This window comes from Nitrosomonas sp. ANs5, assembly GCF_050584665.1.
GTDB lineage: Bacteria > Pseudomonadota > Gammaproteobacteria > Burkholderiales > Nitrosomonadaceae > Nitrosomonas.
In genome coordinates this window covers 1-53,659 of sequence record NZ_JBEUDO010000016.1, presented here as the reverse complement: position 1 = coordinate 53,659, position 53,659 = coordinate 1, and the positions used below count along the sequence as shown (strand labels likewise).

The 53,659-nt window shown below is 52.5% G+C and carries 49 protein-coding genes and 1 tRNA gene; 20 read left to right on the top strand and 30 right to left on the bottom strand.

Annotated elements, in window-relative coordinates; all coding sequences use genetic code 11:
* Positions 1-56: 56 nt before the first annotated feature.
* Genes hemL through thiD form a run of 3 tightly spaced genes read right to left on the bottom strand, consistent with a single transcriptional unit; the run spans position 57 to position 2,848 of the window.
* Positions 57-1,340, bottom strand: a complete 1,284-nt coding sequence (hemL, locus tag ABTW62_RS05875) for a glutamate-1-semialdehyde 2,1-aminomutase (protein WP_430903659.1) — start codon at positions 1,338-1,340, stop codon at positions 57-59.
* A gap of 39 nt (positions 1,341-1,379) precedes the next feature.
* Complete coding sequence (gene thiE, locus ABTW62_RS05870) at positions 1,380-2,000, bottom strand: thiamine phosphate synthase (RefSeq protein ID WP_430903658.1); 621 nt, start codon at positions 1,998-2,000, stop codon at positions 1,380-1,382.
* Between the two features lie 5 nt (positions 2,001-2,005).
* Positions 2,006-2,848 carry a bifunctional hydroxymethylpyrimidine kinase/phosphomethylpyrimidine kinase gene (thiD, locus tag ABTW62_RS05865; RefSeq protein WP_430903657.1) on the bottom strand — a complete coding sequence of 281 codons (843 nt, stop codon included), beginning with the start codon at positions 2,846-2,848 and terminating at the stop codon, positions 2,006-2,008.
* Between the two features lie 52 nt (positions 2,849-2,900).
* Here thiD and ABTW62_RS05860 point away from each other — a divergent pair, with 52 nt between their 5' ends.
* The 5 genes from ABTW62_RS05860 (at position 2,901) to erpA (ending at position 5,661) form a co-directional block, all read left to right on the top strand.
* Positions 2,901-3,089, top strand: coding sequence for a rubredoxin (locus ABTW62_RS05860; RefSeq protein ID WP_430903656.1), 189 nt, complete (start codon positions 2,901-2,903; stop codon positions 3,087-3,089).
* Positions 3,090-3,476, top strand: coding sequence for a lactoylglutathione lyase (gene gloA, locus ABTW62_RS05855; RefSeq protein WP_090411320.1), 387 nt, complete (start codon positions 3,090-3,092; stop codon positions 3,474-3,476).
* Positions 3,477-3,490: 14 nt separating this feature from the next.
* Complete coding sequence (locus ABTW62_RS05850) at positions 3,491-4,978, top strand: helicase HerA-like domain-containing protein (RefSeq protein WP_430903655.1); 1,488 nt, start codon at positions 3,491-3,493, stop codon at positions 4,976-4,978.
* A gap of 95 nt (positions 4,979-5,073) precedes the next feature.
* Positions 5,074-5,256 carry a hypothetical protein gene (locus tag ABTW62_RS05845; RefSeq protein ID WP_430903654.1) on the top strand — a complete coding sequence of 61 codons (183 nt, stop codon included), beginning with the start codon at positions 5,074-5,076 and terminating at the stop codon, positions 5,254-5,256.
* Between the two features lie 39 nt (positions 5,257-5,295).
* A complete protein-coding gene (gene erpA / locus ABTW62_RS05840) occupies positions 5,296-5,661 on the top strand; it encodes an iron-sulfur cluster insertion protein ErpA (RefSeq protein WP_430903653.1) in 366 nt (121 codons plus the stop codon).
* A 300-nt stretch (positions 5,662-5,961) separates the two neighbouring features.
* Here the strand turns inward: erpA and ABTW62_RS05835 are convergent, their stop codons facing one another.
* Positions 5,962-7,059 (bottom strand): anhydro-N-acetylmuramic acid kinase, encoded by a 1,098-nt coding sequence (locus ABTW62_RS05835; protein ID WP_430903652.1) that lies wholly within the window; start codon positions 7,057-7,059, stop codon positions 5,962-5,964.
* A gap of 28 nt (positions 7,060-7,087) precedes the next feature.
* Positions 7,088-8,347, bottom strand: a complete 1,260-nt coding sequence (locus tag ABTW62_RS05830) for a peptidoglycan DD-metalloendopeptidase family protein (RefSeq protein WP_430903651.1) — start codon at positions 8,345-8,347, stop codon at positions 7,088-7,090.
* 166 nt (positions 8,348-8,513) lie between these two features.
* Here ABTW62_RS05830 and tyrS point away from each other — a divergent pair, with 166 nt between their 5' ends.
* The 5 genes from tyrS to ABTW62_RS05805 all read left to right on the top strand — a co-directional run bounded on the left by tyrS (position 8,514) and on the right by ABTW62_RS05805 (position 15,109).
* Complete coding sequence (gene tyrS / locus ABTW62_RS05825) at positions 8,514-9,722, top strand: tyrosine--tRNA ligase (RefSeq protein ID WP_430903650.1); 1,209 nt, start codon at positions 8,514-8,516, stop codon at positions 9,720-9,722.
* A gap of 41 nt (positions 9,723-9,763) precedes the next feature.
* Complete coding sequence (locus tag ABTW62_RS05820) at positions 9,764-11,134, top strand: surface carbohydrate biosynthesis protein (protein ID WP_430903649.1); 1,371 nt, start codon at positions 9,764-9,766, stop codon at positions 11,132-11,134.
* 95 nt (positions 11,135-11,229) lie between these two features.
* Positions 11,230-12,327: a Gfo/Idh/MocA family protein gene (locus ABTW62_RS05815; protein WP_430903648.1), complete on the top strand. Its 1,098-nt coding sequence runs from the start codon at positions 11,230-11,232 to the stop codon at positions 12,325-12,327.
* Between the two features lie 18 nt (positions 12,328-12,345).
* On the top strand, positions 12,346-13,407 hold the full coding sequence (locus ABTW62_RS05810) for a cytidylyltransferase domain-containing protein (RefSeq protein ID WP_430903647.1): 1,062 nt from the start codon (positions 12,346-12,348) through the stop codon (positions 13,405-13,407).
* Positions 13,408-13,600: 193 nt separating this feature from the next.
* On the top strand, positions 13,601-15,109 hold the full coding sequence (locus ABTW62_RS05805) for an N-acetylneuraminate synthase family protein (RefSeq protein WP_430903646.1): 1,509 nt from the start codon (positions 13,601-13,603) through the stop codon (positions 15,107-15,109).
* A gap of 20 nt (positions 15,110-15,129) precedes the next feature.
* On the opposite strand, the gene nrdR is transcribed toward ABTW62_RS05805, so the two are convergent.
* Positions 15,130-15,600 carry a transcriptional regulator NrdR gene (gene nrdR, locus ABTW62_RS05800; RefSeq protein ID WP_430903645.1) on the bottom strand — a complete coding sequence of 157 codons (471 nt, stop codon included), beginning with the start codon at positions 15,598-15,600 and terminating at the stop codon, positions 15,130-15,132.
* Positions 15,601-15,679: 79 nt separating this feature from the next.
* The gene (gene glyA / locus ABTW62_RS05795; RefSeq protein WP_430903644.1) at positions 15,680-16,930 is read right to left on the bottom strand and encodes a serine hydroxymethyltransferase; all 1,251 of its coding nucleotides are present in this window, start codon (positions 16,928-16,930) and stop codon (positions 15,680-15,682) included.
* A 357-nt stretch (positions 16,931-17,287) separates the two neighbouring features.
* Between glyA and ABTW62_RS05790 the strand changes: the two genes are divergently transcribed.
* Positions 17,288-18,031 carry a 4-aminobenzoate synthase gene (locus tag ABTW62_RS05790; protein WP_430903643.1) on the top strand — a complete coding sequence of 248 codons (744 nt, stop codon included), beginning with the start codon at positions 17,288-17,290 and terminating at the stop codon, positions 18,029-18,031.
* Between the two features lie 83 nt (positions 18,032-18,114).
* On the opposite strand, the gene ABTW62_RS05785 is transcribed toward ABTW62_RS05790, so the two are convergent.
* A complete protein-coding gene (locus ABTW62_RS05785) occupies positions 18,115-19,050 on the bottom strand; it encodes a LysR family transcriptional regulator (protein WP_430903642.1) in 936 nt (311 codons plus the stop codon).
* Between the two features lie 310 nt (positions 19,051-19,360).
* Between ABTW62_RS05785 and ABTW62_RS05780 the strand changes: the two genes are divergently transcribed.
* Positions 19,361-20,104, top strand: a complete 744-nt coding sequence (locus ABTW62_RS05780; protein WP_430903641.1) for a 4-aminobenzoate synthase — start codon at positions 19,361-19,363, stop codon at positions 20,102-20,104.
* Between the two features lie 83 nt (positions 20,105-20,187).
* Here the strand turns inward: ABTW62_RS05780 and ABTW62_RS05775 are convergent, their stop codons facing one another.
* Positions 20,188-20,367, bottom strand: a complete 180-nt coding sequence (locus tag ABTW62_RS05775) for a hypothetical protein (RefSeq protein WP_430903640.1) — start codon at positions 20,365-20,367, stop codon at positions 20,188-20,190.
* A 72-nt stretch (positions 20,368-20,439) separates the two neighbouring features.
* Positions 20,440-20,703 carry a LysR substrate-binding domain-containing protein gene (locus ABTW62_RS05770; RefSeq protein ID WP_430903639.1) on the bottom strand — a complete coding sequence of 88 codons (264 nt, stop codon included), beginning with the start codon at positions 20,701-20,703 and terminating at the stop codon, positions 20,440-20,442.
* Positions 20,704-20,809: 106 nt separating this feature from the next.
* Between ABTW62_RS05770 and metE the strand changes: the two genes are divergently transcribed.
* The 3 genes from metE to ABTW62_RS05755 all read left to right on the top strand — a co-directional run bounded on the left by metE (position 20,810) and on the right by ABTW62_RS05755 (position 26,427).
* A complete protein-coding gene (gene metE / locus ABTW62_RS05765) occupies positions 20,810-23,083 on the top strand; it encodes a 5-methyltetrahydropteroyltriglutamate--homocysteine S-methyltransferase (RefSeq protein ID WP_430903638.1) in 2,274 nt (757 codons plus the stop codon).
* A gap of 442 nt (positions 23,084-23,525) precedes the next feature.
* Positions 23,526-25,154 (top strand): Na/Pi cotransporter family protein, encoded by a 1,629-nt coding sequence (locus tag ABTW62_RS05760; protein WP_430903637.1) that lies wholly within the window; start codon positions 23,526-23,528, stop codon positions 25,152-25,154.
* Positions 25,155-25,344: 190 nt separating this feature from the next.
* A complete protein-coding gene (locus tag ABTW62_RS05755; protein ID WP_430903636.1) occupies positions 25,345-26,427 on the top strand; it encodes a DUF21 domain-containing protein in 1,083 nt (360 codons plus the stop codon).
* 138 nt (positions 26,428-26,565) lie between these two features.
* Here the strand turns inward: ABTW62_RS05755 and sugE are convergent, their stop codons facing one another.
* Together sugE and htpG are read right to left on the bottom strand one after the other, a co-directional pair.
* Positions 26,566-26,886: a quaternary ammonium compound efflux SMR transporter SugE gene (sugE, locus tag ABTW62_RS05750; RefSeq protein WP_430903635.1), complete on the bottom strand. Its 321-nt coding sequence runs from the start codon at positions 26,884-26,886 to the stop codon at positions 26,566-26,568.
* Positions 26,887-27,069: 183 nt separating this feature from the next.
* Entirely contained in the window at positions 27,070-28,992 is a 1,923-nt protein-coding gene (gene htpG / locus ABTW62_RS05745; RefSeq protein ID WP_430903634.1) for a molecular chaperone HtpG, read from the bottom strand.
* Positions 28,993-29,109: 117 nt separating this feature from the next.
* Between htpG and ABTW62_RS05740 the strand changes: the two genes are divergently transcribed.
* Complete coding sequence (locus ABTW62_RS05740; RefSeq protein WP_430903633.1) at positions 29,110-30,243, top strand: PQQ-dependent sugar dehydrogenase; 1,134 nt, start codon at positions 29,110-29,112, stop codon at positions 30,241-30,243.
* Positions 30,244-30,628: 385 nt separating this feature from the next.
* On the opposite strand, the gene nuoN is transcribed toward ABTW62_RS05740, so the two are convergent.
* The 17 genes from nuoN to tpiA all read right to left on the bottom strand — a co-directional run bounded on the left by nuoN (position 30,629) and on the right by tpiA (position 46,715).
* Complete coding sequence (nuoN, locus tag ABTW62_RS05735; protein WP_430903632.1) at positions 30,629-32,074, bottom strand: NADH-quinone oxidoreductase subunit NuoN; 1,446 nt, start codon at positions 32,072-32,074, stop codon at positions 30,629-30,631.
* A gap of 64 nt (positions 32,075-32,138) precedes the next feature.
* The gene (locus ABTW62_RS05730; protein ID WP_430903631.1) at positions 32,139-33,620 is read right to left on the bottom strand and encodes an NADH-quinone oxidoreductase subunit M; all 1,482 of its coding nucleotides are present in this window, start codon (positions 33,618-33,620) and stop codon (positions 32,139-32,141) included.
* Positions 33,621-33,714: 94 nt separating this feature from the next.
* Positions 33,715-35,661 carry an NADH-quinone oxidoreductase subunit L gene (gene nuoL / locus ABTW62_RS05725; protein WP_430903630.1) on the bottom strand — a complete coding sequence of 649 codons (1,947 nt, stop codon included), beginning with the start codon at positions 35,659-35,661 and terminating at the stop codon, positions 33,715-33,717.
* 77 nt (positions 35,662-35,738) lie between these two features.
* Positions 35,739-36,044, bottom strand: a complete 306-nt coding sequence (nuoK, locus tag ABTW62_RS05720; protein ID WP_430903629.1) for an NADH-quinone oxidoreductase subunit NuoK — start codon at positions 36,042-36,044, stop codon at positions 35,739-35,741.
* A gap of 58 nt (positions 36,045-36,102) precedes the next feature.
* A complete protein-coding gene (locus ABTW62_RS05715) occupies positions 36,103-36,708 on the bottom strand; it encodes an NADH-quinone oxidoreductase subunit J (protein ID WP_430903628.1) in 606 nt (201 codons plus the stop codon).
* An 18-nt stretch (positions 36,709-36,726) separates the two neighbouring features.
* Positions 36,727-37,215 carry an NADH-quinone oxidoreductase subunit NuoI gene (gene nuoI / locus ABTW62_RS05710; protein ID WP_430903661.1) on the bottom strand — a complete coding sequence of 163 codons (489 nt, stop codon included), beginning with the start codon at positions 37,213-37,215 and terminating at the stop codon, positions 36,727-36,729.
* 14 nt (positions 37,216-37,229) lie between these two features.
* Positions 37,230-38,330, bottom strand: coding sequence for an NADH-quinone oxidoreductase subunit NuoH (gene nuoH / locus ABTW62_RS05705; RefSeq protein ID WP_430903627.1), 1,101 nt, complete (start codon positions 38,328-38,330; stop codon positions 37,230-37,232).
* 22 nt (positions 38,331-38,352) lie between these two features.
* Positions 38,353-40,752, bottom strand: coding sequence for an NADH-quinone oxidoreductase subunit NuoG (nuoG, locus tag ABTW62_RS05700; protein ID WP_430903626.1), 2,400 nt, complete (start codon positions 40,750-40,752; stop codon positions 38,353-38,355).
* Positions 40,753-40,821: 69 nt separating this feature from the next.
* Entirely contained in the window at positions 40,822-42,099 is a 1,278-nt protein-coding gene (nuoF, locus tag ABTW62_RS05695) for an NADH-quinone oxidoreductase subunit NuoF (protein WP_430903624.1), read from the bottom strand.
* The gene (nuoE, locus tag ABTW62_RS05690) at positions 42,096-42,572 is read right to left on the bottom strand and encodes an NADH-quinone oxidoreductase subunit NuoE (RefSeq protein ID WP_430903623.1); all 477 of its coding nucleotides are present in this window, start codon (positions 42,570-42,572) and stop codon (positions 42,096-42,098) included. Before nuoE ends, nuoF begins: the two co-directional genes overlap by 4 nt.
* An 8-nt stretch (positions 42,573-42,580) precedes the next feature.
* A complete protein-coding gene (locus ABTW62_RS05685) occupies positions 42,581-43,834 on the bottom strand; it encodes an NADH-quinone oxidoreductase subunit D (RefSeq protein ID WP_430903622.1) in 1,254 nt (417 codons plus the stop codon).
* A gap of 61 nt (positions 43,835-43,895) precedes the next feature.
* A complete protein-coding gene (locus ABTW62_RS05680; RefSeq protein ID WP_430903621.1) occupies positions 43,896-44,516 on the bottom strand; it encodes an NADH-quinone oxidoreductase subunit C in 621 nt (206 codons plus the stop codon).
* A 9-nt stretch (positions 44,517-44,525) separates the two neighbouring features.
* Positions 44,526-45,002, bottom strand: coding sequence for a NuoB/complex I 20 kDa subunit family protein (locus ABTW62_RS05675; protein ID WP_430903619.1), 477 nt, complete (start codon positions 45,000-45,002; stop codon positions 44,526-44,528).
* A 3-nt stretch (positions 45,003-45,005) separates the two neighbouring features.
* Positions 45,006-45,362: an NADH-quinone oxidoreductase subunit A gene (locus ABTW62_RS05670; RefSeq protein WP_430903660.1), complete on the bottom strand. Its 357-nt coding sequence runs from the start codon at positions 45,360-45,362 to the stop codon at positions 45,006-45,008.
* Positions 45,363-45,438: 76 nt separating this feature from the next.
* A tRNA-Leu gene (locus ABTW62_RS05665) sits at positions 45,439-45,523 on the bottom strand.
* Positions 45,524-45,559: 36 nt separating this feature from the next.
* The gene (gene secG, locus ABTW62_RS05660; RefSeq protein WP_430903618.1) at positions 45,560-45,931 is read right to left on the bottom strand and encodes a preprotein translocase subunit SecG; all 372 of its coding nucleotides are present in this window, start codon (positions 45,929-45,931) and stop codon (positions 45,560-45,562) included.
* Between the two features lie 28 nt (positions 45,932-45,959).
* Positions 45,960-46,715 carry a triose-phosphate isomerase gene (tpiA, locus tag ABTW62_RS05655; RefSeq protein ID WP_430903617.1) on the bottom strand — a complete coding sequence of 252 codons (756 nt, stop codon included), beginning with the start codon at positions 46,713-46,715 and terminating at the stop codon, positions 45,960-45,962.
* A 172-nt stretch (positions 46,716-46,887) separates the two neighbouring features.
* Between tpiA and gpmA the strand changes: the two genes are divergently transcribed.
* The 4 genes from gpmA (at position 46,888) to ABTW62_RS05635 (ending at position 51,610) form a co-directional block, all read left to right on the top strand.
* Complete coding sequence (gene gpmA / locus ABTW62_RS05650; protein ID WP_430903615.1) at positions 46,888-47,637, top strand: 2,3-diphosphoglycerate-dependent phosphoglycerate mutase; 750 nt, start codon at positions 46,888-46,890, stop codon at positions 47,635-47,637.
* 409 nt (positions 47,638-48,046) lie between these two features.
* Positions 48,047-49,264 (top strand): murein hydrolase activator EnvC family protein, encoded by a 1,218-nt coding sequence (locus tag ABTW62_RS05645; protein WP_430903614.1) that lies wholly within the window; start codon positions 48,047-48,049, stop codon positions 49,262-49,264.
* Positions 49,265-49,368: 104 nt separating this feature from the next.
* Positions 49,369-50,784 (top strand): S41 family peptidase, encoded by a 1,416-nt coding sequence (locus ABTW62_RS05640; RefSeq protein ID WP_430903613.1) that lies wholly within the window; start codon positions 49,369-49,371, stop codon positions 50,782-50,784.
* Between the two features lie 40 nt (positions 50,785-50,824).
* Positions 50,825-51,610, top strand: a complete 786-nt coding sequence (locus ABTW62_RS05635) for a HesA/MoeB/ThiF family protein (RefSeq protein WP_430903612.1) — start codon at positions 50,825-50,827, stop codon at positions 51,608-51,610.
* Positions 51,611-51,777: 167 nt separating this feature from the next.
* Here the strand turns inward: ABTW62_RS05635 and ABTW62_RS05630 are convergent, their stop codons facing one another.
* Positions 51,778-53,541 (bottom strand): ABC transporter transmembrane domain-containing protein, encoded by a 1,764-nt coding sequence (locus ABTW62_RS05630; protein WP_430903610.1) that lies wholly within the window; start codon positions 53,539-53,541, stop codon positions 51,778-51,780.
* Positions 53,542-53,659: the final 118 nt, after the last annotated feature.

The following is a 53,659-nucleotide window of genomic DNA, read 5'->3' as shown; positions in this document are numbered from 1 at the left end:
CAAAAAACAAACGGCAACCTAAATCGGTAATTGAGTCCCCTATCAAAAATGTGCGCTCATACTCCTTGGCTGAATACATGCTCGGCTGCCGCGACAGTTTTCGCTATATCCGCGTCGCTATGCGCAGCGGATACGAATCCGGCTTCAAATGCAGAAGGCGCAAAATAGACACCCGCCTTCAGCATGGCGTGAAAGAAACGATTGAATGCCTCGCGATCGCTATCCATGACCTCAGCGAAACTTTTGGGCGGTTCCTGTCTGAAATACAGGCCAAACATGCCCCCTACCGCTTGCGCACTGAAGGTCACGCCATGTCTCCTGGCGGCGGCTGTCAGGCCAGCGGTCAATTGCCGTGTCTGCTCAGACAGCTTGTCAAAAAAACCTGGCACCTGGATTTGTCTTAATGTTTCCAATCCGGCGGCAACAGCAACCGGATTGCCCGAAAGCGTGCCCGCCTGATAAACCGGGCCCAGCGGCGCCAGGCACTGCATCACGTCGCGGCGTCCTCCAAAGGCCGCCAAGGGCATGCCTCCGCCGATCACTTTGCCGAGTATGGTGAGGTCAGGTTTAATCTGGTACAGCCCTTGCGCACATTCCAGGCCAACGCGAAACCCCGTCATCACTTCGTCCAATATCAATAAACTGCCATGCTGCGTGCACAGCGCCCTCAGCGTTTCCAGAAACGCTGGTTCAGCCCGGACCAGATTCATGTTACCGGCAATCGGTTCCACGATTACCGCCGCAATTTCACTACCGAACTCACTGAAAGCCTGCTTGGCGCCGGCCACATCATTGTAATCCAGTACCATTGTGTGCCCGGCCGTTTCTGCGGGCACGCCCGCCGAGCTGGGATGACCAAAGGTCAGGGCACCCGACCCAGCCTTGACCAGCAGCGCATCGTCATGCCCGTGATAACAACCCTCAAACTTGATGATCCGGCTCCTGCCGGTATAGCCACGCGCCAGCCGGATCGCGCTCATGCCGGCCTCTGTGCCGGAACTCACCAATCTGACTTGTTCCAGTGAAGGCAGCAGATGACAGAGCAATTCAGCAATTTCGAGCTCGGCCCGGGTCGGCGCACCAAAAGACATCCCATGACTTGCAGCGTCCTGCACCTTTTTGACGACCGCGGGATGTGCATGCCCGAGAATCAAGGGCCCCCAGGAGCCCACATAATCGATATAGGTCTGGCCTTCTACATCCCAAAAATAGGCACCCTGACCCCGTTCGAAAAATATCGGGGTGCCGCCAACCGATTTGAATGCGCGCACAGGAGAATTGACACCACCGGGAATATACTGCTGGGAACGTTCAAACAATTGTTGATTACTTGTTGTCATAGAAAGATTTATCTGGAAAGTTATAGAAAAGCGGAAGAATTAAAACCATCGAGAGAAACACTTTGCGGCAAACTCGATATCTTCGGCCCCGAACAATGCCTGGCTGACTGCGATTGCATCACATCCGTGCGCAACCAGGCTGACGGCGTTATTCAAATCAATGCCGCCGATCGCGACGACCGGAACAGATAACACTGACTTGGCCTCACTGATCAGGCTGGCCGCAGCACGGGCCGCATTGGGTTTGGTTGCCGAGGAAAAGAAAGCGCCGAACGCCACGTAGCTTGCGCCGGTCTGTTCCGCTTCGACAGCCCTGGTTAGCTGATTGTAGCAAGACACACCAATCAGCTTGTGAGATGCCAGACGGTCTTTGATTGCCGGGAGGGTACTATCGTCCTGGCCTACATGCAGTCCATCGGCACCGATCTGGCAAGCGAGTTCCAAGTGGTCATTGATAATCAGAGGCACGTGATAGCGTTGACAAAGCGTAAGAAGCGCGCTCGCTTGCGCGAGGCGGAGGGGGTCATCCGCATTTTTATTGCGGTATTGCATACAGCGTGCGCCCCCTGCCAATGCCTGTTCGACCATCCGGCAAAGCCGGCCGGTATCCGTGATATCCGGAGTAATGGCATAAAGGCCACTGATTTCGGGTCTGTTCATCGCCATCAATCTTCGGTTTTGCTATCTGGCTGCTCCGGAGAATCGTTTTCCATCCAGAAAAAACGGTCTGGTATATATTGCCCCATCCCTGGCCTGAAACCTGCCTTGAGCGCATGCCAAGTATAATCCTGAGCTTCATAGACACTATCTGCAACGGATATGCCATGCGCCAGCGACGCGGCTATGGCTGAAGACAAGGTGCAGCCCGAACCGTGATACGAGCCCGGCAGCCGTTGCCAGGTATCCGAACGCACGACACCGTTGATATCGTATAGCGTGTTGACCACCTTGGGCGTGTTCTCATGCGTGCCCTTGATCAACACATAGCCACACCCCCATTGCAGCAGCCGGTCGGCACTTTGCTGTAAACTGAGGATATCCGGATCATCTTCGTTCTCAAGCGCAATCCGCCTGGCTTCGAGACTATTGGGAGTGATGATTGTTGCCTGGGGAAACAGCATTTCGCGCATGGCCATGATGACTTCTTCGTTTGCGAATGAATCCCCGCGTCCTGACGCAAGCACTGGGTCGATTACCAGCGGAATATCCGGGTAATCGGAAATGACTTCAGTAATGGCCGCTATGGTTTCAACGCTGCCCAGCATGCCGATTTTAAAGGCCTGGACCGGCATATCCTGCAGTACGGTGCGCGCCTGATCAACGACCCATTCCGCATCCAACAGCAAAATATCTTCAACGCCAGTGGTATCCTGCACGGTGATGGCAGTGACGACAGTCAGCGGATGGCAGCCCATTCCGGCAAGCGTGAGAATATCCGCCTGGATGCCTGCGCCCCCGGTCGGATCACTTGCAGCAAAGGATAATACAATTGGAGGTGGTAGCGACATGCAATAATACCGTAAAATATCATTTTAACTTAAGCGAGCATACTTATCCATCATGACTACTGAGGACAATCAGGTTTATCATCGTTATATGTGCATGATTTGTGGTTTTATCTATGATGAAGCGGAAGGATGGCCACAAGATGGCATTCCTGCGGGCACACGCTGGGCAGATGTGCCCATCAACTGGACATGTCCGGAATGCGGCGCACGCAAGGAAGATTTCGAAATGGTCCAAATATAAATGCGCATCCTGCATACCATGCTGCGAGTGGGCAATCTCGAGCAATCCATCCAGTTTTACACCCATGTATTGGGCATGAGGGTGCTGCGCCGCAAGGATTATCCGGAAGGAAAATTCACATTGGCCTTCGTTGGTTATCAAGACGAAGCGGAAGGCACGGTACTGGAACTCACCCATAACTGGGAGACGAATCAATACGAACTGGGTACGGGCTTTGGCCATATTGCAATCGAAGTGGATAATGCCTACGAAGCTTGCGAGAAAGTCAAGCAACTCGGTGGGCGTGTCACCCGGGAAGCGGGTCCGATGAAGCATGGTACAACCGTGATTGCGTTTGTGGAAGATCCCGATGGTTACAAAATCGAGTTTATTCAGAAAAAACAATAAAAACTGACGTCATCATGAATACCTCCCTTGCCATTGCGCAATCCAGCCGCTCCAGTAATCAGGTGCTCAGCCTCAATCTGCGCCTGGCAAACCGGCATGGTCTGATTGCCGGCGCAACCGGCACCGGCAAAACAGTGACCTTACAAGTTCTGGCCGAGCAGTTCTCCCGGGCGGGGGTACCGGTATTCATGGCCGACGTAAAAGGCGATCTCTCTGGCCTGGCCATGCCCGGTGGCGGCAACCAGAAAATCGACGCACGTATTCGGGCACTGGGGCTGAATGGCTTCACTTACCAAGATAATCCGGTTATTTTCTGGGATGTGTTCGGCGAACAAGGGCACCCCGTACGGGCCACGGTGTCGGACATGGGGCCACTGCTTCTGGCGCGCATGCTCCATCTCAATCCCGTACAAACGGGCATTTTGACCATCGTATTCAAAATTGCCGACGACCACGGACTGCTGTTGCTCGATCTCAAAGATCTGCGCGCCATGCTGACCTACGTCTCGGAAAATGCACGCATTTTATCCTCGGAATATGGACATATCGCGCGCGCAAGCGTCGGTGCGATTCAACGCAGCCTGCTGCAGCTTACCCAGGAAGGTGGCGATCATCTTTTTGGTGAACCCATGCTGGATATCACGGACTTGATGCAAACCAATGGCGACGGCCATGGCACGATCAATATTCTGGCTGCTGAAACCCTCTACCGCACACCGCGCGTGTATGCCACATTATTGTTATGGCTGTTGTCGGAGCTGTTCGAACAGCTCCCCGAAATCGGCGATAGCGAGCGCCCCAGGCTGGTATTTTTTTTCGACGAGGCGCACTTGCTATTCAAAAATGCCCCCAAGGCATTGCTTGACAAGATTGAGCAGGTCGTGCGTCTGATCCGCTCGAAAGGAGTGGGTATTTATTTCATCAGCCAGAATCCCCTGGATATCCCGGATGCCGTACTGGGACAGCTGGGCAATCGGGTCCAGCATGCCTTGCGCGCTTTCACACCGAAAGATCAGAAAGCAGTCAGAGCCGCTGCCCAAACTTTCCGCACCCATCCCGGCATCGATGTTGAAACAGCCATCACCCAGCTGGGAATTGGTGAAGCCCTGGTTTCGTTTCTGGATGATGAGGGCCGTCCTCATCCGGTGGAAATGGCCAACGTCCATCCTCCCCACAGCCTGATTGGTATGCTGCCCGCCTCTGCACGACAATCGATCATTCGCAACTCCCCCATTTATGGGCTTTACGAAACGTCCATCGACCGGGAGTCCGCTTATGAAATTTTACAGGCACGCACCGAACAATCCAGCGGGACAAACCCGGCCAGACAGGCGAATTTGCCCACTCAAAGTCAGGCCAATACCAGCAGACAATCAGGCCGTACTTCGCCAGGCCTGATCGAAACATTCGCCAGGCAGACCGCTCGCACAGTTGGCAATGAAATCGGGCGGCGTATCATAAGAGGGGTATTAGGCTCGATTCTGGGCAATGGGCGCCGCTAGGAGGCTGTCCGAGAATAGACTGATCTACTGCGGACGATTCTGGCTGGCTGGATTTTTCGATCCTTTTCGTTGAATAGAACGACTATTCGCCTCAAATGATCGAAAAATCCCGCTCAACCAGCCTCGCCCTCGCTACGATCGCTATTCTCGGACAGCCTCCTAGCAGACTGATTGCAAGTAACGGCAACGGCTGGCTGGCCACCCATTTGAATATTCCGGTTGCAAGCAACTTGATTCAGGCAACATGGAATTTCGGATTTCGTGCAAAGTCTATGTAATTGCCATCAACAATAATTCATTCATCCAAACGGTCAAATATGAGCACATCAACGCATGATATAGCCAACGAGATTCAACCACAGTTAATCTTTACCGACAACGCCGCCAGTAAAGTCAGAGAACTGATTGAGGAAGAAGCCAATCCTGAACTGAAACTGAGAGTCTTTGTCAGCGGCGGTGGCTGCTCAGGATTCCAATATGGCTTCACCTTTGACGAAACCATCAATGAAGATGACATCGTAATGGAAAAACAGGGCGTGAAACTGCTTGTTGATTCGATGAGTTTTCAATATTTGATGGGTGCCGAGATTGACTATCAGGAAAATGCCCAGGGCGCGCAATTTGTCATCAAGAATCCGGCGGCAGCCAGCACTTGCGGTTGCGGTTCTTCCTTTTCCGTTTAGCATTGCTCCAGGAAAAAGCCGCATCGGCACCGTTCCTCTTGGAATCCGAGTCTTGTATGCAGCAAGACCAAAAGCTGATGCGCCGGAATGCATCGAAGCTAGGAGGCTGTCCAAGAATAGCGATCGTAGCGAGGGCGAGGCTGGTTGAGTTGGATTTTTCGATCATTTGAGGCGAATAGTTGTTCTATTTAACGAATAAGGATCGTAAAATCCGGCCAATCAGGCTCGTCCGCAGTAGATCAGTCTATTCTCGGACAGCCTCCTAGACCGGGCAGGGCCGCGCTTGTGCCGCGATGGCTTTCAGGCGAGATAAATAGCGCCAAGAATCCGACTGGCATGGGCGCCGGTCACAACCGGCAGATTACCCGGCGCCCGTTCGATAGCCCGCTGCGCCAACCAGCCAAAGGCACAGGCTTCCACCCAATCGGCATCGATGCCCAGCGCATCGGTCAATTTGATTTCTCTGGCGGGTAGGCCTTGCCGCAGCTGGCAGACGAGCGCGCTGTTATGCGCGCCGCCCCCACACAAATAAACTTCATTGGCTGCCGGGCAATGGGCCAACACCGAGCGAGTGATCGTGGCTGCAGTCAGCGCTACCAAGGTTGCCTGCACATCCTGCGCCGCCTCATCGCCTTGCAAGCAAGATTGCAGCCAATCAATATTGAACATTTCCCGACCGGTACTTTTGGGAGGCGGCAGGGAAAAATAGGGAAATGCCAGCAAATCTTCCAGAAGCCGGGGAATGACTCTGCCGCTTGCACCCCATTGCCCATCACGATCATAAGGCATATTCAAATGCCTGACACACCAGGCATCCATCAAGATATTGCCCGGACCGCAATCAAAGCCAGTGACATGCCCACTGACCGGCAGACAGGTAATATTGGCTATCCCCCCGATATTGACGATCAAGCGGTCAATGGCAGGATGGGCAAACACTTCCCGATGGAATGCCGGTACCAACGGCGCACCCTGCCCGCCTGCTGCTATGTCACGGCTCCTGAAGTCGGTCACAACTGCAATACCAGTCAGCTCGGCCAGCAATGCGCCATTGACCAACTGAATACTGTAGCCATTCTCAGGCTGCGGACAATGCCTGACCGTCTGCCCATGACAACCAATCGCCACGACCTGCCGCGGATTGAGACCGGTTCCATCGAGCAAACGCCTCACCGACTCTGCGTATAGTTTGGCAATACGATTGGCCAGCACTGCAGCACGATGCAACTCGTCCTTGCCACGCTGATTGAGTGCCAGTAACGCTGTCCGCAATGCCTCATCGTAAGGCATGTAACACGTGCGTTCAAGTGGACAAGATTGTGTGAAATCCACCAGAACCGCATCGATTCCGTCGAGGCTGGTTCCCGACATGATGCCTATATAATGCGTGCCGCTCACTTATCCGTCGTCGTCAGCCAGCAAGCTGTCAGTTGTTCACTGCTGCAAACCCCGTGTTGCGCAGCAGATCCAACTGTGTCAACAAGGTCTTGGTTTGTCGATGGAATGCCGCACGGTACTTCTTGCCGATCGGTTGCGCAGCCGGCATGACGATCTTGGATGGATCACGCTGCACGCCATTGACCCTCAGTTCATAGTGAAGGTGGGGGCCGGTTGCCATGCCCGTTGCGCCGACGTAACCAATCACATCCCCCTGCTTGATCCGTTTCCCAGGTTGCAAATTTTTGCTGAATTTGGATAGATGTCCATAGGCAGAACTGTACTGGGCGTCATGCTTCAAAATGATCAGATTGCCGTAACCATTCTGCCAGCCTTTGAACGCCACGATACCATTTGCAGTCGCCATGATGGGGGTGCCGGTCGGTGCGGCATAGTCAATTCCTCGATGGGCGCGCCATTTTTTCAGGATTGGATGATAGCGGGCCTTGGTAAAACCGGAACTGATCCGGGAAAACTTCAACGGCGCCAGCAGAAAGGGTCTACGTAGGCTCTCGCCTGCAGGGGTATAGTAATCGCCTTCCCCATCCTCCATCTGGAAGTAAACCGCACGATGGGCTTTACCCTTATTAAAGAACTCTACCGCGAGTATCCGGCCTATTTGCGTTTTGCCGCTTTCATCCTGCCCCGATTCATAAACAACCGTAAAACGGTCACCTTTATGCAAGTCGCGATGAAAATCGATGCGGCTGGAAAAGATGTCAATAATTTGCGAGCCAATTGTACTCGGCAGACCGGCTTTATCAACCGCCGCGAACAGTGAACTACTGATAAGCCCCGATCCCACCCGGACATGCGTTTGATGGTCAACGGGCTGTTCGCGCAACTCAAAGGCACCATCGACTTTTTCCATTAAAAACTGTTCGCCATTTCCGTAAAAATAACGCAGTTTCAACAATTCGCCATTCGGTTTAGTCTCGGCATGAACGACCTCGCCCGGTTTAAGCCGGCGCATGGCCCGACTGTCGCGCGCTGTATCCAGAAAACTGATTCTGTCGGCCTGATTGACTTCGAGGCGGGCAAGTATCGCTGCGATTGTATCGCCACGTCGTATGCCTTCCTGATGCCAGAAAGTCATATCGGGATCAGATGAAGCAAATTTTTCCGGAAGAGGCAGTGAGCGAACGATGCGCTGGGTAGGCACTTCCTGCAACGAGGCGTCGGGGACGATTCCAAAGGCGGTGACCATGCCAAATAAGGGCACACTGGATAAAATAGTAATCCAGCGCACTTTTTTTTGTGCAAGAATGCTAAGTTTTTGCGCTAGAATGCTCGTTTTTTTCGGGGGTGATTGGTAATACATCAAATGTCATCACTCCTGTTCGCTGATTAAAACTTTTGTAGTCTAGCATGGAAATACGCCAATATGATGACGACTGATTTATCTTTGATTCGCCGTGGCTGAAACGATTGCCCAACAACTAACAGCCATAAAGCGCGGCTGCCAGGAACTGCTGATTGAAGAAGAGTTTGCGCATAAACTCGCTCAGGCAAAACCGCTGAGGATCAAGGCGGGATTCGACCCCACGGCGCCTGACCTGCATCTGGGGCATACCGTCTTGCTTAACAAACTGCGCCTGCTTCAGGATATGGGACATCATGTCCTGTTTCTGATTGGCGACTTTACCGGCATGATCGGTGATCCCAGCGGCAAGAATGCGACACGCCCGCCTTTAACACGCGAGCAAGTCGCCTCTAATGCCGAATCTTATACTACACAGGTATTTAAAATACTCAGGCCTGATCAGACAGAGGTCGTATTCAATTCAGCCTGGATGGACAAACTGACTGCAGCCGACTTGATCCGGCTTGCCGCCTCCCATACCGTGGCGCGCATGCTGGAACGAGATGACTTCAGTAAACGTTATCGCAACAATCAGGCGATAGCCATACACGAATTCCTCTATCCCCTCATCCAGGGCTATGATTCAGTGGCATTAAAGGCCGATCTCGAATTGGGCGGCACCGACCAGAAATTCAACCTGTTAATGGGACGCGAATTACAGAAACATTTCGGACAGGCCCCGCAATGCATCCTGACCATGCCCTTGCTGGAAGGACTCGACGGCGTCCAGAAAATGTCCAAATCACTGAATAACTATGTCGGCATTACTGAGCCCCCGGGAGAGATTTTTGGCAAATTGATGTCAATCAGCGATACTTTGATGTGGCGCTATATTGAATTGCTCTCCTTTGAATCACTGGACACAGTGCATCAGTGGCAGCGAGAAGTGGAAGCGGAACGCAATCCACGTGAAATCAAAGTACAATTCGCCCAGGAGATCGTCGCACGTTTCCACAGTCAGGCCGACGCCAATCAGGCACTGGCCGATTTTGAGGCCCGTTTCAGCAGGGGCGCGTTGCCCGACGATATTCCGGAGAAAACCCTATGCATCCAGGGCGACGCCTTGCCAATCGCGCAGCTGCTCAAGCTCGCATCGCTGACTGCCAGCACCAGCGAAGCCTTGCGCATGATCGGACAGGGCGGTGTAAAACTGGATGGCAACAAAGTTGTGGATAAATCAATGACCATCCCACTGAATGCCACCGTCATTGTTCAGATTGGCAAACGCAAGTTTGCAAAAGTCACTCTTTTACCCGAATAAAGCAGACAAACGCTGTTGCAGGATCGCTAATAATATCTATGATGAATGATGATATCGTAATACTCCCCTGCGAAACGCGGGCACGCGAATTCGACGCCAAATTACTGCTCGCCTGTCATCTTGCCGAAAGCGGTCTGCCCACCATCGTTGGCGCCAAAAAAGTGATCGACAAAATGGCCACATCCTTGCCGCGGGGCCTCTATATTGGCAAAAGCATGACGGTGCGCAGCGCCACTGTTTTGCGCATGCTGCGGCGGCTAGGCTTCACCGTCACGGCCTGGGATGAGGAAGGACTGGTATGGGCCACGCCCGAACTGTATCGCCTGACAAAACTGGATGCCCAAGCACTTCAGGAACCCTCGTGCATCTTTGCCTGGGGAGAGGCCAATGCAGCGGCCATCCGCGATCACCCCAGCTTCACCGATGCACCGCTGCATTTGACCGGCAATCCACGCACAGATTTGCTGCGGCCGGCGCTGCGCGGACTTTTCAACGGGCAGACGGACGATTTGCGTGCGCGCTATGGTAAATTTGTGTTGATCAATACCAATTTTTCCCGAATCAATCATTACTATCCGGGAGAAAGTCATCTGCTCAATCTGCTCGAGGCCCAAAAACACAAGCAGGGACAATCCAGCGATCCCAAGCTCGGCATGGCCATCCATAAAAAGACGATTTTCGAACACTTCCTGAAAATGGTGGCGGCGGTGGGCGAGGCGTTTCCTGATATCACCGTTGTGATTCGCCCGCATCCGTCCGAGAATCACGCCACCTGGATCGAGGCGACCCGCCATTGCAGCAATGTACAGGTGCTTTATGAAGGCAATGTCGTTCCCTGGTTGATGGCGGCAGCCGTAACCGTTCACAATAGTTGCACGACAGCAGTCGAATCTTTCCTGCTCGATCGCACCGCCTTGGCCTATTGCCCGGTAACCGCCGAAGCCTATGACCATCCACTGCCCAACAATCTCAGCATTCAATGCCAGAATCTGTCCACCCTATTGGACTGGATCAAGCAGGCGCTGGTCGACAGCGCAACACTGGATGCGCAGCATATTCAGCAACGCAAGGACTTGGCCCGCCATCATCTGGCCTCGTATGACGGCGCAACATCATGCGAACGGCTGGTATCGGTCATTCATCAGCTGAAAAAACAGTCCGTGCAGAGTCGCCCTCCGCTGCTGACGCGGGCGGTAGGATTGAGCACGGCTTACTGGCGCAAAGCGATCAAGAAACGCATTGAAGCCCAATTACCGGGGCATCGCAATAATACCAACTATCTGCGGCATATGTTTCCACTTACCTCTAGCGCAGATGTCGAATATCAAATACAACGCATGGGCAGTCAGCTGGGCCGCTTTCAGAAGCTGCGCATCAAGGAGCTGACCGAAAATGTGTTTATGATTCAGTGACAGTAAACGGAAGTGGCGATGGACGGCCAGCGCACTGCTCGGACACACCCAAAATTAGAGATTACTCATTATAAAATTCGCACTACCTCTAGGCTATGAAAACTAAAGTAAAAATTATCGGAGCCGGTTCAATCGGCAATCATCTCGCATATGGATGCCGGCAGCAGGACTGGGAAGTTGTGCTGTGCGATATCGATCCGGCTGCACTCGAGCGTACCCGCACGGAAATCTATCCCAACCGTTATGGTCGCTGGGATGAAACCATTCGGCTGGCGCATCCCGACGCTATGAGCGAAGAAGATTTCGATGTCGTCATCATCGGCACGCCGCCCGACACACATATCAAAATAGCGCTCGACATCCTGAAACAGCACCCGCCAAAATTGCTGTTGATCGAAAAACCATTATGCCCCCCTTCCCTGGCTGATTGCGAACAATTACGTAGCCGGGCAGAATCATTGGGCGTTCAGGTCCTGGTCGGTTACAACCATACCCTGACGCCCAACACGCGCCTGACAGAACAATGGCTGCAAACCGGTTCGCTCGGCAAGATACTGACCATTCACGCCCAGATTCGAGAACACTGGCAAGGCATTTTCAAAGCCCATCCCTGGATTTCCGGCCCGGAAGAAACCTATCTCGGCTATACCGAACGCGGGGGGGGCGCACTTGGCGAACATTCGCATGGATTAGCCATTTGGCAGCATTTTGCGCATCTCAGTGGTCACGGACGGATTGTCGAGGTGTCAGCGATGCTCGATATGGTTGAGGAACGTGGCGCCTGCTATGATCGGTTGGCGCAACTCAATCTGCGCACCGAAAGCGGCCTGACCGGCTTATTGGTCCAGGATGTCATCACGGAGCCGGCTGACAAGCAATTGCGGCTGCAAGGCGAGAATGGTTACATCGACTGGTTTATCAATCTCAAGCCGGGCGTGGATGCCGTCAAGCTGCAATTGCAGGGCAAACCCGAACAATTTCAATACTTCGAAAAAACCCGGCCGGATGATTTTCAGCCCGAAATTAGGCATGTCGGCGATCTGCTCGCAAATTCAGGGCAAATTTCGCCCATCTCCCTCCAGCAGGGAATGGAAACCATGCTGGTGATCGCAGCTGCGCTCCGCTCGCACGCAACCGGACGCGTGGTTAAAATCGATTATGATCGTCCCTACGGTCCTGACTCGCTGCAGTAGCCGCCTGAACCCACGCATATGTACGCACAAAGAAAAGTACTGGCCGTCGTACCTGCCCGCGGAGGCAGCAAGGGCGTGCCATTGAAAAATTTACGCAAAATTGGCGGCACTTCCCTGGTCGGGCATGTCGGACAACTGGTGCGCGAACTGGGCTGGATCGATCGCGCGGTCGTCTCCACCGATCATCCGGAAATCGCTCGAACCGCCGAGCAGGTCGGCCTCGCCGCGCCATTCTGGCGGCCGGCCGAACTTTCCGGGGATCGGATTGGTGACATTCCGGTATTGCAACATGCTTTACAGACGATGGAATCGATCGATGGCTGCGAATATGACATCATTCTCATGCTGCAACCGACTTCCCCCCTGCGCTTGCCGGATCATGTGGCCGCAACAGTCGAGAAACTGGTGCAAGGCAACTTTGATGCCGTCTGGACCGTCAGTCCGACCGATCTCAAATATCATCCGCTCAAACAGCTGGCGTTGGATGATGATGCCATGCTCGGGTTATGGGATCAGCGTGGCACAGACATTATCGCCCGCCAGCAGCTCAAGCCTGTATACCATCGAAATGGCGCAGCCTATGCCCTGACCCGTGCATGTCTGCTCACCCAGTCTGCGCTCATGGGCGCGCGCAGCGCCGCAGTCGTGATTGACACGCCCATGCTGAGCATCGATAGCGAAGACGATCTCAACCAGGCAGAATGCTTGCTGAACAAGCAAGCAAGCCAGCATGCTCCCCAGCTGAGAGTACGCCAGGAAGGTGCAGCGGCACCGTTCAAAACCTTTGTGGTGGATATCGATGGCGTACTGGCATCATTGGTTTCCAATAACGATTACACGCTGAGTCAACCCTTACAGGAAAATATTGCCATCATCAATCGATTGCATGAGGCGGGCCACAGGATTATTTTGTTTACTGCACGCGGTTCGGCCACCGGCATAGACTGGCAGGATGTAACCCGCAAACAGATGACTGACTGGAACGTGCGCTATCATGCCCTGCAGTTTGGCAAGCCCGCAGCGGATTATTATATCGACGATCGGCTGATCACGTTACAAGAGGCGTTACAGCATTGTTGATGCGCATGCATGCTTTTGTGTTGCCAAGACCAGGTAGAAAACCAGCTGCCGGGTCGAATCCGCGACAAACCCGCTTTAACCATCAGACAATCCGCCCGACAGGCGCAGAATCAGCACATGCTTACTCGTTATAGAGTCGCATGTATGAATTGTTTCCAGACTCTCAAGTAAAAAATATTGTTCAAGGACGATCATGAAGACACTGTTAGACCAATTATATATTTTTGAAATGGCCAACAACCACCAGGGCAGCGTGGAACATGGTCTGAAAATTATCGATGCAACCGCCAAAGTTGCCCGGAAACATCAGATCAAAGCGGCAGTCAAGTTGCAATTGCGCGAACTGGATACCTTTATTCATCCAGATTACAAGGGTCGCACGGATGTCAAGCATATTGGCCGCTTTGAAAGCACTCGTCTCACCATGGATGATTTTCAGCGGTTAGTAGAAGCGATCCGTGAGCAGGGGCTGGTCACGGTAGCCACACCGTTCGATGAGCAGTCCGTACAAACCTGCCAGGCTCTGGGTGTGCAGGTATTGAAGCTTGCCAGCTGCTCGGCAACCGACTGGCCACTGATTTCAGCCATCGCAGATGCCAACCGCCCGGTGATTGCCTCGACTGGTGGCTTGAGCATTTACGACATCGACAATCTGGTCAGTTTTCTACATAAACGGGTTCCTGCTTTTGCACTGATGCATTGTGTCTCGCTTTACCCCACACCGAACGAACGCATTCACATGAATTTTCTGAGCAAGATTATGCGCCGTTACCCCTATGTATCAGTCGGATACTCCGGTCATGAGGCGCCCGACAATCTCGAAGTTGCCATGGCAGCCATCGCCAAGGGCGCACGCTTGCTTGAACGCCACATCGGGGTGGCGACACCCGACATTCAGCTCAACACTTACTCGCTGGATCCAGAGCAGGCTGACCAGTGGGTAGCCGCTGCCGAACGCATGCGCGCCATTTGCGGGGCGAGCGAGGAGAAACATGTCATACAAAATGAGAAGGACTCACTGCGCGAGCTGCAGAGAGGAGTTTTTGTCAAACGCAACATCGCACAGGGAGAAGAAATCCGGCCAGAAGATGTATTCTTCGCCATGCCTTGCGCAGAGGGACAGCTGACAAGCGGTGAATTCGGTCAGTTGCGCGCACATTTTGCCGCCTCCCGCGATTACGTGACCGGCTCAGCTGTATTCGAAGCGCCCAAGCACGATACCATGCGGCTCATCCGGGGGATTCTGCATGATGCGAAAGGCCAGTTATACGAGTCAGGCATTTCTCTCGGCGATGACTATACGGTTGAAATCTCGCATCACTATGGCCTCCCCCGCTTCCGGGAAACAGGCTGTATTCTGGTCAATCTGATCAACCGAGAGTATTGCTACAAACTGTTGATCATGCTGCCGGGACAGAAACATCCACCGCATATGCACAAACAGAAGGAGGAAACCTTTTGCATGTTGTGGGGTGATTTGACGGTCAATCTGCACAAGCAAGACACACAGGAGTCGGTCAATATGAAACCCGGCGACAAATTACTGGTGCCGCGCGGCACCATGCATGATTTTGCCACCCGGTCAGGCGCCATTTTTGCCGAGGTTTCCACGCATAGCATCGTGGGGGATTCCTATTATGCACATCCGGAAATCGCGGAGCTAGACCCGATGCAACGCAAAACTATTCTGGAAAGCTGGTAAGGCGATCATCTAATCGCACATCATTCGTTACTGTCTGACGGAGGCCTCTGAACCTCCCGGATCACCTCCTGAAAGTCGCCAATGTCCTCAAAGCTTCTGTAGACCGAGGCAAAACGGATATAGGCGACTTTATCCAGGATATACAGCTCTTGCATGACCCATTCACCGATGGTGCGAGAGGTAATTTCCTGGACCCCCGTACTCAAGAGTTTCTGCACAATGCGCTCCATGGCCGCATCGACCTGCTCGGTTGGAACCGGGCGCTTGTGCAATGCCCGCGTAAAACTGGTATAGAGTTTGTTCCGGTCAAATTCGACACGGTTGCCATCCTGCTTAATGACCTGCGGAAATCGCAATTCAATTGTTTCGTAAGTGGTAAAACGCTTCTCACAGGCCATACAACGCCGCCTGCGCCGGATCCTCGTCCCCTCCTCGCTCTCGCGCGAATCAATGACGCTGGTATCCTCAGCACCACAAAATGGACATCTCATAGCTGAATGCTGTCGCCAGAGCCAGTGAATGGCTCCGGGCTGTCAGAAAGGAAAATTGGCTGGTTAACGATGAGCCCGATCACTCTCCATAAACGGGAAATTTTGTGCACAGCGCTTGCGCCTGCTGAGCCACCTGCTCCAGGACTTTGGAATCATGCGGCGCATCCAGCACGTCCGCCACCAAATTGGCCAGCTGTTCGGCTTCCAGCTCCTTGAAACCACGGGTGGTAATGGCTGGGGTACCAATACGAATACCGCTGGTGACAAACGGCTTCTGCGGATCATTCGGGATCGCATTTTTATTGACGGTGATATGCGATGCTTCCAGTGCGGCCTCAGCCTCTTTTCCGGTTAGATTCTTGGCGCGCAGATCGACCAGAAACATATGACAGTCGGTACTGCCGGAAACAATCCGCAAACCTCGCTGCTGCAGCACCTTGGCCATGACGCGTGCATTTTCGATCACCTGCTCCTGATAATCCTTGAAACCCTGGCTGGCAGCTTCCTTGAAGGCCACCGCCTTGGCTGCGATCACATGCATGAGCGGCCCGCCCTGAGTCTGCGGGAATACTGCGGAATTGAGGGATTTCTCATACTCGGCTTTTGCCATGATCACCCCGCCACGCGGCCCCCGCAGTGTTTTATGCGTAGTGCTCGTCACAAAATCGGCAATTCCGACTGGATTGGGATAGAAACCGGCTGCGATCAAACCTGCATAATGCGCCATATCGACAAACAAATAGGCCTCTACGCTGTCGGCAATTTTCCGGAAACGTTTCCAGTCGATGATTCTTGCATAGGAAGAAGCGCCGGCGACAATCATGCGTGGCCGGTGCTCCAGCGCAAGCCGTTCCACCTCGTCATAATCGATCTCTTCGGTATCGGGATCCAGTCCATAAGCCACTGAATTGAAAATTTTGCCACTCATGTTGACGGCCGAACCATGCGTCAGATGGCCGCCATGCGCGAGCGACATACCCAGAAGCGTATCGCCCGGTTTCAGGGCCGATAAATAGACAGCGGCATTCGCCTGAGAACCGGAATGCGGCTGCACATTGACATATTCCGCATCATATAAGGCTCTGAGCCGGTCAATCGCAAGCTGCTCGACTATATCCACGTATCGACAGCCACCATAGTAACGCTTGCCGGGATAGCCTTCCGCGTATTTGTTGGTCAAGACCGATCCTTGTGCCTGCAAGACCGCCGGACTCGCGTAATTTTCCGAAGCAATCAGTTCGATATGATCTTCCTGACGCTGAATTTCCCCTTCAATCGCCTGCCATAAATCAGGATCAACCTGTCTGATTGTCACTTTCTGTGAAAACATAACATCCGCTCTCTAGTTTTTATTTGAAACGATCATTCTATCATCGCGCAGCTTACTAAGCTGCGATTGTACGTATTTCTTGTTATGCCAAGGCAAAGGATCAATTTGACTTCATTTCGTGAATTAGCGATGATAATAAACTGTTACCCAAAATATCTAGGAGGCTGTCCGAGAATAGCGATCGTAGCGAGGGCGAGGCTGGTTGAGTTGGATTTTACGATCATTTGAGGCGAATAGCCGTTCTATTTAACGAAAGGGATCGTAAAATCCGGCCAATCAGGCTCGTCCGCAGTAGATCAGTCTATTCTCGGACAGCCTCCTAGTTTAATTCACTCTATTACACTTACAGGAGCTATCATGGCCACAAACGAAACACTCAAGCAACAGGTCAATGCCATCATTCAAAGCAGACACTTGCTGCAACACCCCTTCTACATTGCCTGGACGGAAGGCAAACTCACCAGAGAGCAGCTGCGCCATTATGCCGAACAATATTTTTATAATGTTCTGGCCGAACCCACCTACCTGAGCGCGGTGCACTTCAACACGCCGCATTTCCACGATGCGCGCAACAGTGGTGATATCAGTGTACGTCAGGAAGTCCTGAAGAACCTGATCGACGAGGAACATGGCGAGAAAAACCATCCTGCACTCTGGAAAACGTTTGCATTCGCACTCGGTGCCGACGATGCCAGCCTGGCGAAAGCTGATGCCCTGCCGGAAACGCAGGACCTGGTTTCCACTTTCCGGGATATTTGTTTGAGTCAGCCGTTCTATGCCGGCCTGGCTGCCCTGCACGCATTCGAATCGCAAGTGCCCGATATCGCAGCAGTCAAGATCGATGGCCTGGCCAAATTCTATGGCATGAACAACCCCCAGGATTATGAATTTTTCTCGGTCCACCAAAAAGCGGATGTTTACCATTCACAGGCAGAATGGGCCATCATCGAAAAATTCGCCGACACGCCAGAAAAACAGGCTGAAGTACTGGCCGCGACGCGCCGGGCATGTGACGCACTCTGGAAGTTCCTGGACGGCGTTCATCAAACCTATTGTGCCAATCTCGAATGTGAAGCAGAATCTGCAGTAACCCTGCATTAAGACCCGATTCGACTGGCAGTTCAGCGTGACCGGGTGGCAGACAGCCTGCAAGATTGGCAAACCACCTGGTCATTTCTTAAATCTCACCTTCTCCTTTGCCTGGCCGCCCGCAATGGCCTGACGCCTTCCAGCTTGGCAAAGCAGACCCGGCGAATCGTAGCCAGAAAATCCTGCAGATAACCCAAAGTAGCGGTTTCCTCCCGCACTGAAAGATACAAATCGCTCCACAACCCGCGGCTACCAATGCGCCGGGCAATCACGTAATCATAATCCAGATAGTTGGTGATCCCCCAGCCAGGGAGTGCGGCGATGCCACGCCGGCTGGCCACAAGTTGCAGAATGGCCACGGTAAGTTCGGCCGTGCGACGCTGCCAAGTGACATTGGCAGGGATCAATACCTGACGAATTAAATCAATTCGTTCATCGGGCACCGGGTAAGTAATCAGCATATCGCAGGAGAAATCTTGGGCCTCGAGCACGCGTTTTTTGCCCAGCTCATGGCCAGGCGCAAGCACCGCCAGGATCTCGAAGCGGAATAAGGGAAAATGTTCGATGCCAGGCTGCAGCCTGGGCTCCGATCCGATGACCACATCCGCAGCACCATTCCTGAGCAAATGCACGGGATCGCTGTGAAACCCGGATACCAGATCGAGTTCCACGTCGGGCCAATCGGCACGGAATGTATCCATGATCGGCATCAACCAGTCAAAGCAGGTATGACATTCCAGCACGATACGCAGACTGCCTGAGGCCTTCTGCGAGATTTTGGCCAGATCCCGTTCTGCCACCCGGATCTCTCCAAGAATTTTTTCTGCCAGCTGTACCAGGCGCCTGCCTGCTTCGGTTAACTGCACAGCATGTCCATGGCGTTGAATAATCGGCGACTGATAGTGATCCTGCAACACTCTGATCTGATGGGACAGAGCAGATTGAGTCAAATGTACGCGCGCTGCTGCGCGCGAAACACTCCCCGTTTCATGCAAGGCCTGCAGTGTACGCAAATGACGCAATTCCAGCATAATTATGAATAATATTCATAGTCAATTATAAAAACTTTCATTTGATTCATTATAAAGCATTCAACAAAATGATAGCTCCTTCAATATAGATAAAAAGCGCTTGATAATGGTACTGACACATAATCTTGGTTTCCCGAGAGCCGCTCAGCAACATGCATTGAAAAAAGCACTGAAAGTTCACTGGAAGCAACAAATCACTACCGAGTCGTTATTGACGACAACCGATTCAATGTTAGCGATGATGATAAACCGCTGCCCGAAATATCTGGTTTAATTCACTCTATTTCTATTTACACTTACAGGAGCTATCATGGCCACAAACGAAACACTCAAGCAACAGGTCAATGCCATCATTCAAAGCAGACACTTGCTGCAACACCCCTTCTACATTGCCTGGACGGAAGGCAAACTCACCAGAGAGCAGCTGCGCCATTATGCCGAACAATATTTTTATAATGTTCTGGCCGAACCCACCTACCTGAGCGCGGTGCACTTCAACACGCCGCATTTCCACGATGCGCGCAACAGTGGTGATATCAGTGTACGTCAGGAAGTCCTGAAGAACCTGATCGACGAGGAACATGGCGAGAAAAACCATCCTGCACTCTGGAAAACGTTTGCATTCGCACTCGGTGCCGACGATGCCAGCCTGGCGAAAGCTGATGCCCTGCCGGAAACGCAGGATCTGGTTTCCACTTTCCGGGATATTTGTTTGAATCAGCCGTTCTATGCCGGCCTGGCTGCCCTGCACGCATTCGAATCGCAAGTGCCCGATATCGCAGCAGTCAAGATCGATGGCCTGGCCAAATTCTATGGCATGAACAACCCCCAGGATTATGAATTTTTCTCGGTCCACCAAAAAGCGGATGTTTACCATTCACAGGCAGAATGGGCCATCATCGAAAAATTCGCCGACACGCCAGAGAAACAGGCTGAAGTACTGGCCGTGACGCGCCGGGCATGTGACGCACTCTGGAAGTTCCTGGACGGCGTTCATCAAACCTATTGTGCCAATCTCGAATGTGAAGCAGAATCTGCAGTAACCCTGCATTAAGACCCGATTCGACTGGCAGTTCAGTGTGACCGGGTGGCAGACAGCCTGCAAGATTGGCAAACCACCTGGTCATTTCTTAAATCTCACCTTCTCCTTTGCCTGGCCGCCCGCAATGGCCTGACACCTTCCAGCTTGGAAAGCATACTTGGCGAATCGTCGCCACGAAATCCTGTGCCTCGAGCACGCGTTTTTTGCCTAGGAGGCTGTCCGAGAATAGCGCTCGTAGCGAGGGCGAGGCTGGTTGAGCGGGATTTTTCGATCATTTGAGGCGAATAGTCGTTCTATTTAACGAAAAGGATCGTAAAATTCAGCCAACCAGGCTCGTCCGCAGTAGATCAGTCTATTCTCGGACAGCCTCCTAGCTCATGGCCAGGCGCAAGCACCGCCAGGATCTCGAAGCGGAACAAGGGAAAATGCATGATCCCAGACTGCGGCCTGGGCTCCGATCCGACGACCACATCCGCAGCTCCATTCCTGGGCGAATGCACAGGATCGCTGTGAAAGCCGGATATCAGATCGAGTTCCACGTCGGGCCAATCGGCACGGAATGTATCCATGATCGGCATCAGCCAGTCAAAGCAGGTATGACATTCCAGCACGATTATGAATGTTATTCATAATATGTCATAAAAACTTTCATTTGATTCATTGTAAAGTATTCAACAGAATGATAGCTCCTTCAATCTAGATAAAAAGAGCTTGATAATGGTATTGACACATAATCTCGGTTTCCCAAGAATCGGTCCGCAACGTGAATTGAAAAAAGCACTCGAAGCCCACTGGAAGCAACAAATCAGTGCCGAGCAATTATTGACGACAGCCGATTCAATTCGTGCCGCCAATTGGCGCGCGCAACAACAGGCAGGCATGGATTGGATTCCGGTCGGCGATTACTCCCTGTATGACCATGTGCTCGACATGACCGTATTGCTCGGCGCGGTGCCACACCGCTTCGGGCCAGTCACCGATGAAATCCCCCTTGAGCTGTATTTTGCCATGGCACGCGGCACAGTCGATCAACCGGCAATGGAAATGACTAAATGGTTCAATACTAACTACCATTACATTGTGCCTGAATTCGATGAAACGACTGTTTTCCGGCTCGCATCCAATCGCCTGTTTCAGGAAATTGCGGCAGCACAAGCGCTTGGAATAACCCCCAAACCCGTATTGCTCGGCCCCCTGAGCTATCTGTACTTAGGCAAGGAGACAACACCAGGTTTCAACAAACTTCAATTGCTGTCCCGGCTATTGCCTGCATATCAAGAAATCCTGTCCAGTATCGCCACGCTGGGCGTACAGTGGGTGCAAATCGACGAGCCAATACTTGCGCTCAATCTGGATCAGGACTGGCTAGAGGGCCTGCAGACCGCTTATCACGCCCTGCAGCACAACGGATGCCGGCTATTGCTGACGACCTATTTCGGCACAGTCGGGCATCACCTGGCGCAACTCAGTACTTTACCTGTCGATGGATTCCATCTCGATCTATGCCGCGCACCGGAACAGCTTGAGGCTTTTCTGGGCCAGGCGTTTGCGAACAAAACGCTGTCATTGGGCGTGATCGATGGCCGTAATATCTGGCGCGCAGATCTTTCGAACAAGCTCGACATGCTGACACATGCGCATACCGTACTTGGAGACAGGCTCTGGATTGCACCCAGCTGTTCGCTCCTGCATTGCCCGGTCGACCTCACACAAGAAACGCAACTTGACCAGGAAATCCGCAATTGGCTGGCATTCTCGGTACAGAAACTGGCAGAAGTGGCCATCCTCGGGCAAGGCTTGAATGCAGGCAGGGCATCGATCCAGTCATCACTGATAATTTCCGATCAAGCCTGCCGCGCCAGGCGGGAATCCAGCCGCATCCATAACCCGGTCGTTGCACAGCGAATCCAGAACCTAAATGCGCATGACGCACAACGCCAGCAGCCGTTTGCATTCAGGCGCCCACTCCAGCAGCAGCGCTTTCGTCTTCCTCTGTTGCCGACAACCTCGATCGGTTCCTTCCCACAAACAAGCGAGATTCGCCAAACACGCGCGGCTTTCAAGAAAGGCCGGGTAAGTCATCTCGAATACCTGACGGCCATGCGCGCCGAAATCCAGGACATTATCACCAAACAGGAACAGGTTGGGCTGGATGTACTGGTTCACGGCGAACCCGAGCGCGGGGATATGGTGGAATACTTCGGTGAACAATTGTGGGGCTACACATTCACCGAACATGGCTGGGTCCAGAGTTATGGCTCACGCTGCGTCAAGCCCCCGATTCTCTATGGCGATGTCTATCGGCCGGAGGCGATGACCGTTGAATGGATAAAATATGCACAAAGCCTGACGAGCAAGCCGGTCAAAGGCATGTTGACGGGACCGGTCACGATGCTGATGTGGTCATTCGTGCGCGATGATCAGCCCCAAGCAGACACTGCCTTACAGCTCGCGCTGGCGATTCGTGATGAAGTCAGCGACCTGGAACGTGCCGGCATCGGAATGATCCAGATCGATGAGCCGGCCTTCCGCGAAGGATTACCGCTGCGGCGGTCGGATTGGGCGCATTATCTGGAGTGGGCGGTCAAAGCTTTCCGCATCGCAAGTTCGGGCGTCAAGGATGACACGCAAATTCATACACATATGTGTTATTCGGAGTTTCATGACATTCTGCCCGCAATCGCCAACCTCGATGCAGATGTCATCACGATTGAAACTTCGCGTTCCCGCATGGAATTGCTGGATGCCTTCGTGGAATTTGCCTATCCGAACGAAATCGGACCTGGCGTCTACGATATTCATTCACCCCGCGTGCCCAATGCTTCGGAAATGCTGGATCTGCTCAAGAAAGCAGTCCGGCATATCGACCCGCAGCATTTATGGGTCAATCCGGATTGCGGTCTGAAAACACGCAACTGGTCCGAGACTGCAGCCGCATTGACCAAGATGGTGGACTGCGCCAGAACCATGCGCAATTTGCTGAAAGCCTGATTTTGATCAACATGACTGCCGTTACCCGCGTATATACGCGAGTAACGGCAGTCAAAGTTTACGCCCCCTCCTCCGCTCAACCTGACCTCCAAAGAGCTGCTTGCATAGAAGTATTGCGCGTAGCCAACTCATCTGTTCAAACCTATCAGCAGCCGAATTCGAAGACCATGGCAGAACAGAAGAACAATCCCTGCCCCCATCCCTTGACACCGCAAACTATATATTAAACTACAATAGAAATATTACATTGATGTTTCATTTTCACTTACTATGCTTCCCCCGATGAAATAAGGGGTTTTTACTGTAATTGTCATCCACTCAATAATCGAATCATGCCGGCAATCATCTACATCCATTTTGTTGCACAACCGATGAATCATCAAAGCTATCCGATACTCTGACTCTTTACTAACTTTCCTGAGGTAGCCGGACTATGATTGCCATGATCTTTCAGCTGATGGGCGGCATCGGCCTGTTTCTAATGGGCATGGTACTGCTCACCGACGGTCTGAAATCCTTGGCCGGTGAAGCGCTGCGCCGTGCGCTGGTGCGCTTCACGGGAACACCTTACAAAGCCTTCGCATCCGGCACCCTGGTCACATTGATGGTGCAATCATCCAGTGCCACAACCGTAACCTTGATTGGTTTCGTCAGCGCGGGTCTGCTCACTTTTCCGCAGGCACTGGGGGTCGTACTGGGAGCCAGCCTGGGCACAACCGGTACCGGTTGGCTGGTCTCGGTGCTGGGATTGAAAATAAGCCTGGGATTCTATGCCTTGCCGCTGGTGGGAGTCGGTGCACTCATGCGGCTGCTCGCTCGCGGGCGCAGGCGCTCGCTGGGCCTGGCACTGGGAGGTTTCGGGCTGATCTTCGTCGGAATCGACACCCTGCAAACCGGCATGCAGGATCTGGCAGGCACCTTTGACCTGGCACTGCTACCTTCAACTGGTCTGATTGGTTATCTGGCAGTTGTCTCGATCGGCGCACTGATGACAATCGTGATGCAATCTTCCAGCGCAGCGGTCGCCACCACACTGACCGCCCTGCACGCCAGTGCCGTCAACTTCGATCAGGCCGCCTTGCTGGTGATCGGCGCAGCAATCGGCACCACAATCAAGGGACCGTTGGCAGCAATTGGCGGCAGTGTCTCTGCCAAGCGCACCGCCCTCGCGCACGTATTGTTCAATCTGGCAACCGGCATCATAGCACTGCTGATGCTGCCCGTTCTGTTGAGAGGATTGGAATTCGCGCAACAGCAAATGCATCTCGAACCCGGCGCCATCAGCCTGGCTGCCTTCCATACACTGTTCATCGTACTGGGTGTCTTGATCTTTCTGCCTTTCACCAAACCTTTCGCACGCTGGATCGAGCGCCTGTTGCCTGAGCACGGACCGAGACTGACCCGTCATCTCGACGATTCCTTACTACAAGTGCCAGCCGTTGCACTGGAATCCACTCGGCGCACCTTAGTGGATACAACACTGGAAGTCATCAATCTGCTTGACCAGTTACTGAGCAGCGCCGTCAGCCAGGTCAACGAGACACAACGCACAGAAGTGAAAGGTGCGCTGGAAACCATACAGAGCTTCTTTACAAAGATACCATCCATTTCGGATGACGAGCCCCTCTCCCACCAGCGTGTGGTACAGCTACATGCCATTGATCATTTAGCCCGCTTGCTGACCCGCCTGAATCTGTCAGCTACCGCACGCAAGACACTGGCCCAGCCATCCATGCAGCTCGCTCTTGGGCAAACTCGCAAAACACTGGCTCTGGCGCGCCAGGGATTATTGGGTCGCGCGCCGACCGATTGGCTGACCCGGATAGAACAGCAGGCACTGGTTCTGGCTGGCTTGCGGCGCGAAGAGCGCCTGGGAATTCTGCGTCAAACCGCGGCAGGTCGACGCACTCCATTCGATGCGCTGGATGCATTGGATACTGTACGGTGGCTGGAGCGCGTCGCTTATCATACCTGGCGGCTTTGCCACTATCTTGCTGAGGAAAACATGATCGAGGCTAAGGCAGATAACATCAAACCAATAGATCTGTTGGCAAACTCTTTGGATCAATAATTCCCATCAGCGCGCATGGGATAATCAAGTCCCACGCCTTTCGACATGTGACAGAGATGACTATAAAGAAGACATTCGATTCTTTCATTGCTTCAATCGAACCAAGTGGCACATCCTGCCTGGCGAATACCAGTCAGGATAATGGACTGATGTACAATCCCGCAGCCGAAGATGCAATGAACTCAATGGCATGAACGAGTTACTCACTTGGATCGGTATTGTCCTATGCCTGACGCAGTCGGCTATATTTTCCGGGCTCAACCTGGCTGTGTTCAGTCTGAGCCGGCTACGTCTGCAAATAGCCGCTGAAAATGGCGATTGCGATGCAAAGAAGGTTCTGGCGTTGCGGCAAAATGCCAATTACACGCTGACGACCATCCTGTGGGGAAATGTTTCGATCAATGTCTTGCTGACCCTGCTGGCCGATTCCGTTTTGATGGGTCTGAGTGCTTTCTTTTTCTCTACCGTCGTGATCACTTTTGCCGGTGAAATTCTTCCTCAGGCCTATTTCTCGCGGCATGCACTGGCGGTCGCATCGCGACTCGCTCCATTGCTGCACTCGTACCGGATACTGCTATGGCCGGTTGCTTGGCCTTCAAGCAAGTTGCTCGATATCTGGATCGGCCCTGAAGGTATCCCCTGGCTGCGTGAGCGCGAACTCAAGCAAATGTTGGAACAACACGCCCGCGACCTGGGTACCGAAATCAGCCAGGTCGAGGCTGCGGGCGCGATCAATTTTCTAGCGTTGGATGATTTGCCAGTCGGACTGGAAGGTGAATTGCTTGATCCTCAAAGCGTGATCTGTCTGACCTTTCAGAACGGATGGCCGGTATTTCCTGAAGTCTCATGCAATGTGGCGGATCCGTTTCTGCAGCGCATTGCCGCGAGCGGCAAAAAATGGGTTGTATTGGTGGATGAAGCAGAAGAGCCCCACCTGGTGGTCAATGCGCCCGCATTGTTGCGGGCAGCACTCTTCGACAACCAATCGTTTGATCCCATACAATTTTGTCACCATCCCTTGGTCGTACGCGATCCCCAGTTACCACTCGGCCAGACACTGACTCGCTTGACCGTAAGTCCGGAGCGGCCAGGTGATGATGTCATCGACGAAGACCTCATTTTGGTATGGAGCCAGGCAAGACGGCATATCATCACAGGCTCCGATATCCTGGGGCGACTGCTGCGTCGGATCGTTCAACAAAGACCAGTTCCAGTCAACTTCCGCCGTCGGCAGACTGCTTCAACCTGCATCGAATCTAGCAAGCGAAGATGAATCTTCCCGGCAATCTTCGACTGAACACGCCTGGAAAGCAACACTATCCGGATGATCAGCGTGTCATCACACACGAGTCATGACAACCCTCTAAAAGACCGGCTGTCATTTCCTGGTCCGCTACAGTTTGTAACGCCATCAGGCAGGTGTCGCAAACTTGAGGCCGATAATGCCGCCAACAATGAGTGCGATACTGAATACTCGCATACCATTCACCGGTTCACCAAACAGCAGCATGCCGCAGATGACTGTGCCGACCACGCCGACCCCGACCCAGATGCCGTAAGCGGTCCCGACAGGCAGCGATTTCATGGCGACCCCCAGCAACCAGATGCTAACGATCATCGCCAGTACCGTCCAGACACTGGGCCAGAGCCGGCTGAAGCCCTCCGTGTATTTCAAGCCGATCGCCCAGGCGACTTCAAACAAACCCGCCAGCACAAGTATAAACCAGGCCATTGATTGTCCTCACAATTTGGGTTGCACGGGTCGTCCCGGCCGATATCGAAAATTGAGGTCGTCCCCAATTACACGCTCTATGTACTCTGCTTGGCATCCGGGCCAGCCTATGCCAGTGAAGCATCAAGCCAAGGCGCCAGGGCTTGCATGACACTGTTATGCCCTGCAAGCCGAAAGTGCCTGCTAGTTGCCGCTCAACACGTTCTGCAGCAACAGATCATTCAATCGTTTGACAAAGCCGGCGGGATCTTCAAGCTGCCCCCCTTCGGCCAGCAGGGCCTGGTCGAGCAAAATCCGGCTCCAGTCTGAAAACTTGGCTTCCTCGTATTTCAATCGCTGCACCATCGGATGATGTGGATTGATTTCCAGGATCGGTTTGCTGTCCGGAACCTTCTGACCGGCTGATTTGAGCAGACGTTCCAGATTACCGCCCATATCATGCAAATCGGCCACCAGACAAGCGGGTGATTCGGTCAGACGAAATGTAATTCGCACATCTTTGACCTGTTCGCTCAGAACTTCTTTCATTTTTGTTGCCAAATCCTGGAAGTCGCCAGCCTCTTTTTCCTGCGCCTTTTTCTCGTCCTCGTCAGCGAGCTTGCCCAGATCGAGATCACCCTTGGCCACGGACTGCAGCGGCTTGCCAGCATACTCATGCAGATGGGCAACCAGCCACTCATCGATGCGATCACACAAGAGCAGCACTTCGATACCCTTCTTACGGAAAATTTCAAGATGCGGGCTGCTCTGGGCAGCTTTCAAACCATCGGCAGTGATGTAATAGATTTTATCCTGCTCCGGTTTCATGCGGGCGATATAATCATCCAGCGATACCATCTGCTCTGCCCGCTCATCATGGGTCGAGACAAACCGCAACAGCTTGGCAATTCGTTCGCGATTGGCAAAATCTTCCGCCACCCCTTCTTTCAAAACCTGGCCGAACTCCTTCCAGAAGGTCCTGAATTTTTCCTGATTTTCGCTTTGATCGCTGCTGGCCAATTCTTCGATCAATCCCAGTACTTTCTTGGCCGAACCGGCCCGAATGCTGTCGATATCCTTGGACTCCTGCAGGATTTCACGCGAAACATTCAGGGGCAGATCATTGGAATCGATAATGCCGCGCACGAAGCGTAAATAGCCGGGCAGCAGTTTCTCGGCATCGTCCATAATAAACACACGCTTGACATACAATTTGACACCGTGACGATGTTCCCGGTCGAATAAATCGAATGGCGCGTGGGAGGGAATGTACAGCAACTGGGTATATTCCTGCTTGCCTTCTACCTTGGCATGCACATAAGCGAGCGGGGGCTCGAAATCATGCCCGACATGTTTATAGAATTCATCATACTGTTCCCGCGTGATCTCATTCTTGGGCCGCGCCCAGATCGCACTTGCCTGATTAATGGTTTCATCTTCGTCACCGATACGGTAATCCTTGCTTTCTTCGTCCCACTCCTCTTTTTTCATCACGATCGGCAAAGTGATATGGTCCGAATAACGGCGAATGATTGAACGTAGCTTGAAGCCATTCAGGATTTCATCCTCCTCAGCGCGCAAATGCAGCACGATTTCAGTGCCACGATCCTGCTTCGTCACCGTTTCGAGCGTGTATTCGCCTTCCCCACTCGATTCCCAGCGCACACCATGTTCAGCGGTCAGCCCCGCGCGGCGAGTGGTTAGGGTTACTTTGTCCGCGACAATGAATGCCGAATAAAAACCGACTCCGAATTGCCCAATCAGGTGCGCATCCTTGGCCTGATCACCGGTCAATGAATTGAAAAATTCCCGGGTGCCGGATTTGGCAATAGTGCCCACATTGTCGATAACCTCCTGCCTGGACATGCCGATCCCGTTATCGCTGATGGTAATCGTGCGTGCCTGCTGGTCATAGGCAACACGAATTTTCAGATCAGGATCGGATTCATACAGGGCTGCGTCAGACAATCCTTCGAACCGAAGCTTGTCCGCCGCATCGGATGCATTGGAAATCAATTCACGCAAAAATATTTCCTTGTTGCTGTAGAGCGAATGAATCATCAACTTTAGAAGTTGTTTCGCCTCAGCCTGAAAGCTCATATGTTCGACGTTTTCTGCTGTTTGCATACTTCTCTCCTTAAAAAATGCGTTAACATTGTGCGGTCAAATTAGGCAATTTCAAGCCATCTTATTGTTGATGGTTCTGCCGTCACCGCAAGCTTTCAAATTAATCTCTTTAGACGTATGAAATTTCTACCCATTTTTACCCTGATCGTGCTGTTCTCTCTATCAACCTCGGCGATAAGTGGCCAGGAAACCACACTGCCGTTCGATAAAATCAAATTACCCCCAGGATTCTCCATCAATGTCTGGGCAGAAGTCCCGGATGCACGCGCCATGACGCTGGGGGACGATGGCACAGTATTCGTCGGCTCGAAATCGGCCGGCAATGTTTACGCCATCACGGAAAAATCAGGCAAACGGCAAGTGCGCGTCATTGCCGATAGACTCAAAATGCCAACCGGTGTCGCGTTCAACGAGGGTGCGTTGTATATCGCAGCGGTCGATAAAATCCTGCGTATCGACAATGTCGAAAATACACTTGATAAGCCTGCAGCGCCGCATATTATAAACGCGGATTATCCAAGCGAGACCATTCATGCGCAGCGCTATATCGCTGCCGGGCCGGATGGCTGGTTGTATGTATCGGTTGGCTCACCCTGCAATGTTTGCGAGGCCGATCCAGCTGAGTTTGCCATTATTTCTCGCATCAGGCCGGATGGTTCGGGGCGCGAGGTATTTGCCCAAGGCGTACGCAACTCGCTGGGTTTCGATTGGCACCCCGTCACCGGGAAAATGTGGTTCACCGATAATAACCGCGACTGGATGGGAGAGGATCTGCCTCCGCATGAGTTGAACCATGCGCCCATGTCAGGCCTGCATTTCGGCTTTCCCTACTGTCATGGAAGTACACTCCTTGATCCCAAATTCGGGGCCAAGCGTGGTTGCGGAAAATCCACACCGCCCGCTGCAGAACTGGATCCTCATGTCACGCCGATGGGTATACGGTTTTATACCGGTGGCATGTTTCCGAAACGCTACCGTAACCAGATCATCATAGCAGAACACGGCTCCTGGAACCGTCGCGAGAAAGTTGGCCATCGACTGCTATTCGTGCAGCTTGAAGCGGATCAGGTTGTCAGCAAGGAAGTTTTTGCCGAAGGCTGGCTGATAGCGGAACAAAACCAGGCTTGGGGAAGCCCGGTGGATGTGCTGGTTATGCCAGATGGCGCATTACTGGTTTCAGACGACATGACGGGTTCAATTTACCGCATTAGCTACGATGATACTGCAATCGGGCAAGATAAAGACAAATGACAGGATCTGTCGCATTGCGTGTTAAATCTGGATCTTGGCAGAATTTTCATAAGGATCTGCCAAGATCTCCAATAAATTCTTGAACCAACAACCGCTCACAAGACCTGCAGCTGTACAAAAAATCCACGCCAGCGATGGCATGGACTGATCATAGACCTCCAAACCGTTTCAAGGAGGATGCAGACTGCCTAAAATAATCAATCATTAGTGTTGTGGTGCGCAAGCGCACCCTACGAGGAAGCCAGGAACGGGCCGATGGTAGGGTGCGCTTGCGCACCGACTGACCACACCAATGCCACTGGCCGAGGAAGAAACTGGCGCCCAATCAGAATTTGCAACCATCTCCTCATAGGAAAGCTGGCTGCAAACCCTGATCAGAAAAATATTACATCGAATGCTGTATCGCGAACAAGCTCAGACCCATCAGCATTTGTGGGAAGATGCCCAGCATGACGACAGCCAGCCCGTTGATACTGATCAGGAGCCGGACATCGGGTTTGAACACGATTGGCTGGGTTATTTCAGGTGTATCGAAATACATGAATTTTATAATGCGCAGATAATAAAACGCACCAATCAGGGACAGCACCACAGCCGAAATCACCAGCCATAAATAACCTGCCTCAAGGGCCGCCTGCAAAACAGACAGTTTCGCATAGAAACCAATCATGGGGGGAATGCCTGCCATCGACAGCATGACGACCATCATGATCAAGGCGACCCAGGAATTTCTCTGATTGAGTCCCTTGAAATCGCTGATCGCATCCGCTTCGAAGCCTTCGCGAGATAGCAGCATGATAATTCCAAAAGCTGCGACCGTCATGAGCACATAGGCAATCACATAAAACATCGCAGCGCTATAGCCATTCTCGTTGATGGCAAGAAAACCCAGCAGCACAAATCCCATATGTGAAATCGTTGAATAAGCCAGCATGCGCTTGATATTGCTCTGGGCGATAGCAGCGATATTCCCCACCGCCATGGAAGCTACCGCCAGCAATGCCAGCATGCCCTGCCAGTCGGCAGCCATTTCTCCCAGCCCTTCGACCAGCAAACGCATGACAAATCCGAATGCTGCCAGTTTGGGGGCTGAGCCAATAAACAGCGTCACTGCCGTGGGCGCACCTTCATAGACGTCCGGCGCCCACATGTGAAATGGCACGGCACTCATTTTGAAACTGATACCGGCCACCACGAAGACCAAACCAATCACTAGCACAGCATGGTCCATCACGCCCGAGCGAATGATGGCCGTAAGCTCGGGTGTGTGCAAGGTACCCGTCGCACCGTAGATCATGGACATGCCATACAGCAGAAAACCGGAAGCCAAGGCGCCCAATACAAAAAATTTCATGGCGGCCTCGGTGGCAATCGATGAATCACGCTGCAGCGCGACCATAGCGTAAAGCGCCAATGACAACAGCTCGAGTCCCAAATACAAAGTCAGGAGATGGCTGGCAGAAACCATCACCATCATGCCGAGCGTGGCAAACAATGCCAGACTGAAAAACTCTCCGCGCAGCAGCCCTCTCTTGCTGATATACACGCGAGAGTAGATCAATACTGTTGCTACCGTTAGATACATCAACAACTTGAGTGTATCGGACAAGGCATCATCAACAAACATGCCGGAAAAAGTATAACTGACCTCGGTAGAGAATGTACTGTAAGTCAACACCGCGGCACCAGCAAGCGCAAACAATGCCAGGAAAAATGCCAAATAGCGATGTTTTTCACCAGCAAACAAATCCGCAAGCATAACCACACACACCATGACCAGTAAGAAAATCTCCGGGTAAGCAGGCGCAAAGTCAGGTGACAGGAAATCCATGAATTGTCCTCAGTTTCCTAAAGGGAATAAATACTTTAATGTTTGAAAAACCGGATTAATACTCTTATAGCTTGGAACGGGCGATATGTTCGAGCAAGTTATCAACAGTGACATGCATCACTTCCGTTAAAGGTAGTGGGTAAACACCCAGGAACAATACCGCCAGTGCCAGTATCGCCAATATTGAAAACTCGCGCCTGGAAATGTCCTGCAATCCTTCCACTTTTTGATTGGCGACTGCGCCAAAAATAACCCGTTTGTACATCCAGAGCGTATAGGCCGCGCCAAAGATCAGCGTCAGGGCAGCGAAGAAGGCATACCAGAAATTAACCTCAATAGACCCCATGATCACCATAAACTCACCGACGAATCCGCTGGTACCGGGTAATCCAGCATTGGCCATCGCAAACAACATGAAAAATGCAGCAAAAACTGGCATTTTGTTTACCACACCACCGTAATCCGAAATCTGGCGAGAATGCATGCGGTCATACAAGACCCCAACACACAAAAACATGGCGCCTGAAATAAAGCCATGGGAAATCATTTGCACCATCGCGCCTTCCAGACCATAGGCATTGAACAGGAAGAAGCCCAGCGTCACAAATCCCATATGCGAAACCGACGAATAGGCTATGAGTTTCTTCATGTCCTGTTGCATCAATGCCACCAAGCCAATATAAACGATCGCAACCAGCGACAGCAGAATCAATAACCAGGCCAGCTCCTGACTGGCATCAGGCGCGATAGGCAAAGAAAATCTCAGAAAACCGTAGCCGCCCAGCTTGAGCAGAATGGCCGCCAGGACCACCGACCCGCCGGTAGGTGCTTCCACGTGCGCGTCCGGTAACCAGGTATGAACCGGCCACATAGGCACCTTGACCGCAAAAGCCAGCATAAAGGCAAGGAAGATCAGAATCTGAGCGGTCATCGGGATCGGAAGCTGATGGTAATCCAGGATCGAGAAACTGCCTTCCGATGTCTGATATAGATAAATCAGTGCTACCAGCATCAATAACGAGCCCAGCAAGGTATAGAGGAAGAACTTGATCGCGGCATATACCCGGTTAGGCCCGCCCCAGACACCGATGATAATAAACATCGGAATCAACGATGCTTCCCAGAAGGTGTAGAACAGTACCGCATCGAGTGATGCAAAGACACCGTTGACGATCCCCGACATGATCAAAAACGCACCCATATACTGTGAAACGCGTTCACGAATGACTTCCCAGCCAGCAATAACGACCAGCGGTGTAGTGAAACAATTCAACAGAATCAATGGCATTGATATGCCATCCACCCCAAGATCGTAAAACACATTGAGCCGTTCGAACCATACACTGCGTTCGGTAAATTGCATCGTGCTAACGGATGGGTCGAAGCCGCCATAAAGCGGGAGTGCCACCAAGAAACCAGCCACAGATCCGGCTAGCGAAAGCCAACGGGTTACCTTCAAATTATGGTCACCCATCACCAGCACAATCAGGCCAAAAATAATTGGCAACCAGATAATCAGACTTAACAGTGGAAATCCAAACAACATGATTTTCTCGTCTCGAATTGCATATCAATGCGTATAAGTTATTCCAAGGATCCAGCCCAGCCGGTTACGGCCATGGCTATCAAAACCCTGGAGCCTAAAAATGGAACAGCCACAGACTCATCAAAATAAAGACACCTACAATCATGCTAAACGCGTAATGGTAGATATACCCGGACTGAAACCGGCGTGCTACGGTCGCAAACCATGCCACCGCACGGGCCGAACCATTCACGAGAAATCCATCGATGAGTTTGGTATCTCCATATTTCCACAATAGGGTACTCAATGCGCGTGATCCACCCGCGAACAACCACGAATAAAGTTCGTCGATGTAATACTTGCGATCGAGCAATGTATAGACAGGACCGGCGATTTTCTTGATCTTGGCGGGTAATTCGGTTTTGTATTGATACAAGAACCAAGCCGTAAATATGCCCGCAATGGCCAGCCAGAAAGGCAGCGTCACGAATGCATGGCCGATCATACCGAAAATACCGGTGTAGGCCTCACCCATTCTGGCCACTACATCATGTTGGGCCTGAACATAGATCACGTCAGCGAAATAATCGCCGAAAAGCATGGGTCCAATGAACCAGCCAGCCACCACTGTCGGTATCGCCAATGCGATCAACGGCAATGTGACCACGCGCGGTGATTCATGCAAATGCTCACGCGTATGGCTATCCATGCGCGGTTGACCGTAGAAGGTCATGAACATCAGGCGGAAAGTATACAAGGCCGTCACGAAAACCGTACTCAGTACACAAAAGTAGGCAAAATCGGCACCGGGGATCTCCGAGAAATGCACCGCTTCAATAATCGCATCCTTGGAAAAGAAGCCCGAAAAACCAGGCACGCCCGCACTCGCCAGCGCCGCGATAAACATGGTAGCAAAAGTGATCGGCATATATTGCTTCAGCCCCCCCATTTTGCGCATATCCTGCTCGTGATGCATGGCGATGATGACCGAGCCAGCGCCCAGAAACAGCAGCGCCTTGAAGAAAGCATGCGTCATCAGGTGAAAAATTGCGACCGAATACGCTGAAGCGCCCAATGCTACAGTCATATAACCCAGCTGCGAGAGTGTGGAAAAAGCCACCACGCGTTTAATATCGTTTTGTACCACCGCAACCAGCGCCATGAACAAGGTTGTGATGCCGCCGATCACCAGGACCGTCGATAAGGCCGTTTCGGAAAATTCAAACAAAGGCGACATGCGTGCCACCATAAAAATACCGGCAGTCACCATGGTTGCCGCATGAATCAGGGCTGAAATGGGCGTAGGGCCCTCCATCGAATCGGGCAGCCAGACATGCAGTGGAAATTGTGCCGACTTACCCATCGCCCCGACAAACAGCAACAGACAGATGACAGTCAGCAGCATCCAGGATTCACCAGGGATAATCTCAATCGACTGCGATGACATATGCCCGGCATGTGAGAAAACCAGCGCATAGTCGAGTGTTCCGAAATGCATGAGCACCAGTCCGATGCCGAGCAGAAAGCCGAAATCACCGACCCGGTTGACGAGGAATGCCTTTAAATTTGCATAAGTAGCAGTCGGGCGGGTGTACCAGAATCCGATCAACAAGTAGGAGACCAATCCCACCGCTTCCCAACCGAAAAACAGTTGCAGGAAATTATTGGACATCACCAGCATCAGCATGGCGAAGGTGAACAGCGAGATATAGCTGAAAAAGCGTTGATAACCCGGATCACCATGCATATAGCCAATCGTATAGATATGCACCATGAGCGAAACCCCGGTCACTACCACCATCATGGTAGCAGTCAGCATATCGATCAGGAAGCCAACCTCAAAGACCGTTTCGCCCGATGTCATCCAAGTATAGACACTACCGTTATAGGTATTTCCCTGGAGTACATCAACAAAAATCACGATCGAGGCGAAGAGCGACAACGCCACCAATGCAATCGTCGTGCGGTGACTCCAGAACAGACCGATCCGCTGTCCAAATAATCCTGCGATGACTGCGCCCAATAAAGGCGCCATCGGAACCAGCAAATAAAGTTTTTCCATCTAAGTTATGAATTAACAGTTTTCGGTTAACAAACGGCCTGTGATAGCAGGCTCAGAGTTATGGATTAGGCTGATGCCTAACCCTTAAGCTCGTTGAGATCATCCACATTGATGGTACGCAAATTCCGGAATAACGCGACTAGAATGGCCAGACCAATTGCCGCTTCCGCCGCCGCGACAGTCAGAATAAAGAACACGAATATCTGTCCGGCCGTATCCTGCAAATAATGTGAAAAGGCCACGAAATTCATATTGACGGCCAGCAGCATCAGCTCGATTGACATCAATAGAATAATGACATTCTTGCGGTTGAGGAAAATGCCGACAACCCCTATGGCAAACAACACTGCGCCAAGCACAAGATAATGTGACAACGATACCAAGACGATTACCTCTTAGGTGGAGTAAATATGAAATGGCCGAAGGTTCTAACCAGCGTTATTATTCTTTCTTCTCGGCTGGCATGGACACGATTCTGATCCGATCATTCCGCCGAACCGCAATTTGTTTGGAAATATTCAGGGATTTCTTATCCGTTCGATGACGCAAGGTTATAGCGATTGCAGCAACCATCGCCACCAGCAGAATCACTGCCGCGAGCTCGAATGCATAAACATATTCGGTATAGATCAAGCGCCCCAATTCCTTGGTATTGCTGTAATCGGCCGCTTTGAGCTCGGGTGCCGGCATATTTTCGGATCCGAACTGCTGGCCCATCAATACCATGCTCATTTCAACCGCCATCACCAAGGCGAGCGCTGCCCCAAACGGAAACCATTTCCAGAATCCCTCGCGCAAGCGATCCAGATTGATATCCAGCATCATCACTACAAACAGAAACAGCACCATGACCGCACCCACGTATACCAGCACCAGCGCGATCGCCAAAAACTCGGCTTCCAGTAACAACCATAATCCGGAAGACGTGACAAAAGCCAGCACCAGCAGTAATGCGGAATGAACCGGATTACGCAAGGTAATCACGCCAAGTGCCGCAATGATCAGCACGCTGGCCAAGCTATAGAAAATAAAATCCTGGAAATTCATGAAATCACTACCATTGGTTTAACGGTAAGGCGCATCCGCGGCCTTGTCTTTAGCAATCTGTTCTTCATAGCGATCTCCTACCGCCAATAGCATTTCCTTGGTATAGGTCAGATCACCGCGAATCTCACCGTGATATTCCAGCACACGGGTCTCGACGATTGCATCGACTGGGCAGGCTTCTTCACAAAAACCGCAAAAGATGCACTTGATCATATCGATATCATAGCGGGTTGTCCGGCGAGTGCTGTCTTCGCGCTGATCGGACTCTATGGTGATCGCCATCGCGGGACAAACCGCCTCGCAAAGCTTGCACGCAATACAACGTTCTTCACCATTAGGATAGCGACGTAAGGCATGCAAACCCCTGAAGCGCGGAGATTGGGGCGTTTTTTCCTCCGGATAATGCACCGTGATTTTAGGCGCAAACAAATATCGCCCAGTAACCTTCATCCCTTTCAGCAATTCAAATAACAGAAAGGACTTAAAAAACTGCTTGATTCGTTCCATCATTCTGTCTCCTCTCAGCTAAACCAGAGATTGAGTGGAAATGCGAGTCTGACTGTCTCCGGCAACTGCATGACCGCACCGATCACGACAATCCAGATCAGGGTGACCGGTATGAAAATCTTCCACCCCAACCGCATAATCTGATCATAGCGGTAGCGGGGAAATGTGGCCCTGAACCAAAGGAAGAAAAACAGCATGAAGCCAATCTTCAACAACAGCCAGATCATGCCTGGAATCAGATTGAACGGCGCGATATCAATCGGGGGCAACCATCCACCCAGAAACATGATACTTGCCAGGGTTGCCACCAGGATCATATTGGCATATTCCGCCAGGAAGAAAACGGTAAATGCCATACCGGAATAATCCACGTGAAACCCGGCCACAATTTCCGACTCACCCTCGGCCACGTCGAAGGGCGCACGATTGGTTTCTGCCACGCCCGAAATGAAATACACCAGAAACATCGGGAACAACGGGATCAAATACCAGTTCAGGAGGCTGCCCCCCTGCTGGCCGGCCACGATATCGCCAAGATTAAGGCTGGATGACATCATCAGCACACATACCAAGGCAAATCCCATTGCCAGCTCATAGGAAACAACCTGTGCCGCGGAACGCATGGCGCCAAGAAAAGCATATTTTGAATTGGACGCCCAACCGGCAATGATCACGCCATACACCCCGAGCGAGGTCATCGCCAGAATATAGAGCAAACCAGCGTTGATATCGGCCAGGACCAGTTCGGGAGAGAACGGTACAACCGCCCAGGCTGCCAGGGCAGGCCCCAGGGTAAGAATCGGAGCCAATAGAAACAGAAACTTGTTCGCACCGGTCGGCACGATGATTTCCTTCATCAGCGCCTTGACTGCATCGGCGATCGGCTGTGCCCAGCCGCGCAACCAAGGAATACCGAAGAAGGTCACCCGATTAGGCCCTACCCGAACTTGCATGTAGGCGATGATTTTCCTTTCGGCAAAGGTGAGATAAGCCACTGCCAACAATAGCGGCGTCACAATTGCCAGGATCAGCATCACATTCTTCACCACCAAATAGAGTGGCGCCCCCCATTCCGGGCCAAATAATTGTTCAAATAATTGTTGCGAGTTATTCATTAACAGATCCCGAGTTTAGACCTTATAATTTTTCCAGCTCAATCTCACCGAACATCGCACCCAACATGACAGTTTGCGGATATGCACAGGCTACCCGCACACAGTTGTCAGGCAGGCTGTCATCGCAGGTTGTGGTCACTTGAATTGCGTGTTCACCTTGTGTAATTCTGACCGCTGCGCCTGCCTGCAGACCCAGCTTGTCGAGCAATGCAGTCGAAAGGAATGCGACCGGCAGCGCTGCATCGCGTGTTGCTTGCAATGACGCAGCACGTCGCACAATCGGATCTGCCTGATAAATCGGTACTTCACCTATTCGCTCGATACTTTTAACAGGATGCTCGACACTGACGGCATACGTGGCGAGCGAATTATTCAAAAGCTGTTCCAGTTGCTGGCTGTCTGGCACAATTTCGGCGCGCACCTGCTCCGATGTCTCATAGTCAAACCCATCCAGTTGCAGCAGATTCCCCAGCACTCGCAACACCTTCCATGCTGGACGTGTCTCGCCCAGCGGTGGCACGACGCCATTGAAACCTTGCAAACGTCCTTCGGTATTGACGAAAGTCCCCGAAGTCTCCGTATAGGGCGCTATCGGCAGAATGACATGCGCGTAGTTGGGCACATTTCCTTGGTAGCTGCTCAGGGAAACGACGAAATCTGCTTTATTCAGAGCCTGTATCGCGCGTTGGGTATCATAACTATCCAGCTCGGGTTCGAGATTCATCAAAATATAACCCTGGCAGCCCTCCTGGGCTGCCGATGCCCACCCGAGCATTTGACCGGCATTCATTCCCGTCGGCGACGATTCGCTATCAGTGGCTGTCTGGGCAGTATTCACCCACGGTATGGCACCTGCTACAAATGCCCCGACACTGTTTGCCGCTTCGCCCAATACGCCAAAGCTGGCGCCAGTCATCGTGGACAATGCTTCCGCCATTGCCAGCAAATCAGCATATTGCGGATGATGCTGCGCGAGATTTCCGAGGAAAATAGCCGCTGGCGCCTGTTCGACCAGACTGGTGGCCATGGCGCGCGCGGTTTCAGACACTTCGATCGATCCAACTGCCGCCTGCGTATTTGCCGGTATGCGCATACCTTTGATTTCAGCCGTCGCTTTCAAAACCTGTGCCAAAACACCTGCCATCGCCGAAGGTGCAACAATGGCACGATGCGCAACCTGGGTGAGCAAATCGTCATTGACCGGATTGATGAGACTCAATTGACCACCCTGCTTGACAGCTTGCCGCATCCGTTGTGCCAGCAATGGATGATCCTTGCGCAAAGTGCTGCCAATGACCAACATCGCCTTCAGTTCCGAAACATTGGCAATCTGCGTGCCCAGCCAGGGAATGCCCGGCATGACCGTATCCGCCCGAAAATCGGATTGACGGACGCGATGATCAATGTTCTGGCTACCCAGTCCGCGCACCAATTTCTGCAGCAGATAAAGCTCTTCCAGCGTGCTATGGGGAGACCCGAGTGCGCCGATACCTTGCTGGCCATGCTTTTCAATCACCTTCTGAATGCCATCCACGGCAAAAGCCAGTGCTTCCTGCCAGTTGCACGCTTGCCATTGCCCGTCACGCTTGATCAAAGGTGTTCTCAAGCGATCTTCCGAATTCAAGCCTTCGTAGGCGAACCGGTCTTTATCCGATAGCCAGCATTCATTAATCGACTCGTTCTCACGCGGCAGCACACGCATGACTCGATTCTGTTTAACCTGGACAACCAGATTGCTGCCCAGCCCACAATGCGGACTGATCGACTTCCGGCGCGACAACTCCCAGGTACGGGCAGAATAACGGAAAGGCTTGCTCACCAATGCGCCCACCGGACACAGATCGATCACATTGCCGGATAATTCCGAATCAACCGTTTTGCCGACAAAAGATAAAATTTCTGAATGCTCTCCGCGACCAGCCATACCCAATTCCATGATCCCGGCGATCTCCTGACCAAAACGCACACAGCGCGTGCAATGGATACAGCGCGTCATGTCGGTCGAAATCAGCGGGCCCAGGTTTTTATTGGTGACGACCCGCTTGGCTTCTTGATAGCGGGAGCCGCTGGAGCCATAGCCTACCGCCAGATCCTGCAGTTGGCATTCGCCCCCCTGATCACAAATGGGGCAATCAAGCGGATGATTGATAAGCAAAAATTCCATGACGCCTTTTTGCGCAGTCACAGCCTGCTGAGACTGCGTCGACACCTTCATGCCGTCCGCAGCGGGTGTGGCGCATGCGGGCAGGGGTTTGGGTGCCTTTTCCACCTCTACCAGACACATCCGGCAATTGGCAGCAATGGATAATTTCTTGTGATAGCAAAAATGCGGTATGTAAATTCCAACCTGTTTGGCAGCATCCATCACGGTACTGCCCTTGGGCACGGCTACCTGCTTACCATCAATTTCAATATTAATCATCGGCCGAAAACTCTCGGATTATTGAACGTCAAATAAAAATACGCACGCATGAAACGGTTCACGCATGACCTACACCATGCATTTTTTATGCTCGATGTGGTAGCTGAATTCATCTCTGAAATGCTGCAACATAGCGCGAACTGGCATGGCTGCCGCATCCCCTAGGGCGCAAATGGTACGGCCCTGAATATTGTCAGCCAGATTATCCAGCAAATCCAAATCTTCAGGACGGCCTTTACCATGCTCGATACGATGAACAATTCGATAAAGCCAGCCGGTGCCCTCGCGGCATGGCGTGCATTGTCCGCAGGACTCTTCGTAGTAAAAATAGGCCAGCCGCTCCAGTGCGCGCACCATACAGGTCGTATCATCCATGATGATTACGGCGCCGGACCCCAGCATAGAGCCGGCTTTGGCGATGGAATCATAATCCATATCCGTTGCCATCATGACATCGCCAGGCAACACTGGCATGGATGACCCGCCGGGAATACAGCCTTTGAGCTTTCTGCCCCCGCGCATGCCCCCAGCCATCTCCAGCAATGTGGTGAAAGGCGTTCCCATCGGAATCTCGTAATTGCCGGGTTTGTTGACATGTCCGGAGACAGAAAATATCTTGGTTCCGCCGTTATTGGGGCGCCCAAGCTGGAGGTATTTCTCTCCGCCGTGACGGATAATCCACGGTACCGAGGCGAAGGTTTCCGTATTGTTAATCGTGGTCGGCTTGCCATACAAACCGAAATTGGCAGGGAACGGTGGCTTGAAGCGAGGCTGGCCTTTTTTGCCTTCTATCGACTCGAGCAAAGCGGTTTCTTCCCCGCAAATGTACGCACCATAGCCGTGATGGTTGTGCAGCTGAAAACTGAAATTCGAACCCAGGATATTGTCACCCAGAAATCCGGCGGCACGGGCCTCTTCGACAGCTTCTTCCATGCGTTCGTAGGTTGCCCAGATTTCGCCGTGGATGTAGTTGTAGCCAGTGCGAATACCCATCGCATAGGCTGCAATCAGCATCCCTTCGATCAGAATGTGCGGGTTGTAACGCATGATATCCCGATCCTTGAAGGTACCCGGCTCGCCCTCATCGGAGTTGCAGACCAGATATTTTTCCCCTTCATACTGGCGCGGCATGAAGCTCCACTTCAAACCTGTCGGGAAGCCGGCACCGCCACGGCCGCGCAATGCGGATTTTTTGACCTCCTCAATCACTTCCTCGGGAGATATTTTCTGGGACAGGATCTTCTTCAGCGCTGCATAACCGTCGCGCTTCAAATAACTTTTCAGTTTCCAGTTATCGGGATCGGCAGGATCAACCCCCGCCATGATCGTCTGAACGGGTTGAGTCATTTATCTAATTCCTCAAGTAACCGGTCTATTTGGTCGTTAGTCATAAAGCTGCACATTTGCTTATTGTTGACCAGCATAACCGGAGCATCGCCACAAGCTCCCATGCATTCACCCTCTTTAAGGGTGAACTTGCCGTCGGCAGTGGTTTCATTGAAATCGATTCCGAGTTTTTGCTTGAGATAGTCTGCTGCCTGGTTCCCGCCCGACAGGGCGCAAGGTAAATTGGTACACACCGTAACTTTGTATTTACCGGCTGGCTGCAAGTTATACATATTGTAGAACGTTGCAACCTCATAGACGGCAATGGGAGGCATGTCCAGGTATTGCGCAACGAAATCCATGGTTTCGGTTGCCAGCCAGCCTTTCTCATCCTGTGCGATGGCTAGGGCAGACATCACCGCAGACTGCTTCTGATCGCTGGGATATTTTGCAATCTCCCGGTCTATTTTTTTCAGGGCTTCAGCACTTAACATTGGTTTACTTATCTGTCTATTTCGCCAAACACGATATCCTGCGTACCGATGACCGCCACCAGATCGGCAATCATATGTCCCCGGGTCATCTCATCCAATGCTGCCAAATGAGCGAAGCCGGGCGCGCGGATCTTCAAGCGATAAGGTTTATTGGCCCCATCGGAGATAATATAAATTCCAAACTCACCTTTAGGATGCTCTACTCCGACATAGGCCTCGCCACGTGGTACATGCATACCCTCGGTGAAAAGTTTGAAGTGATGGATCATTTCTTCCATGTTCTGCTTCATGGAAAGACGAGAAGGTGGCGCAACCTTGTGATTGTCGGTAATCACCGAGCCAGGATTGCTGCGCAGCCAGTCGACACACTGCTTGATAATCCGGTTGGCCTGACGCATCTCTTCCATGCGCACCAGGTAACGATCGTAGCAGTCGCCATTGACGCCTACCGGCACATCGAAATCCACCCGGTCATAAACCTCGTAGGGTTGTTTTTTACGCAAATCCCATTCCACGCCGGAGCCCCGCAACATCGGCCCAGTAAAGCCCAGCGCTTTGGCGCGTTCCGGGCTGACGACACCGATATCAACCAGCCGCTGTTTCCAGATACGGTTATCTGTCAACAACGTTTCGTATTCATCGACATACTTTGGAAACCGGTTGGTAAAATCCTCGATAAAATCCAGCAGCGAACCTTGCCGATTTTCATTACGCTGCCTGGTCGACTTCTCGTCATGTATGCTGGATGGCTGGTAGTACGGCATACTATCCGGCAAATCCCGGTACACGCCACCCGGCCGGTAATAGGCCGCATGCATCCTTGCGCCCGAGACCGCTTCGTAACAATCCATCAAATCCTCTCGATCGCGGAATGTATACAGGAACACGGTCATCGCCCCGACATCCAGCGCGTGACAGCCGAGCCACAGCAGATGATTGAGAATGCGCGTAATTTCGTCGAACATGACGCGAATATATTGCGCCCTCAACGGCACATCAACCTGCAGCAGCTTTTCAATTGCCATCACGTAGGCATGCTCGTTAACCATCATGGACACATAGTCCAGACGATCCATGTAGGGTACTGACTGGACGTAGGTCTTATTTTCGGCCAGTTTTTCTGTCGCCCGATGCAACAATCCGATATGCGGATCGGCGCGCCGGATTACTTCTCCATCCAGCTCCATCACAAGACGCAACACACCATGCGCAGCAGGGTGTTGCGGTCCAAAATTCATGGTGTAATTACGGATTTCAGCCATTTCTTCGGTTACTCCTGCACTTGCAAACCGGTATTCGGTCTACAGTGATTCAATATCTGCGTCATCCCTCATCCCTGCCATACTGCTCTTCGCGAATCACATAAGGGGTTATTTCGCGTGGTTCAATCGTAAGCGGTTGATAAACGACTCGTTTCTGGTCAGGGTCATAACTCATCTCCACATGCCCGGACAATGGGAAATCCTTGCGGAACGGATTACCGATAAACCCGTAGTCGGTAAGAATTCTTCTCAAATCTGGATGGTTGCCGAATACGATGCCGTATAAATCAAAGGCTTCGCGTTCAAACCAGTTGACTGAAGGCCATATGTTTACGACAGAATCGACCATAGGCAATTCGTCATCTTCCACAAAGACCCGCATGCGCAATCTGTAGTTGTGCGTGACCGAGAGCAAGTGATAAACCACAGCGAAGCGCCTGCCTTCCCGACCACGTCCAGCGTGGGTATCAGTGGTATATTCGCTGAAATCGACGCCACATAAATCGATCAACGTTTCGAAGCTCAAATCAGGATGGCTCTGCAGTGTTTGCGCCACACCAAGCAGATCCTCGGGGCGAACTCGAATCGTAAGCTCTCCCAACGCCTGATTGATATCAGCCAACTGATCACCCAATGCCTGCTGCAAAGCAGCAGCAAGTTTCTCAAGACGACTATTTGTCATTTCTGGATTCTAGCGCGCGATAGTATTGGTGCGCTTGATTTTGTTTTGTAATTGAATAATGCCATACAGCAAAGCTTCTGCTGTGGGCGGACAGCCTGGCACATAAATATCGACCGGAACAATACGATCGCACCCTCGCACGACCGAGTAGGAATAATGATAATAGCCGCCTCCGTTCGCGCATGACCCCATGGAAATCACCCATCTGGGTTCGGCCATCTGGTCATAAACCTTGCGTAACGCAGGTGCCATCTTGTTGCACAATGTACCCGCCACAATCATCACATCCGACTGGCGAGGGCTTGGACGAAAAACGATACCGAACCGGTCCAGATCGTAGCGCGATGCACCGGTTTGCATCATCTCCACCGCACAACACGCCAAACCAAACGTCATCGGCCACATTGAGCCCGTACGTCCCCAATTAATCAGGGAATCGAGTTTTGTTGTGACAAACCCCTTGTCAAGCGCACCTTCAATACTCATCACTCAATCCCATTCTAATGCGCCTTTCACCCACTCGTAGATAAAACCCACTACAAGTATGCCGAGAAACACCAGCATGGCAACAAAGCCAAACCAACCTATCTCGTTCAGGACGACCGCCCAGGGAAATAGAAACGCAATTTCCAAATCAAATAAAATAAATAAAATCGCAATCAGGTAATAACGCACATCAAACTTCATGCGCGCATCCTCAAAAGCACCGAATCCACATTCATAAGGAGACAGCTTTTCTGCATCCGGCTTGTTTGGTGCCAGCAGCCAGCCGGCCAGCATTGCCAACACCCCAATCGACAGCCCTATCAGAATAAACAGCAGGATCGGAAAATAATTTCCAAGCATGGTGTCCAACATTTTGATTCCTAATTTAATCGTATCGAGACTTCTTTGATGTGCTTGCTGAGCTTATTGCATTCATTGGTGCCGACGGCGAGAATCGAACTCGCACAGCTTTCGCCACCGCCCCCTCAAGACGGCGTGTCTACCAATTCCACCACGTCGGCATATCACTATCACTTACAGCAGCCTAACCCAAAGAATTATTCCGGGATTTTCCTGACCCGTGAAACGGCATCATCATCTTCGGCTTCCGGTTGCTGCACGCCATCATCCGACTCTCCGGGCACAACCGCTTCGGTTGCATCCAGTTCTATTTTTTGCATCACACTATCAATCTCAACCTGGTCGCCGGAAAAATACGCCAGCGAGAGGCTGGTTATAAAAAACACCGTTGCCGCCATAGCGGTCATCCTGCTCAGGAAATTGGCAGAACCACTCGCGCCAAATACGCTACCCGAGGCGCCGCCACCGAAAGCGGCCCCCATATCGGCCCCTTTTCCCTGCTGCAACATGATTAAGATAATCATCACCGCCGCAGCGATGATATGCAAAGACCAAACAAGTGTTTCCACTATCTCTCACCCTCAATAATTTCTGCGATTACTGCGCCGCCAGACAAATTGAAATAAAATCCTCGGCAATCAGCGATGCGCCACCAATCAGGCCGCCGTCAATATCGGCCATGGCAAACAGTTCATTCGCATTATTTGCCTTGACACTGCCGCCATATAGTATCTGCACCTTTGCGGCGACCGCTTCATCTTTTCCGGCCAGCCTATTACGGATAAATGCGTGCACTTCCTGTGCCTGCTCGGGCGTAGCTGTTTTGCCCGTACCAATTGCCCACACCGGCTCATAGGCAATGACCGATTGTGCAATAGCTTCGATGCCGGCAGTATTAATGACTGCGTCCAGCTGCTCGGCCACCACACGTTCGGTGTCGCTTGCCTCGCGCTGCGCCAGCGTCTCTCCGACGCAAAGAATGGGCGTCAACCCATGTGCCTGCGCGATTCTGAACTTGTCTGCGACCAGCTCGCTGGCTTCGCCATAGTACGCCCGCCGCTCGGAATGCCCCACAATCACGTATCGGCAACCCATATCGGTCAACATACTGGCAGAAACTTCCCCGGTATAGGCACCTTGTTCATGTTGGCTGACATTTTGCGCACCCCAGGCAACATGTGTAGCGTTCAGCAATGCACCCGCCTGCGCTAAATATGGGAAAGGCACGCAGACAGCGCAGCTTGCATTCTGCAGCGCACTTGTCCCCGCGACGACCTTTGCCAGCAAGGCCTCGTTCTGCTCCAGGTTTCCGTGCATTTTCCAGTTACCTGCCACCAGCCCTGCGCGCGCCATTTTCTCTCCAATCAAATCAAGTCTGTAAAACCCGAGGATCCTACCCGTGAATCGGGGTTGCGTCAATGCCTGCATGCCCCAAGTTCTGTCGAGATGCTGCGCGTAATGCCAAAATATAATAAAATAGCGGGCTGGTTATTTTATAAAGTACGCTTTTGTTTTTAAGGCCAACATGAAAAAACTCGTTCTCCTGCGACATGGAGAAAGCACTTGGAATCAAGAAAATCGTTTCACAGGCTGGACAGATGTAGATTTGACGCCCAAAGGCATCGAAGAAGCCAAAACCGCTGGCAAACTGCTGCGCGATCACGGTTTCGCCTTCGATATCGCCCACACCTCCGTTCTCAAGCGTGCGATTCGCACACTCTGGATTACCCTCGATGAAATGGACAGGATGTGGACACCTGTTGAACTCAACTGGCGACTCAACGAACGCCATTATGGCGCACTGCAAGGCCTGAACAAGGCAGAAACTGCCCAACAATACGGCGACGAGCAAGTCCTGATCTGGCGACGCAGCTACGACACGCAACCCCCAGCAATCACAGCCGAGGATGAGCGCTACCCCGGATTCGATCCGCGCTACCAGAACCTGGCGAAAAACGAAATCCCGCTCTCCGAAAGCCTCAAGGACACAGTCGCGCGCTTCCTGCCTTATTGGGATCAGACCATTGCGCCGCAAATTCGATCCGGACAAAATGTCATCATCGTCGCACATGGCAACTCCCTGCGCGCTTTGATCAAGCATCTCGACCAGATCTCCGATCAGGATATTCTGAATTACAATATTCCGACTGGCATCCCTTTGATATACGAGCTCGATGATGACTTGAAACCCATACAAAACTACTATCTGGGCGATACGACAGCAGTCGAACAAGCCATGTCCACAGTCGTCAACCAGGGCAAGGTCAAGGCCTGATCCATCGCCCTCCAGAGGCGAGGCGCGCGGTATGTTTTTATATACAATCCGGAACCATCCCCTGGCCAAGCAATATCGATGCGCCCTGCCCCCTGCCAATGGCAACCATTCGGCTCGCGCAGGGCACGGCCAAACATGCGACAGTGATAAATCAGCCACTATTTGAACGTCGTATCGGCTGGCACTGCTCGGAATCATGCATAATGAAACGCCGCCTGTGTCTGCTCAGAAGCATATAATGTTTTGCAATCGGGCTTTCGTCCATATTTAAGCGTGAATCGAATCATATGATCCATGAAATACACGACCACCATCCGGCTGCAGATGCCCAATATTAATACTGTCATCCGGGTTGCGGGCAAACCCTACCGGATAGCCCACTTAATCCAACCATTAGCCCTATAACAAAGTGCGACTGCTGCCCCAAGCCTTCTCGCTACTGCTATTGCTGAACCTGTGCTGCCTCCTCTCGCCTGCTGTCGCGCAATCCAATCAGGACAATAAGAAGCAGCTTCGGGATCTACAGGGACGCATTTCAACCCTGCAGAAGGATTTAGCGCAGAAAGAAACCTCCAAAAATGAGGCCGCCGATGCGCTCCGTGATTCCGAGCGGGCGATCAGTGACATTCAGCGCCAACTCGTCAAGCTTGCCAAGCAGCAACAAAACATTCAAGCGCAACTGGCCCAACTGCAGGCGCAATCCACGCAGCTCGAACAGCAGGTCAAGCTTAAGCAGGAACAACTTGGCAAATTAATCTATCATCAGCACCTAACAGGGCGCGAAGAGCATTTGCCGTTACTGCTCAAGCAGCAGGATCCGAATGCAATCATGCGCAAGCTGCATTACTACGGTTACCTGGTTCGCGCACGCTCAGAGCATATTGACACCCTGCGTGACCAGATGCTTGAACTCGATGCCCTGACCAGGGAGAGTCTCGCCAAACAACAGAAACTGGAACGCATACAGCAAGCCCAGCTCAGCCAAAAGACCCGGCTCGAACAGGAAAAAACCAAGCGGGCAACGTTACTGGCCAAGCTCTCTGAAACAATCGAACTACAGCGCAACGAAATTACCAAACTCAGGCAGGATGAACAGCGCCTGACCGAGCTGATTGAGCAAATTAACAAGCTGCTGGCTCAAAGAAAAGCCGCCGCCGCATCAGCCCGGCAAAGCAGCAAATCTCCCCACCTGCGCAACCAACAGCTCCCCGATGCCAGCAAGCAACGCGGTGCGTTCGCATCCCTCAAAGGCAAACTTCGCCTACCCGTGCGCGGGGAACTTGTCAACCGCTTCGGCAGTCCACGTGAAGGCAGTGTCAAGTGGAAAGGCTTGTTCATCCGCGCTCGTGGCGGAAACGAGGTCAAGGCGATTGCGAACGGCCGGGTTGTATTCGCCGACTGGCTTCGTGGTTTTGGCAATCTGCTGATAGTGGACCACGGTAGTGACTATATGAGCCTCTACGGCAACAATGAAGCGATTTACAAACGCGTGGGCGACAAGGTCAAAACCGGTGATACCATTGCAGTAGTCGGAAATAGCGGAGGCAATACAGAAACCGGTCTATACTTTGAATTGAGATATCAGGGCAAACCATTTGACCCATTGACCTGGGCAAAAATAGAATGATCCGGTGAATTCATTAACAATCCATGAGTCCAATGAACATTGAATATAACCAGCACACTCACACTCGGAATTTTCCAAAAGATACCCAGCGCGGAGCCAATACAATGCGTAATTTCATGAAAAAAACCAGTTTAATTTTTGTCGGTGTGGTCGTCGGAATCATGGTCAGCCTCAATTTCTCTGCCATAGCCGACAAACAAATCAGGGATGAACTACACACCCTCCCGATCGAGGAATTGCGTGCATTTTCTCAAGTTTTCGGTCGCATCAAGAGCGACTATGTCGAACCGGTAGAAGACAAGAAACTGATTACCGAAGCGATCAACGGCATGCTCGTAGGACTGGATCCACATTCAGCCTACCTGGATACTGAAGAATACAAGGAACTGCAAATCGGCACCCAAGGCGAATTTGGCGGCCTGGGCATTCAGGTCACCATGGAAGATGGTCTGGTCAAAGTCATTTCGCCCATCGAGGACACACCCGCCTTTCGGGCCGGCATCAAAACCGGCGACCTGATCATCAAGATCGACAGTACCGCGGTCAAAGGCATGACCCTCAGCGACGCAATCAAACGCATGCGCGGCAAGCCAGACACCTCCATCGAGCTGACCATCGTGCGCGAAGGCGAAACCGAGCCACTGACATTTGAACTGGTTCGCGCCATCATCAAAATCGAAAGCGTCAAATCCAAGCTGGTCGAACCCGGTTACGGCTACGTACGCATCACCCAATTCCAGGAGCGCACGGGAGAGAACTTGGCAGAAGCCATCACCAAGCTCTACCAGGAAAGCCAGATCCCCATGAAAGGCCTGATACTGGATTTACGCAGTGATCCGGGCGGACTGTTGAATAGCGCGGTTGCCGTGTCGGCAGCTTTCCTACCAAGCGACGCACTGGTGGTATACACCGAAGGCCGGACCAGTGACGCTAAAATGCAGCTGCGCGCCAGCCCGGAATACTATCTGCGCAGCTCCGGCAGGGATTTTCTGGCGAATTTACCAGCCGATATCAAAACCATCCCCATGATCACACTGGTGGATGGCGGCTCTGCCTCAGCTTCGGAAATTGTCGCTGGCGCCCTGCAGGATCACAAACGGTCTATCGTCATGGGATCGCAAACCTTTGGCAAGGGATCGGTCCAGACCATCCTGCCGCTCGGCAACAACACTGCCATTAAACTGACCACGGCACGCTACTATACGCCCAATGGCCAGTCGATCCAGGCCAAAGGCATCACGCCGGATATCCTGGACGAAGAAACCAACAGCAACTCGCGCCTATTGCGTGAAGCTGACCTGAACCGTCATTTGAGCAACGGCAAGGAAGACGAAAAAGCGGTAACCAAAAAAGCCGACAAACCGTCTGCCAGCAAGTCGCCCAAGGAAAAACACGACAAGAAAAAGGACGGTCCGATGGAGTTTGGCTCCAGCGACGATCACCTGCTGGTCAGAGCAATCGACCACTTGAAGTCGCTTATCCAGGAACCGGAAATCCAGACCAGCGAGGCGCAAGGCTGATTCAGCACTGGCAACCAGGGAGCAGGGATAGAGGCTTATCGTGAATGATCGACAGCTATTGCGCTACAGCCGCCATCTCCTACTCCCAGAAATCGATCTCGCCGGCCAGGAAAAACTGATGCACGCCAGCGTCCTGATCGTGGGCGCTGGCGGGCTGGGCTCACCGGCAGCCCTTTATCTTGCCGCCAGCGGTATTGGCAAATTGGTCATCTGCGATCATGACCGGGTCGACCTGACCAACCTGCAACGGCAAATCCTGCATGAAACCGCTGCCATCGGCAGATTGAAAGCCGATTCCGCCCAAGACACCCTACGGCGCATCAATCCCGACATCCAGATCGTTTCCCTACCGCAACGCGCCTCCATCGGCCTGCTGACTAAGGAAGTCTACGAAGTCGATGCCGTAGTGGATGCCTGCGATAACTTCCCAACCCGCCATGCAATCAACCAAGTTTGCCTGAAATACCGCAAACCTTTGATATCCGGCGCAGTCATGCGTTTTGACGGACAAGTTACCGTCTTTGACCTGCGTCAGCAGGAAAGCCCCTGCTACCACTGTCTGTTCCCGGAATCGGGGGAAAGCGAGGATCCCAACTGCGCCCTCATGGGCGTCTTCTCGCCGCTGGCCGGCATCATTGGCTGCATGCAGGCGGCCGAGACCATCAAAGTGTTAATCGGCATGGGCGAAACACTCAATGGCCGTCTCCTGCTCCTGAATGGACTCAACATGCAATGGCGTTCCCTCAAACTGCAAAAAGATCCCGCCTGCCCAGCCTGTGGTCCGAACCGCCCCCGGCGCGGCCAGGTTGCCGTTCAATCGTTGTAGGGTGCGCCTGCGCACCATCCAGCCGATGTTAAATTACAATCGTCCGGAAAAAGCCTGACTTCGTGCTTTCCAGCTTCGTGCATGATGAGCATGTGCCACGGTGATAATCCATCATCGAATTTATGGTACGCGAGTACACCCCTGATGACTGCCCGGTCCCGCCCGCCTCAGGAAGCATGAAACTGCAATGCCGCCAGACGCGCATACAATTCGTTGGTCGCCATCAGCTCGGCATGCGTGCCAAGCGCCTGCAACCGTCCATGCTGCAGCAGCGCAATACGGTCAGATGACATGACCGTGCTCAAGCGATGCGCGATCACAATCGTCGTCCGGTCGGCACTCAATCTAGCCAGTGCCTGCTGCACCCAGTATTCGCTCTGTGCATCCAGCGCACTGGTTGCCTCGTCCAACAGCAAAATCGGCGCATCGGCCAGAATCGCGCGCGCGATCGCCAGCCGCTGCTTCTGTCCACCCGATAAACCCAGACCGGCATCCCCCAGCCGGGTTTGATAACCCTGAGGCAGGGCCTGAATGAAATCATGCGCAAATGCAGCTTTGGCCGCTGCCTCCACGGCCGCATCGCTGGCATCCGGGCAGGCATAACGCAGATTCTCCCCGATGGTGCCGTGAAACAAGGCCGGGTGTTGCGAGACCAGCGCAAAGCAACGGCGCAGCGCCACCAGATCGAGCTGCCGGATATCCACGCCCTCAAGCATGATGCAACCGGACTGGACATCGAAAAAACGCAGCAGCAAATCAAACAGAGTCGATTTGCCCGCACCCGAAGGCCCGACCAGCGCCAGTGTTTCGCCTGGGCGCACAGATAACGAAAAATGATCGGTCACCAGAACTTCCGGCCTAGAAGGATAAGCGAAGCACACCTGCTCGAAGGCGATATAGCCCACCACCGGCGGCAATGGCTGCGGATGCAACGGTGAGCGGATCTGGTTCGGCGCTTCCAGCAGCTCCATCGTCCGTTCGGCCGCCCCGGCCGCACGCTGCAATTCGCCATACACCTCGGATATCGAACCGACCGCCGACCCGACAATAATACTGTAGAACACAAACGCTGCCAGCTCACCGCCGCTGATCTCACCCGCGATCACGTCCATGCCCCCCACCCACAGCATCATGCCGATCGCGCCGAACACCAGCACAATCACCACACCGATCAGCCTGGCGCGCTGCAAGGTGCGCTCGCGAGCCATAGCGAACGCATCCTCCACATGCTGGTCGAAACGCATTTTGTCCATTGCCTGATGGTTATATGCCTGAACAGTCTTGATCTGCCCCAGCACCTCGCCCACATAGGCGCCCACTGCCGCCACCCGGTCCTGGCTCTGGCGCGACAATGCCCGCACGCGCCGGCCGAACAGCATGATCGGCACAATCACCAAGGGGATGCTGAGCATCACAATGGCAGTCAACTTGGCATTGGTAATGAACAGCCAGATCACCCCGCCTGCCAGCATGATCAGGTTGCGCAATGCCACCGATACCGAAGATCCCACCACCGACTGCAGCAAAGTCATGTCCGCAGTCAGGCGCGACTGGATCTCCAGACTGCGGTTGGCCTCGAAGAATCCCGGATGCAGCTCGACCAGGTGCGCGAAAACCTGACGCCGAATATCCGCAATCACCCGCTCACCCAGCCAGGTCACCCAGTAATAACGCGTGAACGTGCCCAGCGCCAGCAACCCGACCAACAATAAAAAAATTAGCACATACTGGGTCAGCAAGGCAGGCGATTGGGTGGCAAAACCACGATCGATCAACAACCTGATACCTTGCCCGATCGACAACGTAATCCCGGCAGTCAACAACAACGCGAACAAACTGAAAACAAGCGGCCCTTTGTAAGGCGCGACATAAGCAGCCATCTTCCTGACAGCTTGCCAGCGGCGACTGGTAATAAACAGATTCTTGATCATTCAGGCAGGAAAGATTGAAACGACGATTGTGATGGATGCCACTAAATTATTTTGGGCTCGGCCTGTTCGAATACTCGCACAGACAGATTTGAAATCAAATACCAGGCATCGAATTATC

Bases quoted from the DNA above. Each gene is read 5' to 3' on its own strand.
- hemL (WP_430903659.1), bottom strand. From the start codon at position 1,340: ATGACAACAAGTAATCAACAATTGTTTGAACGTTCCCAGCAGTATATT.
- thiE (WP_430903658.1), bottom strand. From the start codon at position 2,000: ATGAACAGACCCGAAATCAGTGGCCTTTATGCCATTACTCCGGATATC.
- thiD (WP_430903657.1), bottom strand. From the start codon at position 2,848: ATGTCGCTACCACCTCCAATTGTATTATCCTTTGCTGCAAGTGATCCG.
- ABTW62_RS05860 (WP_430903656.1), top strand. From the start codon at position 2,901: ATGACTACTGAGGACAATCAGGTTTATCATCGTTATATGTGCATGATT.
- gloA (WP_090411320.1), top strand. From the start codon at position 3,090: ATGCGCATCCTGCATACCATGCTGCGAGTGGGCAATCTCGAGCAATCC.
- ABTW62_RS05850 (WP_430903655.1), top strand. From the start codon at position 3,491: ATGAATACCTCCCTTGCCATTGCGCAATCCAGCCGCTCCAGTAATCAG.
- ABTW62_RS05845 (WP_430903654.1), top strand. From the start codon at position 5,074: ATGATCGAAAAATCCCGCTCAACCAGCCTCGCCCTCGCTACGATCGCT.
- erpA (WP_430903653.1), top strand. From the start codon at position 5,296: ATGAGCACATCAACGCATGATATAGCCAACGAGATTCAACCACAGTTA.
- ABTW62_RS05820 (WP_430903649.1), top strand. From the start codon at position 9,764: ATGAATGATGATATCGTAATACTCCCCTGCGAAACGCGGGCACGCGAA.
- ABTW62_RS05815 (WP_430903648.1), top strand. From the start codon at position 11,230: ATGAAAACTAAAGTAAAAATTATCGGAGCCGGTTCAATCGGCAATCAT.
- ABTW62_RS05810 (WP_430903647.1), top strand. From the start codon at position 12,346: ATGTACGCACAAAGAAAAGTACTGGCCGTCGTACCTGCCCGCGGAGGC.
- ABTW62_RS05805 (WP_430903646.1), top strand. From the start codon at position 13,601: ATGAAGACACTGTTAGACCAATTATATATTTTTGAAATGGCCAACAAC.
- nrdR (WP_430903645.1), bottom strand. From the start codon at position 15,600: ATGAGATGTCCATTTTGTGGTGCTGAGGATACCAGCGTCATTGATTCG.
- glyA (WP_430903644.1), bottom strand. From the start codon at position 16,930: ATGTTTTCACAGAAAGTGACAATCAGACAGGTTGATCCTGATTTATGG.
- ABTW62_RS05790 (WP_430903643.1), top strand. From the start codon at position 17,288: ATGGCCACAAACGAAACACTCAAGCAACAGGTCAATGCCATCATTCAA.
- ABTW62_RS05785 (WP_430903642.1), bottom strand. From the start codon at position 19,050: ATGCTGGAATTGCGTCATTTGCGTACACTGCAGGCCTTGCATGAAACG.
- ABTW62_RS05780 (WP_430903641.1), top strand. From the start codon at position 19,361: ATGGCCACAAACGAAACACTCAAGCAACAGGTCAATGCCATCATTCAA.
- ABTW62_RS05775 (WP_430903640.1), bottom strand. From the start codon at position 20,367: ATGATCGAAAAATCCCGCTCAACCAGCCTCGCCCTCGCTACGAGCGCT.
- metE (WP_430903638.1), top strand. From the start codon at position 20,810: ATGGTATTGACACATAATCTCGGTTTCCCAAGAATCGGTCCGCAACGT.
- ABTW62_RS05760 (WP_430903637.1), top strand. From the start codon at position 23,526: ATGATCTTTCAGCTGATGGGCGGCATCGGCCTGTTTCTAATGGGCATG.
- ABTW62_RS05755 (WP_430903636.1), top strand. From the start codon at position 25,345: ATGAACGAGTTACTCACTTGGATCGGTATTGTCCTATGCCTGACGCAG.
- sugE (WP_430903635.1), bottom strand. From the start codon at position 26,886: ATGGCCTGGTTTATACTTGTGCTGGCGGGTTTGTTTGAAGTCGCCTGG.
- htpG (WP_430903634.1), bottom strand. From the start codon at position 28,992: ATGCAAACAGCAGAAAACGTCGAACATATGAGCTTTCAGGCTGAGGCG.
- ABTW62_RS05740 (WP_430903633.1), top strand. From the start codon at position 29,110: ATGAAATTTCTACCCATTTTTACCCTGATCGTGCTGTTCTCTCTATCA.
- nuoN (WP_430903632.1), bottom strand. From the start codon at position 32,074: ATGGATTTCCTGTCACCTGACTTTGCGCCTGCTTACCCGGAGATTTTC.
- ABTW62_RS05730 (WP_430903631.1), bottom strand. From the start codon at position 33,620: ATGTTGTTTGGATTTCCACTGTTAAGTCTGATTATCTGGTTGCCAATT.
- nuoL (WP_430903630.1), bottom strand. From the start codon at position 35,661: ATGGAAAAACTTTATTTGCTGGTTCCGATGGCGCCTTTATTGGGCGCA.
- ABTW62_RS05715 (WP_430903628.1), bottom strand. From the start codon at position 36,708: ATGAATTTCCAGGATTTTATTTTCTATAGCTTGGCCAGCGTGCTGATC.
- nuoI (WP_430903661.1), bottom strand. From the start codon at position 37,215: ATGGAACGAATCAAGCAGTTTTTTAAGTCCTTTCTGTTATTTGAATTG.
- nuoH (WP_430903627.1), bottom strand. From the start codon at position 38,330: ATGAATAACTCGCAACAATTATTTGAACAATTATTTGGCCCGGAATGG.
- nuoG (WP_430903626.1), bottom strand. From the start codon at position 40,752: ATGATTAATATTGAAATTGATGGTAAGCAGGTAGCCGTGCCCAAGGGC.
- nuoF (WP_430903624.1), bottom strand. From the start codon at position 42,099: ATGACTCAACCCGTTCAGACGATCATGGCGGGGGTTGATCCTGCCGAT.
- nuoE (WP_430903623.1), bottom strand. From the start codon at position 42,572: ATGTTAAGTGCTGAAGCCCTGAAAAAAATAGACCGGGAGATTGCAAAA.
- ABTW62_RS05685 (WP_430903622.1), bottom strand. From the start codon at position 43,834: ATGGCTGAAATCCGTAATTACACCATGAATTTTGGACCGCAACACCCT.
- ABTW62_RS05680 (WP_430903621.1), bottom strand. From the start codon at position 44,516: ATGACAAATAGTCGTCTTGAGAAACTTGCTGCTGCTTTGCAGCAGGCA.
- ABTW62_RS05675 (WP_430903619.1), bottom strand. From the start codon at position 45,002: ATGAGTATTGAAGGTGCGCTTGACAAGGGGTTTGTCACAACAAAACTC.
- ABTW62_RS05670 (WP_430903660.1), bottom strand. From the start codon at position 45,362: ATGCTTGGAAATTATTTTCCGATCCTGCTGTTTATTCTGATAGGGCTG.
- tpiA (WP_430903617.1), bottom strand. From the start codon at position 46,715: ATGGCGCGCGCAGGGCTGGTGGCAGGTAACTGGAAAATGCACGGAAAC.
- gpmA (WP_430903615.1), top strand. From the start codon at position 46,888: ATGAAAAAACTCGTTCTCCTGCGACATGGAGAAAGCACTTGGAATCAA.
- ABTW62_RS05640 (WP_430903613.1), top strand. From the start codon at position 49,369: ATGCGTAATTTCATGAAAAAAACCAGTTTAATTTTTGTCGGTGTGGTC.
- ABTW62_RS05630 (WP_430903610.1), bottom strand. From the start codon at position 53,541: ATGATCAAGAATCTGTTTATTACCAGTCGCCGCTGGCAAGCTGTCAGG.